This is a genomic window from Vulcanisaeta distributa JCM 11216 (genome assembly GCF_001315985.1).
Classification (GTDB): domain Archaea; phylum Thermoproteota; class Thermoprotei; order Thermoproteales; family Thermocladiaceae; genus Vulcanisaeta; species Vulcanisaeta distributa_E.
The window spans coordinates 109032-158187 of the sequence record NZ_BBBI01000005.1; the positions used below are offsets into that span (position 1 = coordinate 109032).

The 49156-nt window shown below is 45.3% G+C and carries 71 protein-coding genes, 10 pseudogenes and 3 CRISPR repeat arrays (1 of these 84 running past the window's edge); of the genes and pseudogenes, 36 read left to right on the forward strand and 45 right to left on the reverse strand.

Annotated features, from left to right (window positions below; genetic code table 11):
* The 10 genes and pseudogenes from JCM11216_RS05815 to JCM11216_RS05850 all read right to left on the reverse strand — a co-directional run.
* A protein-coding gene (locus tag JCM11216_RS05815) for a hypothetical protein (protein ID WP_243675358.1) crosses the window boundary here: on the reverse strand, positions 1-50 show its beginning. The gene continues 250 nt to the left of window position 1, outside the view; only the first 50 of its 300 coding nucleotides appear in the window; its start codon is at positions 48-50; its stop codon lies off the left edge, out of view.
* A gap of 78 nt (positions 51-128) precedes the next feature.
* A pseudogene (gene sat / locus JCM11216_RS05820) lies at positions 129-1425 on the reverse strand (sulfate adenylyltransferase).
* A gap of 96 nt (positions 1426-1521) precedes the next feature.
* Positions 1522-3429, reverse strand: a pseudogene (aprA, locus tag JCM11216_RS05825) (adenylyl-sulfate reductase subunit alpha).
* A gap of 4 nt (positions 3430-3433) precedes the next feature.
* Positions 3434-3928 carry an adenylyl-sulfate reductase subunit beta gene (gene aprB, locus JCM11216_RS05830; protein WP_054853632.1) on the reverse strand — a complete coding sequence of 165 codons (495 nt, stop codon included), beginning with the start codon at positions 3926-3928 and terminating at the stop codon, positions 3434-3436.
* A 62-nt stretch (positions 3929-3990) separates the two neighbouring features.
* Complete coding sequence (locus tag JCM11216_RS16905) at positions 3991-4200, reverse strand: hypothetical protein (RefSeq protein ID WP_243675360.1); 210 nt, start codon at positions 4198-4200, stop codon at positions 3991-3993.
* A 64-nt stretch (positions 4201-4264) separates the two neighbouring features.
* On the reverse strand, positions 4265-4408 hold the full coding sequence (locus tag JCM11216_RS16910; protein WP_243675362.1) for a hypothetical protein: 144 nt from the start codon (positions 4406-4408) through the stop codon (positions 4265-4267).
* 31 nt (positions 4409-4439) lie between these two features.
* Entirely contained in the window at positions 4440-4796 is a 357-nt protein-coding gene (locus JCM11216_RS16915) for a hypothetical protein (protein WP_243675364.1), read from the reverse strand.
* 555 nt (positions 4797-5351) lie between these two features.
* Positions 5352-5582 (reverse strand): hypothetical protein, encoded by a 231-nt coding sequence (locus tag JCM11216_RS16920; protein WP_243675365.1) that lies wholly within the window; start codon positions 5580-5582, stop codon positions 5352-5354.
* A 330-nt stretch (positions 5583-5912) separates the two neighbouring features.
* Positions 5913-7329, reverse strand: a pseudogene (locus tag JCM11216_RS05845) ((Fe-S)-binding protein).
* An 87-nt stretch (positions 7330-7416) separates the two neighbouring features.
* Positions 7417-8151 (reverse strand): respiratory nitrate reductase subunit gamma, encoded by a 735-nt coding sequence (locus tag JCM11216_RS05850; protein WP_054853590.1) that lies wholly within the window; start codon positions 8149-8151, stop codon positions 7417-7419.
* A 138-nt stretch (positions 8152-8289) separates the two neighbouring features.
* Here JCM11216_RS05850 and JCM11216_RS05855 point away from each other — a divergent pair, with 138 nt between their 5' ends.
* The 8 genes and pseudogenes from JCM11216_RS05855 to JCM11216_RS05885 all read left to right on the forward strand — a co-directional run bounded on the left by JCM11216_RS05855 (position 8290) and on the right by JCM11216_RS05885 (position 14370).
* A complete protein-coding gene (locus JCM11216_RS05855) occupies positions 8290-8805 on the forward strand; it encodes a hypothetical protein (protein ID WP_054853591.1) in 516 nt (171 codons plus the stop codon).
* Between the two features lie 39 nt (positions 8806-8844).
* Complete coding sequence (locus tag JCM11216_RS16925; protein ID WP_243675367.1) at positions 8845-9291, forward strand: FAD-dependent oxidoreductase; 447 nt, start codon at positions 8845-8847, stop codon at positions 9289-9291.
* On the forward strand, positions 9269-10033 hold the full coding sequence (locus JCM11216_RS16930) for an FAD/NAD(P)-binding oxidoreductase (protein WP_243675368.1): 765 nt from the start codon (positions 9269-9271) through the stop codon (positions 10031-10033). The genes JCM11216_RS16925 and JCM11216_RS16930 overlap by 23 nt, the downstream gene beginning before the upstream one ends.
* Position 10034: 1 nt before the next feature.
* The gene (locus JCM11216_RS05865; RefSeq protein ID WP_054853592.1) at positions 10035-10472 is read left to right on the forward strand and encodes a DUF1641 domain-containing protein; all 438 of its coding nucleotides are present in this window, start codon (positions 10035-10037) and stop codon (positions 10470-10472) included.
* A gap of 90 nt (positions 10473-10562) precedes the next feature.
* A complete protein-coding gene (locus JCM11216_RS05870) occupies positions 10563-11813 on the forward strand; it encodes a sulfite reductase, dissimilatory-type subunit alpha (RefSeq protein ID WP_054853593.1) in 1251 nt (416 codons plus the stop codon).
* Positions 11813-12945 (forward strand): annotated as a pseudogene (dsrB, locus tag JCM11216_RS05875) (dissimilatory-type sulfite reductase subunit beta). Before JCM11216_RS05870 ends, dsrB begins: the two are co-directional and overlap by 1 nt.
* A 76-nt stretch (positions 12946-13021) precedes the next feature.
* Entirely contained in the window at positions 13022-13957 is a 936-nt protein-coding gene (locus tag JCM11216_RS05880) for a hypothetical protein (RefSeq protein ID WP_054853594.1), read from the forward strand.
* Positions 13958-14035: 78 nt separating this feature from the next.
* Positions 14036-14370: pseudogene (locus JCM11216_RS05885) on the forward strand (TusE/DsrC/DsvC family sulfur relay protein).
* A 38-nt stretch (positions 14371-14408) separates the two neighbouring features.
* Here the strand turns inward: JCM11216_RS05885 and JCM11216_RS05890 are convergent.
* The 3 genes from JCM11216_RS05890 to JCM11216_RS05900 all read right to left on the reverse strand — a co-directional run bounded on the left by JCM11216_RS05890 (position 14409) and on the right by JCM11216_RS05900 (position 15672).
* On the reverse strand, positions 14409-14837 hold the full coding sequence (locus JCM11216_RS05890; RefSeq protein WP_243675370.1) for a HEPN domain-containing protein: 429 nt from the start codon (positions 14835-14837) through the stop codon (positions 14409-14411).
* A 33-nt stretch (positions 14838-14870) separates the two neighbouring features.
* Positions 14871-15278, reverse strand: a complete 408-nt coding sequence (locus tag JCM11216_RS05895) for a nucleotidyltransferase domain-containing protein (protein WP_243675371.1) — start codon at positions 15276-15278, stop codon at positions 14871-14873.
* 136 nt (positions 15279-15414) lie between these two features.
* Positions 15415-15672 carry a MarR family transcriptional regulator gene (locus tag JCM11216_RS05900; protein ID WP_243675373.1) on the reverse strand — a complete coding sequence of 86 codons (258 nt, stop codon included), beginning with the start codon at positions 15670-15672 and terminating at the stop codon, positions 15415-15417.
* Positions 15673-15850: 178 nt separating this feature from the next.
* On the opposite strand from JCM11216_RS05900, the pseudogene JCM11216_RS05905 reads away from it, so the two are divergent.
* The 3 genes and pseudogenes from JCM11216_RS05905 (at position 15851) to JCM11216_RS16935 (ending at position 17612) form a co-directional block, all read left to right on the forward strand.
* Positions 15851-16690, forward strand: a pseudogene (locus JCM11216_RS05905) (aldo/keto reductase).
* A gap of 2 nt (positions 16691-16692) precedes the next feature.
* Positions 16693-17442, forward strand: coding sequence for a hypothetical protein (locus JCM11216_RS05910; RefSeq protein ID WP_054853596.1), 750 nt, complete (start codon positions 16693-16695; stop codon positions 17440-17442).
* Positions 17443-17474: 32 nt separating this feature from the next.
* The gene (locus JCM11216_RS16935) at positions 17475-17612 is read left to right on the forward strand and encodes a hypothetical protein (RefSeq protein ID WP_243665932.1); all 138 of its coding nucleotides are present in this window, start codon (positions 17475-17477) and stop codon (positions 17610-17612) included.
* Here the strand turns inward: JCM11216_RS16935 and JCM11216_RS16940 are convergent.
* From JCM11216_RS16940 to JCM11216_RS05920, 3 genes are read right to left on the reverse strand one after another with little or no spacing between them, the layout of a single operon-like run.
* Entirely contained in the window at positions 17605-18078 is a 474-nt protein-coding gene (locus tag JCM11216_RS16940) for a hypothetical protein (protein ID WP_243675375.1), read from the reverse strand. The two genes, JCM11216_RS16935 and JCM11216_RS16940, sit on opposite strands and share 8 nt — an antisense overlap.
* 14 nt (positions 18079-18092) lie before the next feature.
* The gene (locus JCM11216_RS16945) at positions 18093-18683 is read right to left on the reverse strand and encodes a V-type ATPase subunit (RefSeq protein ID WP_243675377.1); all 591 of its coding nucleotides are present in this window, start codon (positions 18681-18683) and stop codon (positions 18093-18095) included.
* Positions 18684-18688: 5 nt separating this feature from the next.
* On the reverse strand, positions 18689-19006 hold the full coding sequence (locus tag JCM11216_RS05920) for a hypothetical protein (protein ID WP_054853597.1): 318 nt from the start codon (positions 19004-19006) through the stop codon (positions 18689-18691).
* Between the two features lie 124 nt (positions 19007-19130).
* Here JCM11216_RS05920 and JCM11216_RS05925 point away from each other — a divergent pair, with 124 nt between their 5' ends.
* Positions 19131-19556 carry a phosphate-starvation-inducible PsiE family protein gene (locus JCM11216_RS05925; RefSeq protein WP_054853598.1) on the forward strand — a complete coding sequence of 142 codons (426 nt, stop codon included), beginning with the start codon at positions 19131-19133 and terminating at the stop codon, positions 19554-19556.
* On the opposite strand, the pseudogene JCM11216_RS05930 reads toward JCM11216_RS05925, so the two are convergent.
* Positions 19542-20520: pseudogene (locus tag JCM11216_RS05930) on the reverse strand (Lrp/AsnC family transcriptional regulator). The gene JCM11216_RS05925 and the pseudogene JCM11216_RS05930 overlap by 15 nt on opposite strands.
* A gap of 95 nt (positions 20521-20615) precedes the next feature.
* On the opposite strand from JCM11216_RS05930, the gene JCM11216_RS05935 reads away from it, so the two are divergent.
* The 10 genes and pseudogenes from JCM11216_RS05935 to JCM11216_RS05960 all read left to right on the forward strand — a co-directional run bounded on the left by JCM11216_RS05935 (position 20616) and on the right by JCM11216_RS05960 (position 26655).
* Positions 20616-20972 carry a hypothetical protein gene (locus tag JCM11216_RS05935; protein WP_054853599.1) on the forward strand — a complete coding sequence of 119 codons (357 nt, stop codon included), beginning with the start codon at positions 20616-20618 and terminating at the stop codon, positions 20970-20972.
* A gap of 12 nt (positions 20973-20984) precedes the next feature.
* The gene (locus JCM11216_RS16950; protein WP_243675379.1) at positions 20985-21392 is read left to right on the forward strand and encodes a hypothetical protein; all 408 of its coding nucleotides are present in this window, start codon (positions 20985-20987) and stop codon (positions 21390-21392) included.
* A gap of 226 nt (positions 21393-21618) precedes the next feature.
* A pseudogene (locus JCM11216_RS16955) lies at positions 21619-22186 on the forward strand (hypothetical protein).
* Positions 22187-22421: 235 nt separating this feature from the next.
* The gene (locus JCM11216_RS16960; RefSeq protein ID WP_243675380.1) at positions 22422-22727 is read left to right on the forward strand and encodes a galactokinase family protein; all 306 of its coding nucleotides are present in this window, start codon (positions 22422-22424) and stop codon (positions 22725-22727) included.
* Complete coding sequence (locus tag JCM11216_RS16965) at positions 22727-23122, forward strand: hypothetical protein (RefSeq protein ID WP_243675382.1); 396 nt, start codon at positions 22727-22729, stop codon at positions 23120-23122. Before JCM11216_RS16960 ends, JCM11216_RS16965 begins: the two co-directional genes overlap by 1 nt.
* Positions 23106-23243, forward strand: coding sequence for a hypothetical protein (locus JCM11216_RS16970; RefSeq protein WP_243675386.1), 138 nt, complete (start codon positions 23106-23108; stop codon positions 23241-23243). The genes JCM11216_RS16965 and JCM11216_RS16970 overlap by 17 nt, the downstream gene beginning before the upstream one ends.
* A gap of 129 nt (positions 23244-23372) precedes the next feature.
* On the forward strand, positions 23373-23696 hold the full coding sequence (locus JCM11216_RS16975; protein WP_243675387.1) for a hypothetical protein: 324 nt from the start codon (positions 23373-23375) through the stop codon (positions 23694-23696).
* Positions 23689-24681 (forward strand): galactose-1-phosphate uridylyltransferase, encoded by a 993-nt coding sequence (gene galT, locus JCM11216_RS05950; protein ID WP_054853600.1) that lies wholly within the window; start codon positions 23689-23691, stop codon positions 24679-24681. The genes JCM11216_RS16975 and galT overlap by 8 nt, the downstream gene beginning before the upstream one ends.
* Before the next feature lie 47 nt (positions 24682-24728).
* Positions 24729-25739: a thioredoxin-disulfide reductase gene (gene trxB / locus JCM11216_RS05955; protein WP_054853601.1), complete on the forward strand. Its 1011-nt coding sequence runs from the start codon at positions 24729-24731 to the stop codon at positions 25737-25739.
* A 46-nt stretch (positions 25740-25785) separates the two neighbouring features.
* On the forward strand, positions 25786-26655 hold the full coding sequence (locus tag JCM11216_RS05960) for a hypothetical protein (RefSeq protein WP_054853602.1): 870 nt from the start codon (positions 25786-25788) through the stop codon (positions 26653-26655).
* Positions 26656-26666: 11 nt separating this feature from the next.
* On the opposite strand, the gene JCM11216_RS05965 is transcribed toward JCM11216_RS05960, so the two are convergent.
* From JCM11216_RS05965 to JCM11216_RS05985, 7 genes are all read right to left on the reverse strand, one after another.
* Entirely contained in the window at positions 26667-26936 is a 270-nt protein-coding gene (locus tag JCM11216_RS05965; protein ID WP_243675388.1) for a hypothetical protein, read from the reverse strand.
* Between the two features lie 63 nt (positions 26937-26999).
* Positions 27000-27290 carry a hypothetical protein gene (locus JCM11216_RS05970; protein ID WP_243675389.1) on the reverse strand — a complete coding sequence of 97 codons (291 nt, stop codon included), beginning with the start codon at positions 27288-27290 and terminating at the stop codon, positions 27000-27002.
* 5 nt (positions 27291-27295) lie between these two features.
* Positions 27296-27901 carry a hypothetical protein gene (locus JCM11216_RS16980; RefSeq protein WP_243675391.1) on the reverse strand — a complete coding sequence of 202 codons (606 nt, stop codon included), beginning with the start codon at positions 27899-27901 and terminating at the stop codon, positions 27296-27298.
* A gap of 126 nt (positions 27902-28027) precedes the next feature.
* Positions 28028-28504 carry an FAD-dependent oxidoreductase gene (locus JCM11216_RS16985; RefSeq protein WP_243675393.1) on the reverse strand — a complete coding sequence of 159 codons (477 nt, stop codon included), beginning with the start codon at positions 28502-28504 and terminating at the stop codon, positions 28028-28030.
* Between the two features lie 16 nt (positions 28505-28520).
* Positions 28521-28766, reverse strand: a complete 246-nt coding sequence (locus JCM11216_RS05980) for a sulfurtransferase TusA family protein (protein ID WP_243675394.1) — start codon at positions 28764-28766, stop codon at positions 28521-28523.
* A 10-nt stretch (positions 28767-28776) separates the two neighbouring features.
* Complete coding sequence (locus JCM11216_RS16990) at positions 28777-28923, reverse strand: hypothetical protein (protein WP_243675396.1); 147 nt, start codon at positions 28921-28923, stop codon at positions 28777-28779.
* On the reverse strand, positions 28893-29192 hold the full coding sequence (locus tag JCM11216_RS05985; protein ID WP_243675398.1) for a DsrE/DsrF/DrsH-like family protein: 300 nt from the start codon (positions 29190-29192) through the stop codon (positions 28893-28895). Before JCM11216_RS05985 ends, JCM11216_RS16990 begins: the two co-directional genes overlap by 31 nt.
* Before the next feature lie 394 nt (positions 29193-29586).
* On the opposite strand from JCM11216_RS05985, the pseudogene JCM11216_RS05990 reads away from it, so the two are divergent.
* Positions 29587-30098 (forward strand): annotated as a pseudogene (locus tag JCM11216_RS05990) (PaREP1 family protein).
* On the opposite strand, the gene JCM11216_RS16995 reads toward JCM11216_RS05990, so the two are convergent.
* Positions 30095-30271 carry a hypothetical protein gene (locus JCM11216_RS16995; RefSeq protein WP_243675401.1) on the reverse strand — a complete coding sequence of 59 codons (177 nt, stop codon included), beginning with the start codon at positions 30269-30271 and terminating at the stop codon, positions 30095-30097. The pseudogene JCM11216_RS05990 and the gene JCM11216_RS16995 sit on opposite strands and share 4 nt — an antisense overlap.
* A gap of 181 nt (positions 30272-30452) precedes the next feature.
* Between JCM11216_RS16995 and JCM11216_RS17000 the strand changes: the two genes are divergently transcribed.
* Positions 30453-30653, forward strand: coding sequence for a hypothetical protein (locus JCM11216_RS17000; RefSeq protein WP_243675403.1), 201 nt, complete (start codon positions 30453-30455; stop codon positions 30651-30653).
* 105 nt (positions 30654-30758) lie between these two features.
* A CRISPR array of direct repeats spans positions 30759-31646; the repeat unit is 25 nt; unit sequence GAAGATTTCAATAGAATATTGAAAG.
* Positions 31647-31738: 92 nt separating this feature from the next.
* On the opposite strand, the gene JCM11216_RS05995 is transcribed toward JCM11216_RS17000, so the two are convergent.
* The 20 genes from JCM11216_RS05995 to cmr4 all read right to left on the reverse strand — a co-directional run bounded on the left by JCM11216_RS05995 (position 31739) and on the right by cmr4 (position 41987).
* Entirely contained in the window at positions 31739-32071 is a 333-nt protein-coding gene (locus JCM11216_RS05995) for a hypothetical protein (protein WP_054853605.1), read from the reverse strand.
* Positions 32068-32757: a CRISPR-associated DxTHG motif protein gene (locus tag JCM11216_RS06000; protein WP_054853606.1), complete on the reverse strand. Its 690-nt coding sequence runs from the start codon at positions 32755-32757 to the stop codon at positions 32068-32070. Before JCM11216_RS06000 ends, JCM11216_RS05995 begins: the two co-directional genes overlap by 4 nt.
* 41 nt (positions 32758-32798) lie before the next feature.
* Positions 32799-33080, reverse strand: a complete 282-nt coding sequence (locus JCM11216_RS06005) for a hypothetical protein (protein WP_054853607.1) — start codon at positions 33078-33080, stop codon at positions 32799-32801.
* 7 nt (positions 33081-33087) lie between these two features.
* Positions 33088-33600 (reverse strand): putative CRISPR-associated protein, encoded by a 513-nt coding sequence (locus tag JCM11216_RS17005; RefSeq protein ID WP_243675432.1) that lies wholly within the window; start codon positions 33598-33600, stop codon positions 33088-33090.
* An 8-nt stretch (positions 33601-33608) separates the two neighbouring features.
* Entirely contained in the window at positions 33609-33989 is a 381-nt protein-coding gene (locus JCM11216_RS17010) for a hypothetical protein (RefSeq protein WP_243675404.1), read from the reverse strand.
* Positions 33990-34097: 108 nt separating this feature from the next.
* Positions 34098-35231 (reverse strand): hypothetical protein, encoded by a 1134-nt coding sequence (locus tag JCM11216_RS06015; RefSeq protein WP_243675406.1) that lies wholly within the window; start codon positions 35229-35231, stop codon positions 34098-34100.
* Complete coding sequence (locus JCM11216_RS06020) at positions 35200-35400, reverse strand: hypothetical protein (RefSeq protein ID WP_054853609.1); 201 nt, start codon at positions 35398-35400, stop codon at positions 35200-35202. The genes JCM11216_RS06015 and JCM11216_RS06020 overlap by 32 nt, the downstream gene beginning before the upstream one ends.
* A gap of 268 nt (positions 35401-35668) precedes the next feature.
* Positions 35669-35978: direct repeats of the CRISPR family, unit length 25 nt; unit sequence GAAGATTTCAATAGAATATTGAAAG.
* Between the two features lie 251 nt (positions 35979-36229).
* On the reverse strand, positions 36230-36874 hold the full coding sequence (locus tag JCM11216_RS06025) for a hypothetical protein (protein ID WP_054853610.1): 645 nt from the start codon (positions 36872-36874) through the stop codon (positions 36230-36232).
* On the reverse strand, positions 36871-37377 hold the full coding sequence (locus tag JCM11216_RS06030; protein ID WP_054853611.1) for a hypothetical protein: 507 nt from the start codon (positions 37375-37377) through the stop codon (positions 36871-36873). The genes JCM11216_RS06025 and JCM11216_RS06030 overlap by 4 nt, the downstream gene beginning before the upstream one ends.
* Before the next feature lie 73 nt (positions 37378-37450).
* Complete coding sequence (locus JCM11216_RS06035; RefSeq protein WP_054853612.1) at positions 37451-37981, reverse strand: hypothetical protein; 531 nt, start codon at positions 37979-37981, stop codon at positions 37451-37453.
* A gap of 16 nt (positions 37982-37997) precedes the next feature.
* Entirely contained in the window at positions 37998-38363 is a 366-nt protein-coding gene (locus JCM11216_RS06040; RefSeq protein WP_054853613.1) for an ATP-binding protein, read from the reverse strand.
* 106 nt (positions 38364-38469) lie between these two features.
* A complete protein-coding gene (locus JCM11216_RS06045) occupies positions 38470-38922 on the reverse strand; it encodes an RAMP superfamily CRISPR-associated protein (RefSeq protein ID WP_054853614.1) in 453 nt (150 codons plus the stop codon).
* Positions 38910-39095 (reverse strand): hypothetical protein, encoded by a 186-nt coding sequence (locus tag JCM11216_RS06050; protein ID WP_054853615.1) that lies wholly within the window; start codon positions 39093-39095, stop codon positions 38910-38912. The genes JCM11216_RS06045 and JCM11216_RS06050 overlap by 13 nt, the downstream gene beginning before the upstream one ends.
* A complete protein-coding gene (locus JCM11216_RS17015; protein WP_243675408.1) occupies positions 39092-39262 on the reverse strand; it encodes a hypothetical protein in 171 nt (56 codons plus the stop codon). Before JCM11216_RS17015 ends, JCM11216_RS06050 begins: the two co-directional genes overlap by 4 nt.
* Positions 39247-39384 carry a hypothetical protein gene (locus JCM11216_RS17020; protein WP_243675410.1) on the reverse strand — a complete coding sequence of 46 codons (138 nt, stop codon included), beginning with the start codon at positions 39382-39384 and terminating at the stop codon, positions 39247-39249. Before JCM11216_RS17020 ends, JCM11216_RS17015 begins: the two co-directional genes overlap by 16 nt.
* The gene (locus tag JCM11216_RS06055; protein WP_054853616.1) at positions 39357-39764 is read right to left on the reverse strand and encodes a hypothetical protein; all 408 of its coding nucleotides are present in this window, start codon (positions 39762-39764) and stop codon (positions 39357-39359) included. The genes JCM11216_RS17020 and JCM11216_RS06055 overlap by 28 nt, the downstream gene beginning before the upstream one ends.
* On the reverse strand, positions 39755-40306 hold the full coding sequence (locus JCM11216_RS06060; RefSeq protein ID WP_054853617.1) for a hypothetical protein: 552 nt from the start codon (positions 40304-40306) through the stop codon (positions 39755-39757). The genes JCM11216_RS06055 and JCM11216_RS06060 overlap by 10 nt, the downstream gene beginning before the upstream one ends.
* A gap of 37 nt (positions 40307-40343) precedes the next feature.
* Complete coding sequence (gene cmr1, locus JCM11216_RS17025) at positions 40344-40499, reverse strand: type III-B CRISPR module RAMP protein Cmr1 (protein WP_243675411.1); 156 nt, start codon at positions 40497-40499, stop codon at positions 40344-40346.
* Positions 40500-40503: 4 nt separating this feature from the next.
* Positions 40504-40986, reverse strand: coding sequence for a type III-B CRISPR module-associated protein Cmr5 (gene cmr5, locus JCM11216_RS06065; protein WP_054853618.1), 483 nt, complete (start codon positions 40984-40986; stop codon positions 40504-40506).
* A complete protein-coding gene (cmr4, locus tag JCM11216_RS06070) occupies positions 40983-41987 on the reverse strand; it encodes a type III-B CRISPR module RAMP protein Cmr4 (RefSeq protein WP_054853619.1) in 1005 nt (334 codons plus the stop codon). The genes cmr5 and cmr4 overlap by 4 nt, the downstream gene beginning before the upstream one ends.
* Before the next feature lie 92 nt (positions 41988-42079).
* Between cmr4 and JCM11216_RS06075 the strand changes: the two genes are divergently transcribed.
* From JCM11216_RS06075 to JCM11216_RS06110, 12 genes and pseudogenes are all read left to right on the forward strand, one after another.
* The gene (locus JCM11216_RS06075) at positions 42080-42460 is read left to right on the forward strand and encodes a hypothetical protein (RefSeq protein ID WP_243675413.1); all 381 of its coding nucleotides are present in this window, start codon (positions 42080-42082) and stop codon (positions 42458-42460) included.
* Complete coding sequence (locus JCM11216_RS17030; protein ID WP_243675414.1) at positions 42457-42633, forward strand: hypothetical protein; 177 nt, start codon at positions 42457-42459, stop codon at positions 42631-42633. The genes JCM11216_RS06075 and JCM11216_RS17030 overlap by 4 nt, the downstream gene beginning before the upstream one ends.
* 137 nt (positions 42634-42770) lie before the next feature.
* Entirely contained in the window at positions 42771-43745 is a 975-nt protein-coding gene (locus JCM11216_RS06080; protein WP_243675415.1) for a type III-B CRISPR-associated protein Cas10/Cmr2, read from the forward strand.
* Between the two features lie 46 nt (positions 43746-43791).
* Positions 43792-43944: a hypothetical protein gene (locus JCM11216_RS17035; RefSeq protein WP_243675416.1), complete on the forward strand. Its 153-nt coding sequence runs from the start codon at positions 43792-43794 to the stop codon at positions 43942-43944.
* A gap of 149 nt (positions 43945-44093) precedes the next feature.
* Positions 44094-44837: a hypothetical protein gene (locus JCM11216_RS06085; RefSeq protein ID WP_054853622.1), complete on the forward strand. Its 744-nt coding sequence runs from the start codon at positions 44094-44096 to the stop codon at positions 44835-44837.
* The gene (locus JCM11216_RS06090) at positions 44812-45255 is read left to right on the forward strand and encodes a hypothetical protein (RefSeq protein WP_054853623.1); all 444 of its coding nucleotides are present in this window, start codon (positions 44812-44814) and stop codon (positions 45253-45255) included. Before JCM11216_RS06085 ends, JCM11216_RS06090 begins: the two co-directional genes overlap by 26 nt.
* Complete coding sequence (locus JCM11216_RS06095; protein WP_054853624.1) at positions 45252-45683, forward strand: hypothetical protein; 432 nt, start codon at positions 45252-45254, stop codon at positions 45681-45683. Before JCM11216_RS06090 ends, JCM11216_RS06095 begins: the two co-directional genes overlap by 4 nt.
* Positions 45653-46165: a type III-B CRISPR module-associated Cmr3 family protein gene (locus tag JCM11216_RS06100; RefSeq protein ID WP_054853625.1), complete on the forward strand. Its 513-nt coding sequence runs from the start codon at positions 45653-45655 to the stop codon at positions 46163-46165. Before JCM11216_RS06095 ends, JCM11216_RS06100 begins: the two co-directional genes overlap by 31 nt.
* A 112-nt stretch (positions 46166-46277) precedes the next feature.
* A complete protein-coding gene (locus tag JCM11216_RS17040; protein WP_243675417.1) occupies positions 46278-46451 on the forward strand; it encodes a hypothetical protein in 174 nt (57 codons plus the stop codon).
* A 44-nt stretch (positions 46452-46495) separates the two neighbouring features.
* Positions 46496-47122 carry a CRISPR system precrRNA processing endoribonuclease RAMP protein Cas6 gene (gene cas6 / locus JCM11216_RS06105; protein ID WP_243675418.1) on the forward strand — a complete coding sequence of 209 codons (627 nt, stop codon included), beginning with the start codon at positions 46496-46498 and terminating at the stop codon, positions 47120-47122.
* Positions 47123-47222: 100 nt separating this feature from the next.
* Entirely contained in the window at positions 47223-47363 is a 141-nt protein-coding gene (locus tag JCM11216_RS17045; protein WP_243675419.1) for a hypothetical protein, read from the forward strand.
* A gap of 73 nt (positions 47364-47436) precedes the next feature.
* Positions 47437-48550: a CRISPR direct-repeat array (repeat unit 25 nt; unit sequence CTTTCAATATTCTATTGAAATCTTC).
* Between the two features lie 357 nt (positions 48551-48907).
* A pseudogene (locus JCM11216_RS06110) lies at positions 48908-49156 on the forward strand (hypothetical protein); the annotation flags it as partial.

A 49156-nucleotide genomic window follows, 5' to 3' on the forward strand; every position in this document is an offset into this window, starting at 1 on the left:
ACCTCAAGTTCAATTACCTTAAGATAGCCACCGTATAAATCCTTAACCAACTTCTCCAGAGGCGTCCCCCCTTATCCTCTCGAGTCTCGCCTTATCCAGTATCACGGAGATCTTATAGGGCATGCCCATCACCTCCTCAACGGCACCTCCATTGGTGGTACATCAATCTCGAGCTCCCTCTCCTTTAACTCAAGGTACTTCTTATTAACGAATGGGTAGCCGTAGACCCTCCACCACTTAACAATCACCCTATAGACCTCGGGCCTAAAGATTATTGGCGGTGGTTCAATGCCCTCAGCTATTAACCCCCTAATGAAGCTACCGCTGAACCTCTGGGCTATATCCGTGTGAGCGCACGTATCGCTATAGGTTATTTCACCGCATTTCGGGCAGTACCAGAACTCCTTGATATTGACGGGCCTTATCTTAAGACCCTTATCGAGGTCGTAAGGCGGCGCATTTAATCCGAAGCTTGGTATTCCCCCCCTCTCCCAGAGTATTTGTGTTGCGTATGGGTCGTAGTAATCACCAACGGCTGCATGGTCCCTACCAAACATGTGATGCGTGCAACCCATGTTCTGCCTAATGATACCGTGTAATAGCGACTCGAGTGGGTTACCATACCTCATGTCCCACAGTGTGAAGGTGACTATGTGTCTCTTCGGGCTTATGTAGCCGTACTTATTTAATGCCTCGTGGCCCTCAAGTATTGCCTCATCCACGAAGTCACCGAGTCTCTTCGCGCCGATTATGGCGTTGACGAGTATTCCATGGCACGGCTCAATATCGCTAGGTAAGCCGCGTTCTTCATCAAGTGCTCATGGCCGGTGTGTGGCACATTCCTAGTCTGGTGAGCGATCACTGTTCTCCAGCCCCCCCTCCTTTGAATCTCCTCGCGAGACTTAGCCGGTGGGTACCAGAACCTATTATACGGCTCTTTAAACACGGGTTCGTTAATTACGTACACCTTACCTGCCAATGCTGTGCCGGTCATACTCCTATATATCAACCAGCCGGGGTGTTTCTCATCAAACCTCTTCTTAACAACCTCGGGATTCCTCTCCGGCGTTCCAAACGTCCTATCAGCCAAGTCCTTGGGATCAAACCTCCAAATCTCCTCAACATCAAGTATTGCAAACGGTTGTCCCTTAAGCCTAAGTAATAACCTATCACCCTCCTTAACACCAAGCTTTTTCAGATCATCCTCATTAATATCAAATATTATTGGGAATGGGAACAACCAACCATCGAGGAGTCTCCTCTCCCTAAGTACATTCTCAACCTCATTCCTAGTCATGAACCTATCCAGTGGGCTGAAGAAGCCATAGGCAATGGACATGATCTCCCTATACACGTTCCTAATGGGTAGGCCGCTCACTGGTCCCTAGTGGCCTTTATGTCGTAGGGTATCGCGCCGGCGGCCATGTTAATGGCCTTATCCCTATCCTTAATCACCGCATCCACCAGTTTTCCACCGTGTGGGGGGGTGGCATGTAGACCTTGAGACTCATACCGACCACCTCATGGGAACTCTATTATGTGAATCACGGGCACCTTCCATAACTCCCACTGCCCAGTCTTTGCATCGTACCTTGAGTTAACGAATACGTGCCAATTCTCATCATCCAGCGCTGGGTAGTCCGCCCTAACGTAGTAACCAGGCCACCTGGTCTCCTTCCTAAACAGCATGTGCCTAATCACGGCCTCTGCAGTCAATATCCTATGCCAAAGCTCCCAAACCCTCATTAACTCGTGCCAGTCCTGGGCCGCTGCGTAATTCGCGAAGTCCTCCTTAAGGAACTGCAGCAGTTCCAGTGCCCTATTAAGCATCCACTCATTGGTTATGTACATTGTTGACCAACCACCTGCGTACTCATCCATGATCTTCTGAAGCCTAAACAAGCCCTGCTTCCAGTACATCTTAGTTGGGTCTATTGGGTGCATGTAGCTTGGTCCAGTGACAACGCTGTACTTACCCTTCTGGTAATGTTCTAGTGGTTCCATTACCTTGGCTATTAATGAATCGACCTGCGCCTTATCCACCTCAACCTTCTCATCACTGTGATCCATCACGTATAATACGGCGGACTTACCCGCCAACCTGCCCTCAGTAAATGAACCACTACTAAACTTATGCGGATTAGCACCGCATGCATCACCTGCGCAGAATAAGCCGTCCAACGTTGTCATCCTATTATAACCCCAGTAATACTGGTATCCTCTATCGTCAGGTAAACCCTCGATCTTCCTGGGCGCCAGATCCTCAGGGCCGCTGGACCATGCACCGCACTCAGTGGCGTGGCTACCCATCACGTAGGGTTCCGTGGTAATTACCTCATAGGGCCTATCGGCAGGTTCATGGTTCTGCCCAGCCATATGACTACCTGGCTTATGGTCATGTCCAGGAAGTCCTCATACGCTATGGCCTCACTCTCCGTACCCTTCTTAACGGTCTCGTCAGTCCTCATGAGGCTTGGCCCACGGCCAGCCATCCACTCAAGGCGTTGAGCGAATACCCTAAGTGTTGTTGGAGTAATGGGTAAGTCTACGTACTTACCTTTACCGCTGTATAGCTTCCTTATCTCATCGACATGGGGGCTTCCAGAAGTCCTGGCCATACGCATTGCTGATCCTCGTCTTAAGCAATAACTGATAAGCACCAACAGGTCCATAGCCGTCCTTAAATCTTGGTACCACAAACCTGGCCTCCATCATCGTCATCACAGCGCCAGCCTCAATCAACATGCCGTAGGATGATGCCGAGGACCACGGCGGATACCAACTCCTGCCAAGTCCCTCACCCTGGGACCTAGGCCTATAAATCTGTGAGCCACCACCTGCGGCTAGTATGGTTGCCCTTGCCTTGAATACGTAAAATGTGCCGTCATTAACGTTAAAGCCTATGGCGCCAACAACCCTATTGGGGTTGCCAGGGCTCTTAAGCAGGTGCGTAACCATTACCCTATTAAATATGTTCTCATCACCAAGGGCCTTCCTGGCTGCCTCAGCAACTATCGGCTTGTAGGACTCACCATGAATCATTATTTGCCACTTACCCTCCCTAACATAGCACCCAGTCTTTGGCTCGGGCCATATTGGTAGTCCCCCCCACTCATCGAATAGGTGGACTGTTGAGTCAACATGTCTCGCATAGTCGTAAACTAGGTCCTCCCTCACAATACCCATTAAGTCACCCCTGACGTACTTAACGTAGTCCTCAACCGTGTTTTCCTTGCACTTAAGGCCAAGGTACGTGTTTATTGCCGATAGTCCCATCGCCACCGCACCGCTCCTATTAATATTCGCCTTCTCAGCCAATACAATCCTACAGTTCCTGCACCAATACCTGGCCTCCCAAGCGGCTCCACTGCCGGCCATCCCACCGCCGATTATTAGGATGTCCGCATCCACATACCTAACCCTCGTCATATTCTCACCCCCCCCTCACCTCGACCTTAACCACCTCTGGAACCTTCATCCTTGGTAATTCAACACCGAGCTTATTACCACCAAGTTGCTCATGCTCGCAGGATAGGTACGGCGTCCTTAGGAACTCCTTGAGTGGTTCTGGGTACTCCTGCGGTGGCTTTATTGAGCCCCCCCAGGGCGTTGTCCTTATTGGGAATACGAAGTATTTAACCGTGCCATTCCTATACCTAATCGTCCAGTAAACCCTGTTCGTCTTTTCATCCCTATAAACCTCAACGGCACCACCAAGTGGTGTGAAGTCCATGTAACCCCTTATCTGAACAGCGCCCTGCGGACAATGCTTAACGCAGTTGTAACACTCCCAGCAGGACTCCGGCTCCGCGTTATACGCCTTCCTACCGAATATTCCAGACTTTGTGAACCTCATTATGTGGCTCGGGCATACGTTAACGCAGTCCCCACAACCCGTGCACTTGGCTGGGATTACGTAGGAGGGCATGCACACCACCTCATGAGTGCTTCTTTGGATGGCTTGGTACGTGGGACTCAAGCGCTCTCTCGCTAACTCGCCACTCCACGGCCCAAGCAACCTAGCTCCACGCCCTTCCAGGTCCTATACCTATCGTATAACTGCCATATGTACATGTAAATCGCATGCCCAAACTTGGTCCAGGGCATTGTGGCGAACATCATGGCAACCAGGAATATGTGGATACTGAACGTCGTCGCCAATGCGTAGTAATTCATCGGCATTATTAATTCAATACCCATTAGAGCAAAGCCACTCAATGAAACGAAGAAGGCAGCCCAGAGGAAGAAGTCCGTAACCGCAGACTCACTGGTCGGCCTGGTCCCCCTGCCACCTAGCGATCATCATAAGTATAAACCCAATAACTATCAAAATACCACCAACGGCGCCAGTGCCGATGACGGCATATGGACCCATGGGACCAAGCTTACCACCCGGTATGAAAGCCACGAGACCAGGTACGTCACTCGAAACCCACTCATCATAGATGAAGCCTAGGACCGTTGATATCGCCGCAAATACAAAGCCCCCACCAAATTAATGCATGCGCCACCGCCTTAACCCTAGGCTTCCTTAAGTATAGTGATTGTGTATGGCATGAGGTCATTGGCGCGCCATAGAATGGGTATAGGAAAGCCATGACTAAGCCGGCAATAAAGGCGCCCGCGGAGCCCCAATTCCTCGTTGGGCCCCTTATCGGTAATACCCTACTTAAATTTGAAAGGGCCAGTACACCCCTACCTATCTCAACGGCGAAGCCAATAACCATCTCTATAACCAGCGCTATGGCTCCGTAAATTATCCATAGGTGCGGTATTGGTAGGTACAGTTCGATCATCAATTTCATATTACTTTAGTTAAAAAATTATTTATTCCACATGGATTGTGAAAGCTTATATTATGCATATAAATTATTATATATAATAATGAATATAATTGAATATAATATTAATTCTTTATTAATACGGATATATGATTATATTATACAAGTTTCTCCAGCAAAAGTTTAGTGATTTTTCTAAAATAAAATTATTAATAATTAATCATTTTATCAGATTTGATATATCTTTATTTAATTCATTAATTAATGGGCAGTTATTATTGCATGTCGTATACGTTAATACGCAGTTTTTCTCACATAATCTGCATATGTATACATAAAGCATCTTATTGTTCCTGTAGTATCCTATTAGGAATGAATTGTTACCAAGTATTATATCTGGCCTTTTAATGTTTGATGTACTATTTATTATGCTATTTACCAGGTAATAAATCGAGGTATTTTTTACGCTGGTTATTGTTGTCTCGTCAATGAGTTTACTATTTATTGCTGAGTTATTAATTAACGTACTTAATGCCGTTATCATTAGCGTATCTATATTCTCAATTATCCTTAGCTCTCGCCCTTGATTACATACGGTAATATCATCAGTATTGATATTAACCTATTGTTATCATAGTTCCTTAAGTTCCATTTAACCTTAAGTCTATTCAATACGGCATCATCATCGAGACATTTATAGGCTAGACACGTTAGTAATCCCTTAACTGTGGCTTCGTACATGTGCCTTCCATTTAATTTATCATCTGCTTCCTTAGCTGTTATTAAGTTGTTCTTGACCATGTATTTGGCCTTCTTGTAAATTGATGAGATACTATACGGTGTTTCTCTGGAGATCCTGTATAATGTAATTGGCCCCCCCTCATGATTACATAGGCAAGTATGTCATTTACTACATTGTCGTACTCAACATTTACAAGCCTTCTAAGTTCTAGCCTTAAACTCTCTGGGATCGGTTTACCATAATCTATGACGGTGTTATGCTTCATTAAGTATTTACACGTATTCATTTGTTATAAAATCAGTTGATTAGTGCAAAAATTGCATGGCACATTGATAAAATATAAATGGTTGTTTTTCTACCGAAAAATATTAATTATTATTTAAATGAATTTAAACAACTAGCGCCCTATAAACTAGGTCCATTAACCCCCCCGAATACTTAATCTCCTTACCATACATCTTATTCAAGTGTGGAACAACGTGACTGAGCTGAGCCTTGCATATTGAGCATGGCCTAACGACCCACTGCGCACCATGTTTAAGTACATCTTCATACCAAAGCCTTGCGTATTGAATTGCTAGGGGGGGCAGCATTTCGTCAGCCAACATGCCTCCCTGGCCGCCGCAGCACCATGTCTTACCTCTACTGTACTCAGGGTCCACCCATTTCTTAACTACGTGGTTCATTATGAATCTTGGTTCTTCTGTTAGGTCTCCACCCCCCCTGGCGTAGTAATCAGGGTCCTGGTAAATGTACACTATGTCGCCGTTGGCCTCCGGATTAAGCTTTATCTTGCCCCCCCCTTAATGGCATCAACCACGAGATGGAATATGTGTAATCCCTCAATACCATACTCCCTCAACCTCGGTATCACGTAATTCTTGAATGCATGCCAACCATGACCACACTCACAGAATACGGCTAACTTAACACCCAATTCCCTTGCCGCGTTCACGTACATATCGCCAATGTACCTAAGGTGCCTTGGGTCTAGGAATAGGCCGAAGTTCGCGACCTCCAGTAATTTTGTGCTTATTGTGTAGTCCATGCCTATGGCGTGCATGAACAATAGGTGGCCCTTAAGCGTCTCTATGTTCATGAAGAAGTCGGCAGATGACGGGAGTAATAAGGCGTAGGCCGGCTGATCAACCTTGACCTTTACCTCAACTCCCTTCTCCTGCTTTATCTCGTTTATTACGAACTCGAGTATGTTCTTTATAGCGGCTGGTGTCAATGCCATGTTATTCCCTGTCCTCTCCATGTTATCTATTGTCGTAACCACGAATCTAGAGGCCATGCCTAACTCATACAGTATTGATCTCACAGTCCTAGTTAATGATGCTTGGTCTACGCCGAATGGGCATATGGTGGCGCACTTCCTGCATAGTAGGCATTGCCAGTAATACGTATATAGCATCTCCAGGTAGTTCTCATTAATTACCCTAATGGCATTCACTGCCTTACCAAATAGTTTACCGCTTGGTTTTTCGGCCTTAATCACAGCCTTATTAGTTCTGCCCTACCCACGGGCGAGTTCCTAATATCGCCAGTGGTTATGTACGTGGGGCACGCCGTCAAACAAGCACCACAATGAACGCAGGTCTCTACAGCTAGCTTTACATTCCTATTATTCTCGAACTCCTCAAGTAGTCGCTTTTTGAAATACGATACCTTATCAACACCCATTGGTGGTTTAAACCCTACCCTTGCATGGAGTCTTTCGAGAAGCTTTGTATCGGCTTTATGAGGCTTTATGTTCGATGTATCCCCGAACCTGAACTCAGGTAGTTTGTGAGCCATGCTCATCACCCTGGTATTGACTTAACCCTGATCTTAATTGATGGCCTGGCGATTGTGGGTGATATGTATATAAACGAGAATAGGTGCATCATCTTACCCCCATGGGAAGTAGGCTATGAATACCATGGCCAGTATTACGTGGGCTAGGGTTATCGGTGGCGCAGCCATGATGTAGCTAACCGCCTTACTTACATTAAAGGAAGCTAAGTTCCAAATCCAGGGAGCTACTGAGTACTCAAAGAATCCAGGCCTAACATACTCAAGCCATAGGGTCTGTACAAGACCTAATAATATTATTACTAGGAGTAGTGCATCTGCGAAGTAATCATCGAGGTAACTGAGGCTTCTCATTGGCAGTTTAACAACGAAGTTGCCAACCTTAACACTCCTATCAGCTAATCTCCTACTGACGAGAACTAACATTCCAATCAACGCCATGATGCCGCCTAGGCCACCAATGGCCCTAGCCAATAACACGTGCATTGCCGGTGAAATACCCATCGCCTCGAGCTGCTCAGGCGGTATTAATAAGCCGAGGTGACCCACAAGGGCTATCCAAATACCCCCCCAGTGGAACAATAGTGAGCCCATGAACAATGTCGTGTCTGTGCCCGGTAATGTGTAAAATAGGAATATTCTCTTGAGTATCTCAATTGTTATTTTGCCGTAGGAATCATCGTTTACCGTCGCGTTAACGTTGTAGAGCCCGGTCAGCGCCTTCGGCATTAACCACCTGATTAACCTAAATATTATCCCCCCCGCTATGAATATCGCGACGGCAATGTATGGTATGTACCCAAACATTATTAGATACGCGTAATTCATCATTGTTCATACTATGGTTGGGTCATAAATAATAAATGCTGTTACACGTATGACGTGAATGACAAATAGGGCATTGTATGGTATATCACGGCTTAATGTAGAATAAGTAAGTTTAAGGGGGGGTTAATACGATACCTCTTAATGGGCATTGGCGATAAAGTTACCGAGTTAGTAAGGAAAGCCCGTGATGCAGGCTTTCTCGAGTTTTACGAAGTCAATGAATTGGTAAGGAGTATAATTGAGAGCTCCAGTGAAGTTAACGCAATACTTTATAGACCTGGTGAGATGCCTATACTCGTTAATGCTGCTAAGGAGGATGATTATGTATCGATCGCGTTATTGGATTTGAATCTCGCTGAGGAGGTGGGTGCTAAAGACGTACCGCAGCTCATTAATGGGTTTAGGGATCTTGAGGATATAACTACCAGAATAGGCTTTGAACTTTATGGAAGTAGATCAATAGCGCCCTTCCTGTACCCACTGTATCTAGATGAAACTAGTAAGGTTGCCCTCGTGGTCCTAGGTATAAAGTCTGCCGTAAGTAACCAATTATTTAATGAAAACTTTGTTGAAGAATTGATCGAGGATTTAAGATTCAATTCAGACGCATACATATTCCGCATAATTGACGCACTTAGGGTTTCACCTAATAAGTGAAATAACCTGTAAATTCATTATCTCAAACTGCCTTGCTTAATGAAGAGAATAGCCATCATGGGAGGCAACTTTTCTGGAATAGTCGTGGCTAATAAGCTCGCCAAGAGACTTAGGTGGTCTGTGGCTAAGGGTGACGTGGAAATCGCACTATTTGATAAAAGCCCTGAATACCTAATTCATGCAATGCTACCATTAATAACCTTTGGATCAATGAATGAGAAGTACGCTGTGGGCGAGAAGGCAGAGCTGCTGGATCCTAGAATTAAGTACTTCTTCGGTAAGTCAGGCGAGGTGATTAACGTTGACCTAGCCAACAGGACCTTGATTCTAGCTGATGATAGTAAATACTCCTATGACTACCTCGTGATAGCGAGCGGCGCAGACTACGCGCCTGAGGAAGTACCCGGTCTATTGAGGGACTACCACACGTATTACACACTAGAGGGAACCCTGGAACTTAGGAATGCCCTTCAGGGGGTTCAATAGGGGTACAATTGTTGAGCTTTTTGTTGAGTCTCCAATAAAGTGTCCAATAGCGCCGTTAAAGTTTGGCTTGATGCTTGATGATTATCTCAGGGATAGGGGTGTGCGTAGTAGTGTCGATATAGTGCTCCTTTACCCCCCCACGGATCACCTACATGCGCAGCCCGAGGTTAATAAGTTAGGTAGAATCTTACTTGAGGAACGCGGCGTTAAGTATATTTTTAACTTCTCAGTGTCTGAAATAAGACCTGAAGAAAAGGTGGTGGTTAGTGATAAGGGTGAGAGGATTAAGTATGACTTATTGATAACAATACCACCACATAGAGGCGCCAAGGCCATTAGGGATTCGGGCATTGGGGATCCATATGGTTTCGTGCCCTGTGATAGGTACACTCTACAGTACCGTAAGGGTAAAACTAAGTATGATGAGGTTTACGTAATAGGTGACGCCACGGCCCTTGAGGTTGCGAAGGCGGCGTCAGTGGCTCACTACCAATCTGACGTGGTTGTTGAGAACCTAGTCCATGATATAACCGGTGAAGGTTTGCAAATACGGTATAGGGGGGGTGAAACGATATGCCCAATGCTCACGGACCTCTATACACAGCATGGTAGGGGGGGTAGGGCTTGGCTTCCATGGTGGGATTATAAGGTTAATGAAATGCCATTCATGACGACCAGGTTTGGTTGGTGGTTCATAAGGGCATTTTATCTATCATTACCACTGACGATGAGGGGGGGTTAGCATGAGTACGGAAATTCCAGCCAAGGTCATTGAGGAATTGGTTAAGGATATGGATAAGGATAAGGCATTGATAGATATAATAAATAAACTGCTCCTCCTCTATAAATCTGGCGCGCTCGATACCGCAATTGACTTATTAATGACGATAAAGAATATATCTTCAGTGATTACGGATAGTATGGTTGATAATGTAGCGTTAATGCTTAGGGAGTTGGCGCCATTGATTGATGCGCTGGTCAGTAGCCCGTTAGTGAAGATGCTTGGTGATTCGCTAAATGATGTGGAGGTTGATGAGGCGATAATTAAGGTGAGAGAGAAGGGAGTCGGCTTAAGTGACGTGATTGGGCTTATGAGGAATGATGATGTACTAACGGGCTTATACTTATTCCTAACAATCATGAAGTCGTTGGGTAAGAAGGTTAAAGAACTTAAACCGTAGGCGACTTCAATTGACTTACAACTGCCTTAATGTCCGTATCACGTGGAATAACCCTTTTCAAAAATCATAGGTTATGAATAACGATAATGCATGTCGACCCAAACAAGTCAACCAAGCGACCTTGAGCGTGGCATGAAGATGCTTGAGTATCTTGAGGGTGGTCCTTGGCCTAGTTATGTGGCTGAGCTTAGGAAGACGAAGTACCCGATTGAGGCTTACGCCGAGGGCTTGGCTAAGAAGTACACGCCTTGGTTAAGTGGGTCCTTTAGGGTTAGGTACGTATTCAGCGGAATACTAGCCAGAAGAAGCAGGGATGGAAAATTCGTCGAAATACACTTCAGGACTTACGCACCCGCCGGCAGGTTCTACTCAACTAGTTACCTGAGGAAGGTTGTCGAGGTTGCCAAGAAGTATGGAATTGGCCTAGTGGAGCTTGGCGGTAATACTGGCGCGCTAGTCCTTAACATGATTGCGGAGAAGGCTGATGAGGCTGTTGATGCCATAAGGACGATAATGGGCAGTGACGTTGGTGGTTCAGGCGATACGTTCAGGGAATTCTACGCGTGTCCCGGTCCTGCCCTATGTGAATTCGCACTATATGACACATTACATGCCATGGATTATGTTAGGTCACACCCAGTGATCTATAGGTACTTAAATACGCAGATGTTCCCGTATAAGATAAAGTTCAAGTTCAGTGGTTGTCCAATGGACTGCGCCACGGCAAATTCTAGGTCAGACTTTGCGCTAATTGGTACCTGGGTTGGACCGCCAGAGGTTGACCAGGGATTATTTAGGAAAATGGTTGAGGAAGGCAGGATAAATCCGAGGGAGATCGTTGAATCATGCCCGTCAAAGGCCATTACCTGGGATGAGGAGAGGAAGGAGTTGAGGATAGATGGTTCCAAGTGCCTAAAGGCTATGAACTGCATCAGAAAGGCATTCCCAGCAATTAAGCCCGGTAGGAATAGGAAAATAGCGCTTCTCGTTGGAGCGCATGCCCAGGGCCACTTCGGCCCTAAGCTTGCTAAGGCGGTGGCACTCCTGGACTCAATAGAGGAGGTTATACCATTTGCTGAGGAATTAGTTAATAAGTACATGGAGTTGGCACCACGTAGGCATAGGATTGGTGATATGATAATTAGGAGGGGGGGGTTCAAGGTGATTAGTGAGGTTGCTGAGAAGACATTACCGAATAAGCCAAAGGGTACCCCCCCATCCACGCACCTAAGGATTTCCATAGGTGCGGTTTTGACTGATGATGAGAGGAGGTTGTATGAGGATTGGTCAAAGCAACTAGTGAATGAGTACTTTGGAAGTAGTTCCAGCACGGGGGGGTGATGCGCATGAGTCTAGCCATAACACCTGAACCTAGGGATAGAATGAATAAGAGACTGCCTGTGCCCTTCTCCGCCCAATTACCCGAGGTAATTAGGAATAACTATGGCAAGTGGGTTGATAGGAAATTCCATGGCAATGGAATTATTGAGCATATATCAGAGACTGGCGATAGGGTATTCACGGTGAAGGTTGGTTTACCGCCAAACAGTAGGGTAAGCATTGATACGCTTGAGAAGTTCGTAGAGATTGCTGACAAGTACGGCCTAGGTGTTGTCAGAGCCACTAGGGGTATGAATCTTGAGTTCATAACCGACAGCCTCGACAAGGCATTGAAAATAAAGGAGGAAGTTGAGAAACTAGGCTTCCCGGTGGGAGGATGGGGGGGCATCTTTATGGCACGTAACATCATGCACGGCATACCTAACCTGCACCACAGCCGTCGTCGACGCGCCATCGATAACCCAGGTACTTTATAACCACCTAAAGCCCTTCTTCACAGGCGAGGAGAAGTTACCTGCTAAGCTAATGATTTTTGTGGCTGGTTGCCCAAACGTATGTGGCGGCACACTTGCCGGTGACATAGTAATTGTCGGTCATTATGGCCAGGCACCCAAGCCTGACCCAGAGAGGATAAAGTTCTGCTACCCACTAGTGCCGAGGCGCTTAAGAAGGCCGTCCCTGACGTAGCCGCAGTCTGCCCTGTTGGCGCAATTAAAGTCTTTGGTAAGCCGGATGGCTCGGTTGGCATTGAGGTGGATGAGAGGAAGTGCATAGCCTGCAGTAGGTGTAAGAACGTGTGTGATTATTTCGATTGGGATCCGACAAAGATTGGCGTTGCAATATTCGTGGGTGGTAAGACGAGTAATACGGGCACGGGACCGAGGTTGCCCTATAAGGTGATCCCGTGGTTACCAGTTAACCCGCCTGAGTATAGGGAGATTGTAGCTGCGTGAGGAAGATAATTGATGTGTGGAGGAGGGAGGCTAAGCCAGGTGAGAGGCTTGGCGACTTTATTGATAGGATTGGTATTGATGAGTTCATGAGTATGCTTGGCGTTCCAAGGACTAGGCATAACAGGTGTGAGGAGATTTCCTGGAACTTTGGCGTTAGGCAATTCATAACATATATGTAATTGATTATGTCCTTGTTAAAAATAATCAAAATTATTTCACCTTTGTTAGAAATCTCAATGAATTTATGTGTTTAAAATGATAAACATAGTTTTAACTCCACCAGGGATTGAATACATTAAATACTTAAGGGAGATTGCGTATCACTATGATACCTTCATCGCCGAGGTTCCTAACGTTGAGGGTGTTAGGCGGTATTTAAATGGTGAGATTGATTTTAATCAATTGCTTTATGAGATTGAGTATTTTGATGTCGATTATTCCAGGGAGTTTTACGAAATGTTAAGGGGGGGGCTTATTAATAATGGCATTAATGTGGTGCCTATTGATCCCTATGGCTCAATCAGTATGAGGATTAGGGTTAGGGCAATACTTAATGATTTGGACCATGGGTCATTAAGTAATGAGGAGAGGTACATAGCCTTCATAGAATTGAGGATTGCCGAAGCTTATAGAGGTTATAATTCAGCGTTGCTTAGGGGGGGTAGCTTTGAGGATGCTGTGAGGTATGTCTTGAGGTATGCGAGGCTCGATGCGGAGAGGATAAAGTTTAGGTCTGAGTTGAGGGCTAGGGAGATAGTGAGGCTATTACGTAGTTTGAACGTGCATTGTGATGTATTGATACACGCGGATCATTATAATGAGGTCCTTATGGATTACTTAAGCAGTAAATTAATGTGTAAACCAGGTGTCACAAGGCTTAGCGATGCGGTAAGTAAGAGGTTGGGAGTAAGGCCCTGGGTTCATCCAGGAGTTAAGTTAACTAATAATTACGTTTATGGGGTGCCCATGGTTAAAAACGAGGAGTATTTACTTGCGTCTCGGGCATTAATATATGCATTATTAAAGGTGAGGGTTTTTAGAAGGGTTGATAGGGGGGGAGTGCTCGGTGATAGGGCTATATTAATTGATAATTCATTAATGAGGTTGGCATATGGATTGAACATTGATGATGCTAGGAACATTTTTAAGAAGTTGATGATGCCAAGGAATATGTTTAAGATCAAGGTATAGGTTTGTCACCATTAATTACACATATCACGTGAAATAACCCTTTTACAACATGCCACGTTTATGACATTGGTGAACAACATGCCAGTAACCTGCCCAGGTGAGTATGAGGTAAATGGGAAGAAGGTGATACTTGATGAGGATTGTTTTTTGCAGAATCCCGAGGTTTGGGATGAGAAGGTTGCCGAGTGGATGGCTAAAAACCTCGAGGGTGTTCAGCAGATGACTGAGAGGCATTGGAAGGTTGTTAGGTACCTAAGGCAGTACTGGGAAACATACGGAGTATGCCCACCAATAAAAATGCTCCTAAAAGAAACCGGAGAAACACTAGAGGCATATACGAACTATTCCCAGACGGACCAGCCCACGGAGCATGCAAAGTAGCAGGAGCACCAAAACCAACAGGATGCGTATAACGAAACCTAAAAATCCATAACATACTTAAAAATCCTCTTCATAACCCACCTACTTCATTAAATAACTTTTTAACCAACGAGAGAACCTTCTCAGCATCACTAAGCGCCCGCTCAGCATCTATCCTAGTGTACAACTCCTCAGGAGGTATCCCGCTCTCCTCATCACCATACATCGAGAACTCCCCCTCCTTTCTCAAGCTCCTTGATATTGATGCCAACTCATCGATATATCCCTGAAACCACCCAGGGAACTTACTACGTTCCCTCCTAAGCACTGGTCCAACATCATGCCACCTCGGCAGCTCCACACCGACAATCCTCAACGCAGCCTTAAGCAGTAATTCAACGGCCTCCTGGCACTGTCTAACTACGTATGGATAATTACCACCGCTTAATGCTTCTCTTGCATGCTTTATCCTTTCCATAGCCTGGTTGATATAGGAACTAGCCATCTCAAGGTTATTCAATTTCAATCACCTCGCCAAATCTATAGTCCTTCTTTAGGACCAATACCAAGCCTTATCACTAACCCAGACCCTCATCGCGCCTAACTCCCTTAACCTATTGATTATTCTTGTAAGCACTCCCTCAAAAAATCCATCCTTATCATAAACTATCACGGCATCCTCAGTCATATCCAGATAAAGCGGTGAGAATCTCCTAGCTTCCTCCCTAGTCTTTATTAATGGGGACAATGTAATGGCATAGCCCCTATTCATTAACTCATCAAGTAATGGCTGAACCTCATCCTCGGCCCTCTCAAACATCTTAATCCTATCAGAAATGGGCTTAGGCAACTCCTCAAAAATCACCAGCATATCAATATCGCTATCCTTACGTTGATCACCTCTTGCAACGCTGCCGTAAATAATGAGTGAAACTAGGTTATCACCGTATAACCTAATCAATGAGTTCAGTAGCTCTGAATGACCGTCCTATAGGCTCCTTAATGAGGTCAAGGCCCTTCCTAAACATTTAATTAAACCCGCCATAACTTATTCGTAAAGACAAAATTTTAATTTAACGCCATAAAACTAACGGAGGCTATAGAGACCTGTAGATGCCCCTACCCTTATCTGTTATGTGAATTATCGTTGAATAACCAATTATCTCAAGCCTAATTAGACCCAGGTCCTCAAGCCTATACAGCACGTCCATGACATCATTAATATTAAAACCAGCTATCTTAAAGCGTTCAGAAACCTCCTCGAGCTTGATACTATCCTGACCCTTCCTATCGCAGGCGTCGCCAATAATCCTCAGGACTGTCCTCTCCCTCTCGCCTAATTCTGCAGACATCATTTTACCTATTACATAGCACTTATTAATAAGGATTTTTATATTTAGATCAATTTAATTCAATACACATATTTAATAATGAATAATATCAAATTAATGCGATAATTCGATACAAGAACTAACTCATTGTGTCTTCGGCATAACCCTTATAAGCTTCATGGAGGTACTCCCATGATTGCCTATGCCATTGAGTAAGGATACTAAGTACATAAAATCAATAAATGGTAGGGTTTCCGTAATTGGGATGGGAACGTGGGTATAGGTGGTGGATTCTGGTCACCCGACTATTCGAATGATGATGGTTGGGTCAGGGCGTTGAGGAGGGCATTGAGTTGGGGGGGGTGACTCTCATCGATACGGCGGAGATGTATGGTGGTGGCCATGCGGAGGAGCTAGTCGGTAGGGCGATAAAGGGCTTCCCAAGGGAGGAACTCTTTATAGTTACCAAGGTTTGGCCGAACCATGCCCGCTATGATGACGTCATTAGGTCTGCTAGGGCGAGTAGGGAGAGGCTGGGCACGTACATAGATCTCTACCTACTTCACTGGCCTGCCACTGATGTGCCTATTTGCGAGACGATGAAGGCCTTTGAGAGTTGATAGATGATGGCTTGGTTAGGTTTGTTGGCTTGAGTAATTTTGATGTTGAGGGTATTGAGAGGGCTAGGCAGTGCTTCAGTAAGTATGACATTGCCGCTGTGGAGAATAGGTATAGCCTTCTACATAGGGTTGATGAGGCCTCGGTAATACCATACGTGCAGAGGAATGGCATGCTCTACCTGGCATATACGCCACTCGAGAAGGGTGAGTTTGCCAGTAATGATTTCCTGAGGAGGATTGGTGGGAAGTATGGTAAGACGGCAATACAGGTTGTGCTTAATTGGTACGTTGGCATTGATAATCTGGTGCCAATACCAAAGGCAGGTAGGGTTGAGCATATTGAGGAGAATGCGGGCGCCATGGGCTGGAGGTTAAGTAAGGAGGATTGGGATTCAATAAGTAATTATTTCCGTAGGGTTTAGCGATGCCGAGGACCTCGACAATCATTAATTACCTGGAGATTATATCACTAATACTATTGATCATAAGTTTAGTATTGCTGGTGATACCAGTAAGTCAGGGTGCAGTCATTACATACACATGTGTAAATGGTGAGTTAAGGGGTAACACAACCTGCGTATTTCCCAGGGCGGTTGAAATTAATAATTCCGTGATTGGCAATGTATTAGTCTCGATAAATAATGGGCAACCCGAAAGGCTAAATAATGGTTCGGTAGTGGCTCGTGAAATCACGTTAATACCGGTAGCAAGTTATGTTAGAGTAAGTAATGAGTCGCAGGTCGTGATTAACATCTATAACCCAACGAGTAAGTGGGTTAACATTACGTTGCCGGGTTCGTGCATTCTCACGGTAAACGCCACAATACTTGGTAGTGGGTATGTATCAATTACCGTATTGAGTAATGGAAAGGTCATTGACTATACACCCTACACATATTCACTATTCATAACAACATACGCTAATAACAGCATCAATATATTGATTAAACCAGCCGTTCCATTATCATGCCCGTGTATAAACACGATAGTCAATGTGCTTGTGAATGGCGCATGCATTGAACATGGTAATGCCATCGTATCATCAATCGCATACATGAAAAGCAGAACTGCCGGTAACTCCTATGGGGCATATGCATTGGTATTATTGCTAGCTTCATTAATAGTCCTTGCCATCTCATTAACCCTTAAGATTAGGCAATCTCATGGGGCATAAAGTATTTATAATTTGCCGGTTATGAGAGGTTGATGCCAGGAATTAATGAGATTGTTCAGGAGGAGGCGAAGAAAATCGTGAATAAATACCTTGAGCAAATAAATGAGAGGATAAATAAATCTAAGGAGGAACTACTGAAGAAGGTTGAGGAGATAAAGAATATTAAATAACTTGACCATAGAGCTTAGCAATAAAATCCCTGGGTACACCCTCCAGGAACGCATTTAATAACGTAATAACAAGTTCACTCTCGACGAATTTAAAGTGCACGGCAGCCAGGGCAGCACCTGGCGAGAATTCCGTAAATAGTGATATCATTGAGTCCTCAAGGTCCTTGGCAAACCTGTAGCTGAATGGGCCAAGGTACTGAACCAATAACCTAAGGTCTGAGGAACCAGCCACCTTAATTAATTGGTCTACGGGTGGAAATACTGAAGCTATTTCCTCGAGAATTCTCGTGGGTGATTCGCTGTAGATTTTAACAGCGGTAGCAAATACGTTGCCTGAGTGTATCGTTAGTTCATTAATCAACTCCTGTGATACACCCCATAACTTACCCCTCAATACTACATTAAGGTTATAGAAATCAACAAGCTCCTTAATGAATTTACCAACTGAGTAATCAATTCTCGCCAAATGCATTAGGTACTCTATGAAGGCTTATCAATTAATGTATCGATAAGCATTACATTATATTGAGGATTCTGCTTACCGACCTTTATGAAGGTGTCAAGCGCTGGGCCGGCTGGATGCTGAAGCTCCATTAACTTATTACGTAAATCCTCAACATCCCTAACGCTCATTATCGCGGCCAAAACATGCCTTCTACCAAGCTCTTCCTCAACCGTTACGTTGACTAGGCCCTCCACCGACCCAACACCCTCTAACCCCCCCCTCATTAATGATTTGGCGATTACCTTAACATTCTCAAGCTCAAACCTCATTAGGTATGACTTCAGGACGGCGGATGCCGGTGATGGTACTGACGATGCCAATGAACTTATTGACCTAATTACGTGGGACCTAACCTCATTAGTTACTTGGGCCTCATCAACTATCTTACCCAGCCTCTCAAGGACATCCCCCCCATACTCGGTACCCTTTAGCACGTTTACGGCATCATCAAGCGACTGCGCCAGTATTAACGCGCTTAATTTATCCCTGCTCAAGTACCTAGCCCTCAACCCCCCCCTAACCCTAGGGCCAAGTGCTGTTAATTTAATTACGTAATTACTCGACATTTCCCTTACTCACCAATTAATGCCTTAACAACCTCATCAACCGTTTTATCAATTGCATTATTAACCCTCCTCCTGAACTCCTCAACCTCCTTACGTAACTGCTCTGAGTACTTGCTCACCTCATTCTCAATCTCCCTAGACCTGTTCTCCCTGTACTCATTAATAATCCTCTTTATGTACTCCTCAACCTCACCCTGAACCTTAACCTTAACCTCATTTATTAACCTGGTAATCTCGGCATCGCTACTATCCCTTAACTTGTACACCTCATCAACCTTACTATCAACATTCCTGAGAATCTCATAAAGCCGTTCTAAGGACACGATAAGGATTCTACGATGAGGCCTTAAAAATATTATTGCATCATAATTGATCCTGAACCACGGTTTATTATTAAATGATAAATGATGATAAAGACCTAAAAATGCCTATTGAAGTTCATGATTAATGAACACTAAGGATATTGTGAGGGCTTTTAGGTACGTGAGCATTGCATTGTATGTGGTAATAATAGTGATAACCGTGATATTAGGCGCGGTGGCATTATACTTAGCCATTAAAGATATTATGTCGCTAATGTCAACCTCCTCAATATCCGACGTAGAGATATTGAGCGCCCTATCTGGAGTATTCCTAGTGGTCATAGCCCTAGAGTTCGTTGACATGTTCCTGGAATACATAAAGACCGGTACCGTAGTCGTTGACCTAGTACTTGCCGTGGTTCTCACGGCAATCTCAAGAGAACTACTACTCTACATCGCGTCACCAAGCGCCTCCTTTAACTACGGTGTGCTACTGGTTGCAAGCATTCTCGTACTTGCGTTGGCATATTGGTTAGTTAGTAGGGCGAAGGCACCATCACGTATTAGTTAACTCAAGTCTCCTTGCCATTTCAGGCAGTAAATTCCTGATGCTATAAAGCACTTCATACTCATTAATACCGAGCCTCCTCACTATATTGCCTATTGCATTCTCAAGCACATCCCTACTAACACCATGTATCATGAAGTAACAATTATATGGCCAGGAACCAAGGGTCACCTCCCTAAGCACCACGTGCGTCGCCTCCTCAAACAACGCAGTCCTCTCGCAAATTTCTGGGGTCGCTTTAAAGACTACCATGGCATTCTCTCTAAACCCCACTTTGTCTGAGTCTAGGGTTGCGTAGAAGTCCCTTATTATACCGACCTTCATTAGATTACTGATTAAGTCCCTCAACCCATCAACGTTAGTGCCTGCCAGATTCGCCAATTCATTGAAGGGTTCCTGCTCAATGCCTATTGACCTTAACTTCCTAAAGAACTCCATCGGGAGCCCTGTTGATTCTATAGACGGTACATTAAGTGGTAAAATCATCGACTTCGTTCTGGATACCCCGTTAATTAAGTCGAACTTAACATCTATCTTATAGGTCCTCAATGCCGTTAAAATCACGAAATCATTAATTCCAAACCTTGTCAGGGTATTGGAGACCTTCGTTATCAATTCCTCCTTACTCTTGGCCTTCGTAACGAACCACACGTTGTACCTGGCATGCCCCCCTAACGAAGTTATGCGAGACCTGCGGGTCAGAATTTATGGCCCTGGCAACATCATCTATTAATTCGCTTGGTACATTAACACCAATTAGTGCTGATACCAATCCTCTTGATCTGTAATTCACGATGGCGCCAATCCTCTTAATCAAACCGTTACTCATTAAGTTCCTCGTTTCATCCAATACCCAATCTTCATCCTCACCAATCCTCCTGGCTATGTCAAGGAATGGCCTTCTCGTTATTGGAAAGTTGTATTGAAGCTCCATTAACAATGCCCTTCTCTTATCGTTAAGCTCCACGTGGCATTATCCCCCCCAGTCCCATTTAAAAAATGATTTGCGTTTGCGCTCCAGTGAAAAACTGTTATAAGGGCCTTAATTATAATACACGCTGTATGGAGGAGTATGACTCAAGGATCATAAAAGCGCTCGTTGATTTAGTAAGTAAGAGTAGGGGGGGCAGAAGGGTAACCATTAAGGCAAGATCATTACTGAAGTTTGCAGGGCTTAATGACAAACACGCAGACATATTGAAGACGGCTAAGGTCCTCGGTAAACTAGCGAACGATGGTTATGTCAGGGTTGAGAGTAATAAACCCGTCAAGACCAGGTCCAGGGTCCTTAGGTACATAATTACTGAGAGTATGGAGTTGTGGAAATTGGCTAAGGAGAACCCCAATAATGCCGTTAACATTTTACTGAGGAGGTTAAGGGATTTAAGCAATTACGGTGAGACACAGACCCAAGCCTGAATGATAAGTAACATGACCATAAGGAAGGAGGTGGAGGTCGTTAAGGGACATAGACTAGATTATCAATTATATAAATACCTCCTACAATACTTCTCAGAGAGTGAGCTGGAGAATATTTTTGATAGCGTGAGGAAACCACCAAGCAGGTATTACGTGAGGGCTAACACAATGAGGATAAGCCCCGAGGAATTGATGAAACTACTACGTGAAAAATCCATAGATATTTACCAGGATGAGCACTTGCCTGAGGCGCTCTGGTTCCCCGTTAAGGGACCCAATAAGGTGCCATCGGCACGTAAGTACGTACTTGCTGATAAGAAGGCCTCCGAGAGCGTTTACGTGGGCGCTAACTTATACGTACCTGGCATTATCAAGATGGATAAAGACATTAGGAGGGGGGTGATGAGGTCAACGTCATAGCCCCCCCGATGGCGAGGTCGTGGCCTTTGGAATTGCCGAGGTTGATGGTGATGAGGTACTGAATACTAGGCGCGGCATAGCCGTTAAGACATTGGTTAGTGTTTATACGATGCCTAAGGTTAGGGAGATGAGGGAGTACGAATTGGGCCTTTTCTACGACCAGAGCTTACCTGCCCAGTGGGTTGGTCGTGTACTTGATCCAAGGCCTGGTGAGGTTGTTGTTGACATGAACGCAGCACCTGGTGGTAAGGCGAGCCATATAATACAATTGAGTAATGGTAAGGCTATTGTTCACGCATTTGATAGGAGTGAGGGTAAGGTTAGGGAATTAATCGAGACCCTAAGTAGGCTCGGCATGGGTGGTCTTTATAGGGTTGAGGTTAGGGACACGAGGTACCTAGACGTTGATAGGCCGGACCTAGTTAACTCCGTGGATAAGGTATTGATTGACCCACCCTGCACGGACATGGGCGTTAGGCCCAGGCTCTTTGATGTGAAGACTATGGAGCCGTAAAGTCCACAGCAGAATACCAGAGACAGTTCATTAAGGTCGCATGGAGATTACTGAGGCCCGGGGGGGCATCCTCATTTACTCAACATGTACAATACCACCCCTTGAGAATGAGGACAACATGGCCTATGCCGAGAGCCTGGGCTTCGAGATAGTTGACATAAGCATTCCCAACGCGTCTGGCGGATTAACCGATAGGTATAGGAAATCCGTTGTTAGGTTCTATCCTCACATACATGATACACCAGGTTTCTTCATAGCCAAACTCAGGAAGCCTTATTAAAGGCATAATGGGTATAGCCCTTAGTGGTTCGTTAATTCCTAGTATTGATACTTACCAATGCGTTCTTAGATCCGCCACATAGCACATGGTCGTTTTCTAATATTAATGGATCCATAAAGGGGGGGCGCCAACCCCCCCATAATGACCTCCTTACGAACCCTAACCACTAATATCTAATCAATAAGTGATCCTTTAATCCTTTAATACCATGATATAAAGACACACTTCAGTAGTTATGTCCGTAGACGCGGTTACTAGGGAGTTCAGGGAATTCTTTAATGACAAGCCAACTCTGGTAACCTCCGCACCCGGCAGACTGGACTTCCTTAATACGCACCAGGACTATAAGGGGGGGTTACCCGTTGTTGCCGTTGGTATTAACCTAAGGACTTACATAGCCATTTCCAAGTCCCAGGGCGAGTTTACGGTGGCATCAGGTAATTTGAGAGATGATAATGTGGAGTATGTCGATAAGTTCTCACTGGGTGAATTGAAATTGCTTGGTGGCAAGTGGTTTGGCGATTACGTTAGAGCCTTGTAATGGCATTTATTAAGCGTGGATACTCTATCAATCCCTTCAGGGCTTGGATACGCAGTAATGTGCCAATAGCCTCAGGACTTGGGAGTAGTGGGACATTATTGGTGGCATTGGCCTCGGCGATCAATGCCATTAATGGGTTTAACCTTGATAGGAAGAGCATGGCAGAGATAGCTTATGAGGCTGAACACGACGTTATGAACATACCCTGCGGCAGGCTTGATCAATACGCGGCCGCCTTCGGCAATATTGTTGTTATAGAGACCAAGCCTCCTTACAACGTCGAGGTCTTACCACGCCTTAATGGGGTATTCCTCGTCGTTGACACTGGCATTAGGCATAGTACCGCGGATATACATCCTAAGCGTCAACAGGAGATTGATGAGGGGGCTCCGTAAATTACTTAGTATGGACATACCTGGGAATTTGAGGAGAAAGCTTGGTGCCCATTATTGGGAGGTTCGTTGGGACGAGATAAGGGAGGGCGAAATAAGTCAATTTATTGAGGGGGTTGGATAACGCATCTAAAAGGAGGATATTATATACATTGAGGGCTAATGAAAGTACGAAACTGGCATTGAGCGTTATTAGGGAGGTAATGTCGATATTAAAGACCTAGCGAGTACACTTAACCTAAGTAATGCTGAGGTGGATAGCTTGATTTCCCGTTATGACTGGAGGGAGGCCATGATTGGTAAGGTCATGACCTATCAACATAGATTACTCAGTGAGTATTATGACGTTAGCTTACCCGTAATAGATGAGCTGGTTAACTTCCTGGTGAGTGAGGGTGCCTATGGGGGGGCTAAGTTGTCCGGGGGGGCGGGTTTAGGCGGTTCAGTCATTGCGCTTGTTAGGGATGAGACTACCGCCAGGGAAATACTGAACAAGGTCTTAAGTAGGGGGGGCTTGGCCCCGAGGGGGGGCTGGGTCGTCAGTATAGATAATGGGGGGGTGATGGTGCATGGTTAATAAGCCCGTCATGGAGCTTAGGTGGGACCCAACACTTAGGGAGTGGGTTTTAGTGTCGAACATTAGGCGTTTTAGGCCGTGGCAACCAAGTAATTACTGCCCATTCTGCCCCCCCGGAAATCCAGAGACTGGCTATGGGTGGAGAGCCCTAATACTTGAGAATAAGTACCCAATGCTCATGGAGAACCCACCCGAACCCAGCAATCACTGGTTTTATAGGACCGGTAAGTCAATGGGTAGGTGCTACGTGGTTGTTGAAACCCCCGAGCACAATATTGACGATATTAGTGACCTACCCATTGATCAGATTGAATATGTACTAAATATGGTAATTAATAAGGTGAGGGAGGAGTCAAGTAGGGATTATGCGCATTACTTTCTTTGGTTTAGGAATAGGGGGGGTAGAGAAATAGGGGGGGTATCGTTAACGCACCCTCACAGTCAAATATACGTATTACCATTCACGCCAAGTAAGGTGGAAAGAGAACTCAATAGTGCCAGGGAGTACTTCAATGAGCGTAGTAGGTGCTTGTTTTGCGACATCCTAGGCGCTGAGCTCAGGGACGGCGTGAGATTAATCCATAGTAATGATTATTGGGTCTCCTTCATGCCCTTCTACTCGCATTGGCCCTTTGAGGTTCACATCTACCCAAGGAGGCATGTTCAATTAATTACGGAACTTACTAAGGAGGAGGTTAGGGGGGGTTTGGCGGAGATCCTTAAGGTGTCGCTGTGCGGATTAACACATGTGTTTAATAAGCCAATGCCATACATATTAGTGTTGCACCAGGCACCGTTGAAGGGTGATTATCCATACTATCACCTGCACATCGAGGTTTATGGCATATTGAGGGAGGAGGATAAGATTAAGTACGCGGCCGGCATGGAGACCGGTGGCGGTAATTTCACGTACGACTCAGTGCCCGAGGAGAATGCGCAGAGGATTAGGGATTCCGTGTTAAGAAATTGCATTCACAATGGTTAGTAATTAGCTGCGTTAGGTTTTTATTGAATTCCATCTTTTACGGCTCAATGAGCAGTGCATTTAAGATATCAGTTACCAAGATGGATTTTGGAGTTAGTGAGGAGTTAACGGGCAAGGTATACGACACAGTAATAATCGGCGGAGGACCGGCGGGCATGTCGGCAGCCATATACGCGGCTAGGTACGGCATGAGCACAATAATAATAACTGAGGAGATCGGCGGGCAGGTGGCTAAGGCTGGCTGGGTTGAGAATTACCTCGGCTACACAAGGATCATGGGCCCAGACCTAGTCAATAAGTTTGAGGAACACGTTAAGTACTACAATGTGCCCATTGTGATCGATTCCGTGGAAAACGTGGAGAGGGATGGCGACCTATTCAAGGTTTATACACTAAATGGTGATGAGTACACGGCTAGGACCATAATAATCACCGTCGGCGAGAAGAAGAGGAAGCTTAACGTGCCTGGCGAGGATACATTCAACGGCAGGGGCGTCAGCTACTGCGCGCCCTGTGATGCGCCGTTGTTTAAGGGTAAGGTCGTCGCGGTGGTTGGCGGCGGCGACTCGGCGGCGTCAGCGGCATTGTTATTGACCGAGTATGCTAGTAAGGTTTACATGATACACAGGAGAAATCAATTGAGGGCCCAGAAGTATTACCAGGACCTGTTGCTTAAGAATCCGAAGATAGAGATCATGTGGAACACCGTGGTTAAGGAGTTACAGGGCGATAAACTACTTAGGAAGGCAATACTGCAGAGGGTCGATACAAAGGAGGTGTTTGAATTACCACTTGATGGTTTATTTGTCGAAATAGGCGCGGAGCCTCCAGTCGACTTGTTCAAGAGGATTGGGCTTGAGCTCTCGCAGGACGGATACGTAAAGGTCAATCACCTAATGGAGACAAGCGTACCGGGCATCTACGCGGCTGGGGGGGACTGCGTTGACTTAACGCCAAGGGACTTTAGGCAGATAGTGGTGGCTGCTGGGCAGGGGGCCCTCGCCGCATACTCGGCCTACAATTACATAATCAAGAGGTACGGGTTTAACAGACACTAAGACGGAAAGAAAGTTTATTTATTGATTTCACAGACCTTGATTTGAAATGATTAATAAACGCAATGAAGAAGAGGAAACAGTAGGTGTACTCGAGGAATTACCTCTCTCGGCTAGGTTAATCCTCAATTACCTGGAGTTCGAGCATTTAATAAATAATAAGACCTACGTCACGTTTAAGGAGATAATAGATGGTACGGGGCTTGGGGCTAGAACCGCGAGGAACGCCATTAATCTGCTGCGCAAGAGGGGGTTTGTTGAGACTTACCTGGACGTGAAGGAGAGGAGGAGGTACATGTATAGGCTTAACTTTAGGAATCTTACTCAGGATAGGGTTGATGTATCGCCTGGGCTCTATGTAATAGATGTTGGGCTTGGCACAATACCAAGCATGACATTTAGGATTTACAGGGTGTTAAGGGCTACGGCTGTGGCGTTTTACACGGATAGTGTCCCAACAAGTTATCTCGAGTTCACTAAATGTACCTGCGCAATGCAGAGGTTAATTAATTATGAACCGCAGGGCTTTGAGGAGGTTGTATACACGGTAACGAGTAACGGGGGCTCTGCGGCATTGGTCATGGATGCACTACTTGATTCCCAAGTTGTGAAGCCATACATAGATGCTGTATATGAATCCTCTGATCATAATCACGTAATGATATACAGGGTTGTCGGCGTCTCACCAATTCAGGTAGCCCTTGAATTACTATTAATGGGTAGGGAGGATAAGGTGTCGTATAAGAGGGAGAGCACCATAATTCGAATAATAGTGACTAGGGAAAGGCTTCAATTGAAGGATTACATTAAGGCATACATACTGACAATGAGTGATGATGGATTAACACTCAAGGAGTATGACCAGGATCATGATTTTAATGGAATGAAGCCTACATTATTTACTCAAAGACGTAAATGAAGCCCTTAATTTTACTTAATTTCACTTTCAGCTAATTGCTTACCGAGGTACTTAGCCGCTAGTAATAGGAACCTTAATCCTCTCCTGGCATCGGCATCCCTTAACAACTCATTCATTGTCTCAATGACGGACTTACCATCAACAGCAACCTCCCTAGCAGCATTCAGGGAAGCCACATAAGCACAGCACCTAATACGCGCCATGAACTCCAACAATGCGTCTAGGTTCGTCATTAAGTACATGCTATTATCATTAATTAAAGTATGTACCAACTCACTCAATACCTCAGGATCCCCCAAGCACGTCCTTTAACATATCAAGAAGGCCAACATTACCCATTGCACCTATGAGGTCAAGGGCCTTCTCAACACCATCCTTATGCTGGGTTCCGTGAGCTTTGCTATTATTGATAGAACCTTGTCATATTCATTGAATAATTTAATGGTGTTTGTGGTTAGTAGGTTTTTCGCGAGGTCCTCAATGACCTCGTTATTTAATAAATTATTTAATGAATCGAGTATGCCAAGTTCATCTAATCTCTTTATAATCTTGAGGAATTTAATGAGCGATTCCAGGTACTCTGGCGTTAATACCTCGAGAAGCTTACTCTCAATTTCTAATTGACCCTCAACCATACCACTCACCTATATAGGTGACGAAGCTTTGCCGGTTCTGTAGCCTCAAAGTAAGCCTCAAATATTGGGTCCCAGAGCTCTGGGTATAGTATCATGTCCCAATAAGTGGCTGCAAAGGCGACCTTGAACAGATGGTTAATCCTGTTTATTGGGTATTTAATCGTTGGATTATTGAAGTCACTTATCACGAAGGTGCCAAGGCCATAACCAACATCAAATGGGCAGTTGGTACGGCCCGTGTTACGGGCATCCTCACCCTGGAGTATCCTAGCCACAACGCTGGCCTGTAGGTGGGCTGTAACCCCCCCCGTTTTGGCGACGGGAAGAGCCGAGGCATCACCAATCACGAATGCATCATCAAACCCCCCCTTAACCCTATTCGTGAATTTATCCGCCTGGACAAACCTATCACTATCCAACACATCCTCCGGTACGTACTTAATATCAACACCAACGTGCGGTGGTATGACTATTGCCGCATCGAACTTAAGCTCCTCACCCTCCATGGAATAGGCAACCCTCCTCTCAGGGTCTACGTGGTCAAGCGTGTAAAAGGTTATGTACTCAATACCCCCCCTCTCCTTAAGCAGCGGCTCTATTAACTCATTCATGGGCTCGGCGGGGGGTACGGCCTTGGGTAGAAGGTCGCGAATACAATCCTCACCTTATCCCTCAAGCCCCTCCTCCTGAAGAATTCCTCGGCGAGGAACGTACCCTCCAACGGGCTTGGCGGGCATCTATAAGCACCTGGAGCCAGTATGATCGCTAATGTGCCCTCTCATGCCGTTCAATGTCTGCCAAACCCTCCAGGCACTCTCCTCGTTGCTATGGTAATTACCGAACATCTCCGTGACCTTATCGAGACCGGGAACCCTCGAGTAATCCACAGTGGCCCCCCCTGTGGCTATCACTACGTAGTCATACTCAAGCCTCTTCCCATTCTCAAGCTCCACGTACCTATCCTGAAGATTAACAACCCCCCCTACGCCGGACTGTATGAAGTTTACCCAGGGCTTAAGCACCGAGCGTATCTCACGCTTAATGGGCCTCCTGGAGCCCCTGAAGGCTATGTAGAGTAGCCAGGGCCAGAAGTAATTATGGGGTTGTTTATCTATGACCGTGACCTCAAACTCATCCCTTGGGAGCCTATTAGCGAGCATTGCGCCGCCTGTGCCGCCTCCGATAATAACTACCTTCTTTTTAACCGTGGACATGATAAACCGCCTTAAATCACTTCTTGGCAGTTACCTTAATCACGGCGACTATTTTATCAGACTCCTTCCTAAGCTCCAGGAGCTGGTTGCCGGTCCTCTGTATCCAAGCCCTTATGTCCGGCTCAAAACCTGGGTCCGTGGCCCAAACCTCTATTACATCACCATTCCTTGCATTCCTATACGCCTTAACAACCTCGGTAATGGGTCCTGGACAGGCAATTCCCCCCCTGGCATCCACGAGGATCTTATTGCCCTGACTCATGTCCATCACCTCATATGAAGAGTACCTGCCCTCCCTTGGCCATTTCCAGGAATGTTGTTACGCCAACAACATCATCAACAAGCGCTGGGTCGAAGTCCTCCTTCTTAAGGCCGGCCGCTGACGCCATCATTGAGCATACATAGACCTTAGCACCCATCTTCTTAGCCTCCCTGAGCATGTCCAGCCACGTCGCGCCTTTATCCTAGCCATACCCTCCTGAAGCCTAGGCACAAACTGCTCAAACTCCTTAGGCCAAACGGGTGGTGTTGGGTTCTTCAGTAGCTTAAACATTGCCCATCCAGTGAAGAATATATTCACCTCATAACCAAGCGCCGTAGCCGCCTGCGAAATCACACCGACCGGTATTAACCTGTCCTCAGTCCCCGAGAACACGATCATGCTTATCTTATCCCTACCCGAGCTCATACAAGGATACGAAGTATTCAAATGAATAAAAATAATAAAATTAAGCGCATTTTATGCACCTGAAAAATAATCTTATAAAACCAAACAAAAGACTAAGAAAGAATATAGATAAAAACAAAACAATGCGAAAGAATTCATTAATTAATAATTGCCATACCGCTTAATTTTATCGCAAAGACCCCCCTAATAATGTTGAGACCTACGTTGTAACCCTTCAATTCAATTTTCCCAGTTAACACCCCCCTCCTCATTTTATCAAGCGACTCTGTACAACATCAAGACAATCAATACCCTTAAGAAATTCAATAATTAGGTTATGAGCCATAGATATAAATGACTAATTGATGTAGGACTAGGAGATTTTATTAAGGTATTCATTACTGATTTTCATAAAATGGGCGAAGGCTTGGTACCCCAGGTTAAGGACTTAGGGAATTACGTAAATTTCAGGCTTGAGGAGGCGATAATCGAGCTTAACCTAGCCATTGAACTCCTCGAGAGGGGGGGATACAGCAGAAACGCATCGCAAAAGGCATTCATGCGTGGAAAGCCATAGTTAGTGCCCTAGTCTCACTGAACATGGATAAGATGCCTAGAGACGATAAGGAGAGGGAGTGGTACAGAAAAATAGGTTTTCTAGCCCCCCCAACGACAGGGCTCAACGTAATAGCGAGGAGACTAGAGGAACTGGGCTATAAGGAAGCCGTCGGCATAAACTCACTGGCCCTAAAACTACATAGGTACGCATACAACGGGCTCTACCGCGGGGGGGCCAGTGACTACGCGGACAGAAAAGACGCGATAGAGGACCTAGTAGTACTGATTAAGAAATTAACGCAATTAATAGCCGAGCTAGGCAGGGAGAAGGAAGCCAATGAAATACTAAAGAAGATAGCCCACGATTAATGAACCAAGACACGGCCCAACCAAATCCCCAAGCAACAGCACAAACAACTCAAGCCAAACCTCCAAAAAGCGAGAAGCCACTTTGTTTCTTTGGCTCTCGTTGGTACGTCTTCCTGCCCCCCCTGACTCTTGCGAATCGTGTTTGCCCTCACGGAATTTCCACCCCTAAACACCAAGCCCACCCCCCCAACGACACTTAATACATTGCAAAATAGAAAGCATGAGAGCATACTCCTTGGCTTTGTCGGTGGTGCTTCTTGGGAATTTCCCTGATTACACATTACGTCGTGCCTGCCGCGTCTCTCCCCATGCACCACATGAGTACTTATTACTCCCTAGTTCACTCCCTCTCCCGTGCTTAATAGGCTTCTTGATAGGGTTAGGGTCTTTGGCGTTGGGGATTTACCCATAGAACTTCGTGACCGACCCCCCCAAGAGGTTAGCCTCGAGTACCTGCCCACGGCAACCCATGCTAATGTCGTTGGAACAAGCTCGTTTTTGAGAAACAGAATGATAACGCAGGAACAATATTACCTATGTCGTAAACACCGTTAGAACAGACACGCAACATGAACAAACATGGAGTTTAAAGTTCCGACAAAAACCAAGAGAAGGGGGGGTAGATAATGCTTATAAAGGGCCTAATAAAGTAACGAGCTGGAAGATTTCAATAGAATATTGAAAGATAAGCCCCCCCAATCAAGCCAATACGCCTGACAATATCGTAATTACCACCGAGAAGATTTCAATAGAATATTGAAAGTATACTCCACCACCGCCACCGCCGGCGTAAATCGTTGTAGCACCACTCGAGAAGATTTCAATAGAATATTGAAAGTCTTCGTCGCTAGGATGAGCACGCACGGCAACTCACCAACAACGACACTGAAGATTTCAATAGAATATTGAAAGATTATATAATATAGCGTGTTTATAAGGCAATCAAGGGGGGGCATGGGGGGGAAGATTTCAATAGAATATTGAAAGGGAAATGAAATTTGATGCGGAGCGTAGCTTAAGGTTTGCCGTGAAGATTTCAATAGAATATTGAAAGCTGTAAATGAGCCACTCGATATCATCACAACGCAGTATGGACGGGAAGATTTCAATAGAATATTGAAAGTTAATTAATGGACTTAGGTACTTATCGACGAAGTCATCGCCCACGAAGATTTCAATAGAATATTGAAAGCAACTGAGAATGAATAACAAAACGAAAGAGTGGAGAGTTGATTCGAAGATTTCAATAGAATATTGAAAGGTCCACGTGGTGAGGGCAGTCCTGGGTAACGACCCGAGGGTAGTAGCGAGGATTTCAATAGAATATTGAAAGAGCGTGCCGTCGTCCATTTCCTCTGGGTCGAGGGGGGGTTCATCATCTGAGGATTTCAATAGAATATTGAAAGAACTAAGACCCCCCCGATGGCGATGGTGTTTACGAAGTTGCTGTAGAGGATTTTTAAAAGAATATTTAAAGATGGTCACGAACAAGTAGCTAGGCGGAATTGATACATAACCGCTCAGAGGATTTTAAAGGAATATTGAAAGAGTAGAGCGAGTAATGTAATTTTTCAGGGATTTAGTTTATTACATGATTATTTAATATCCTTTCGTTTGATGGGGGAGTTTTGAGTCTTACGTTACTGTAGGCATTTTAATGCTTCGTCGTCTATCATGATGCAGTATTCGTTATTATAACTAATAATCCTTGTGCAGTTCTTTAGTAACCCGGCATGGGCTATGAAGTTCCTCTTATCCTCATCACCCCCCCTACATGCGCATTGGTCGTGAAATCCCTCGTGGTGCATGAGCGCCATAATATCCGAGTAGTAATTGCCATAGACCTTAATGCCTAGTTTCACGGCTTTATCAATCACCTTGTACATATCGTTGAGTTCATCCCTAATTATGACCTCAGCCACATCACTAAGCTTGCCAATCAACCTATGCCTCATTAAGTCACTAAGTCTCACCGCACCCCCCCCTTCTCCACCGCTTGGCTAAACACCTTATCCTCACATAGTAATTTCTCAATAAGCCTTGAGTACACGTCGTTCGGTTTTATGCCGCCTTTGAATTCGTACTCAACCTTCTTATCCCCCCCATGATTTATCTTGGCATTGACTTGGAAATTGTCGTAATCTTTATCACAATTTTTATCACACACGTGCTCCTTACTTAATATCTTCGGTATTGTAGCCAGTGCCCCCCCGTATGTCAGTGCCTTAACGATGGTGCTGCGCGTATCCTGAGGGAGCACCAACCGCTTGATGCTATCGTTGATTAGCTTAACAACCTCAAAGCTATCCTCAGAGCTACCGGGTAATGCATTGTAAACCCTTATGTATGTATTACCCGCACCCTTTATTAGGGCCAGCGTAGCTATGTATCTGGTAATTTGGTACGTGAGTGTCGGCATGAAGTTTATACCGTGGGTGACATCGAGGAATAAGTGTAGGTCCACATCATCTGTAATTAAATCCTTAATATATCTCCAAAGCTCAATAAGCAACTCACTGGCTATTAAATCTGGGTTACTCTTACCCGTGAACTCCCAATCACCTAATCGACCCTTAACTGATGTCACAACAACCTTTACATTACGAGCATCGCCAAGTAATTCCTTAACAATGCACTCAATGTAGCCCCCCCTTACCAATTCACGCCACTTACTTAAATCGTCTACCGTGCTTGGCGGAGCTAATTTACTGCATTCATTATTAGCGCATAATGAGTATTTCCTGGCGCACTCAACAGCTTTAGATCTTGCGGTTTAGTTGATGCGGTTATCACGCTATCGAGCACGTAAATTACGTAAATATCCGCATTATTCATGCACACAATTGAGGAGTAGGATCTCCTCACATCGCACTTCCCTGAGCCGCAGAGGTCCTCATCACCACATTGATAAGAACCTTCTCTCCACCCCCCCAGTGGGTTTCCCCCCCACGTAGCTATGTATACCCTCTTCACATTACTCATTATTGAATCACCTAATAATTATACCAATTAATTTTTTGAACCATTCCTTAACGATGACCTCGCCACCCCTAATATCTATCACGCCGTTCTCCCTAAGGTCCTCGGGGGGGTCTAGGCCTGCGTTCCTTAGCTCCTCGGTTGTTGGGTTTCGGCTTAGTGCGTTCACGTACTTGCTGTCTAGGGTTATTGGTAGCATTGGTAGTTCCACGACGTCCCTAAACGTCTCGTGAGTGTAGACCACCCTCCAAGCCCCCCCAGCCAACATGGCGACCACGGTTAGGTACGCGGACTCAGGCTTGAAGCCACCCGTTGGGTTAACAACCACCTTGTAACCCCCCCTCCTCCTAAGCTCGACTATGTTGCTCACGAAATTATTCATCAAGTCTGTCAAGCCCTCCCTAAACCACTCCACACCCCCCCTACCGAAGCCCCCCCTCAGGACAATGGGATCATCAATGATTAAGGCCGTATTGTCAGGTACGCCGATCAACCTCCTGAAGCCCTGCCCATACCTCCTCAGGTACTCGGTTATGGCCCTCGCGCAGAACCTGGAGGTTCCCGTGTCGGTTGGTAGAACTGAAGCCTCAACTCACCAATCACGTGCCTCGCGGGTAGTGAGTTTATGAAGGCAATTAGTGAGTTAAGCTCGGCGCTGAAGCCCGCGGGGGGGTCCCCCCCACTCAACGCCTTAACGGCGTCCTCAAGAACCTCACCACCCCCCCTGGCGGACCACTCCTCGAATAGACTCTGAAGCTCATCATCAATGGGCAACCTACTCGGGGGGGGCTTAGCCCTATTGCCAAAGACCTCCCTAGACCTCTGGCTCAGGGCTAACTTGTCGAGGTTCCTCTCGATATTTCCAAGGATGCTCGTACCCACGGTTGACAATACCGCAAGTTTAAGGGACATACCCTTAATCACTAATCATCCTGGTTTTAAGTATTAAGACGCAATGGTGATGCCATCTTATTGGTGAATTGCGGACACTGGAGAAGATTGGGTGGGGGGGCCTGCCGTCTATGGTGCTTGGTTGAGGATTTTTGTGAATGCGTATAGTTGGATTATTGCGTGGTCAAGCTCTGAGTTACTAGGATTCCTAAACCTATCATTGGTAATCAGCTCAGAGTCTAGCCCGTACTTGAGCCACAGCTCATGCGCCTTTTTGTCCATTGTTAACAATTTCTTGCCCCCCCTTAGCACTATTCTGTCCGTCGTTGGTATCACGACATCGCACTTATAGGGTGCCGTTGGTACGTAGGCAGCGCGCAATCTTAATTGCTCAAAGGCGAGCTCCACGGCCTTAGCAAGCACGGACCTACAGCCACTCTTTTCCTCAGCAACCGCGTGGAGGACCTCCACTTGTACGCAGTACGGTATCTCCACCCTGACTGGCAGGTTGTGTATGCCGTGATATATCGTGTTAGTGTCGATCACGTAATCCCCCCCATCCTCAATATCCATAACCCTAAATCCAAAGAAGCGGATCATTTGATCTACGGTATCATCCTCATCGCCTACGCAGTTAAGTATGGCCTCTATGAGCTTCCTCACCCTATCCATGTTCACGGCTTCGTTATTGCTTATGTCACGACTATAGGTCGGGTTAGTTCTTAACCTAACGCTCTCAATCAGGGTATTATCGACCAGTAACCTCAGCTCGCCTTTACTGAGCTCTAACCTTAAACTGTTGGGCTTTGGATTATCATCCTCATATACGTGTGGCGTTGAGGTTAAGGTATTTATTAGGCAGGAAACCCGAGCAACCTCCCTCCTTAGGTCTGAGTTTAATATATTTATACCAACGACACCTTTAAGTTTATCAATAAACTCGTCGCAATCACCAATCAATTGCCTTAACACATTGTTAGGACCTTGATTCACACTCACCTTACCAAATAATTGAACCCACTGTAACCACCTGGGTACTAATGGATAGAATAGGTTTGTCCAGGGACCAAACGGAAACATTACATGCATTATAGGGACCCCTCTCTGTGCCGCGAGCATTGTCATGCATATCGCCATCCTAACAGACGCTGAAGATGGTACAACCACTGCATCACCACTAATTACCTCATTAAGATCCCCACAACCTCTAAACGACAACAACCTAACATTATTAACACCCCCCCTCCCTGAGCAGATTCTCAATAAACCCAGCAGTACGCTCTGCCCTCTTGAAACCTGAGTGAACCACGACAACCTCAACATTGGGCCCCCCCACCAACTCATACGCTCTAAAAACAGCCGATAAAGCCGACTCAACAATGTACGAAGGCGCACCCACACCAACAACCAACCTCATGGCAACATAATACATACACCCATACTTAATTTTTACCCAGTAGGTAGAACCACGACATGACAAAACAACAATAACTCCCTAGGAAAACAAACACGGAGATCCACCGTCAGAACAAGCACGTATTTGGAAAATTGAACAATAACGAACGAACAAAACCACAATACGTAACGAGAACCGTAGGAACAGACACGATTCATGAACGTCCATGAAAATTAACGTTCCAAGGAGAACCATAAAAGAATAAAGGTAATGCTTATAAATAACTTAATAAGCACACGTTCCGGAAGATTTCAATAGAATATTGAAAGTAGATTAGACAAGAATTATCTGCTTGCAGCAGGTCAGTGCAGCAGTGAGAAGATTTCAATAGAATATTGAAAGCAATCCATGTATAAATTTGCTGTCCATTTGGATTATCACCTGGTTCAAGAAGATTTCAATAGAATATTGAAAGAAGCCCACACTTTGGGCACCTCACTGAGAACCTATTGTTATACTCGGAAGATTTCAATAGAATATTGAAAGACCCATTGCGATTCCCCCCGTATCATTGTGGCTGCCTTGGTTTGAAGATTTCAATAGAATATTGAATATTGAAAGAACCTACTTTTCTTAACCACATTCTTAACCCTCGTAATACCATAGATGTGCGTCGCCATAAACGTCAAGCCTCATTTTCAACCTCTTTATTACATCCAACGAAACTGCATAACTTAGGCAGTGGCATACGGTCTCAACGCCGATCTATCGCATTTAATGTCTCTACCACGGTCTTGGCATCGCAATAGGCCCCCCCACGTTATTAAGGGCTCAGTTCAGAATTGTGAATAATTATTGATTGTGATCAGGTGATTACGGCCACATCGCCCTCCTTACTAATACGGCACCTGCTGCCTAGGTCATTTATTAGGTCATTAGAGTTTTTGTAGCGCCCACCTCTAAATGACATTATGAAATCCTTCAGATCCTCCCCCCCTATAAACGGTACTACGGGCTCGTTAAGAAGCCTAATGATTAAATGCGAGAGAGGTGATGGTGAATCACTAATGAATATTGCATGTATTGCACCACATGGATCAACTCTAACCCTCTGGAGTAATGTATTTTCAGGGCTTTCACGAATCACAAAGTAATGCAATGGGTATGGCGATAGTAAACCCATCGTCAGGCCTAAACCCAGTAATTTCCCGACCCATTCCTTAAATTTATCTTTAATAGCATCAATGTTGCTCTTAATGTAATCCTCAACATCACCTGTGATGTATATGTAATCCTCCTTCACGAATTCCCTGAGGTAAAGCTGCATATAGGCAAATGGACTAAAAGGAACTAAGTTGATTAAATAGTCGCCATATTCGCCGAAGTAAAAATCGTTTATTGTCAACTCACTCTTCTCTAGGTAAATACCAATATTTTTGAGAGCAATTATAAAGTTATTTATATCATTACCAATATTAATATTATTTATATTAAATTCAAACAGCATCATATATGACACCCAATAAAATTGTAGGCATATTTACTTTTGATTTTATTTCTTATTTTATTTCTAATACTCATTTTGACGAGCACAATAGTATTACCTTTTACTTTATTTATTATATTTTGTAATTCAACAGGATCGTTATATTTCATGTTATGAGTTCCACATTTGCAATCAACATTTATCCTTATTGAGCCATTAATAAGTATACATACGTCAGGCCAATTATATTGTCTTGATGGGTTACAGCAGGGTAATGCATCCTGCATCTGTAATTTATGGCAATCCACACTTACATCTACCCTACATGCCGCAACGCTATCTATATTATTTATCGTGAAATTTTGCTTTAGATATTGTTTGAAATCCGCATCGCTTATCAAATCATTACCATGAAATCCGCATAAATTGCCGCATTCCACATCATAGGCTTGGTTGATCCCTCTGAGGAACTTATCGCACGCATCATTAGCTATACCGCACTTAATACCTGGAGGCATGCTTATCACGCTATCATGACCGCCAGCTCTCTCTTGAAGAGCTCTGATGATGATAAATCGACATATGACTTACCGTTCTCAATTACGTAGTACTTAAGTTTATTAATGGCTGAGTACTTAAGTACGAAGCGTTGTGGGTCTCGATAACTATTGGGAACTCGTAATCCCTGAACCTGGTTAATGCATCGTTTACGTAGTCCACGTGCAGTGATGCTTCGAAGTTCTCGATGAAGATTATGGGCGATCTTCCCCGCTTTCTTAAGTAATCCGCCAATGCTAGGGTTATGGATATGAGCATCATCCTCTTAACGCCCTCCGCGATATTCCTATAGTGATGCCTCAAATCCTTAATGAATAGCTCGTCATGAAATTCAAAGTTAAACCCTGTCAATACCGAGAATACCTCATTCGCATTGCTCAGGATATCTTCACGGATTTCCATGAACCTGGACTCTTTAGACCCCAAATGCTCACTTGCACTAACTACCGCGTCAATGCCTTTATCGACTAAGTCCTTTACATAAATTTCAACATCATCATTAAGCCCAGGGACATTCAGCGGTATTAACTCATCATAAGTGATCCAAAGCAGCGGCATTTCCTCAATAACCATTCTCCCCAGCGAAACCTCACCCGAGAGGAAGCTTATTCATCAACTCCTCTTCCTTACTTTCCTTCTCACTCTCCTCAGTCTTCACAACCTTGACTTTTAAGGAATTATCATTAAGTAGTTCCATCGCTACCTCATAACTAATATTACCTACTTTTAGCAGTATCATTGATGCTTCCCCCCCGGAATCGCGGTTAATTAATTCCCTTAATTCGCCCACTAGGATCGTCTTGTTTGTCAGTAGTTTTATGGCGTACTTAAGGGCCCTCATGATCGTTGTCTTACCGGCATTATTAGGACCGTACAGCACGACTGGGCCATTAGCTAGCTCGATCTCGACACTCTTCAGGGATCCAATGTTTCTTAAGCTTAGGCTAATCACCACAAATTACTTAGATATAAATTTTAAGGTAATTAAGTTTATTTTACCTTGAATCTGCCGTAGCCTAAAGCCGTCTTAGCTCCGACACCCCTACTTAACGCGGACATAATTAACCTGGTGAATTCATCCTCGTGCAGGCGTTTTTACAGTCTGAACTTAAGTATACATAGTTACAGTGGCCACCACCGCACTTACTCAGTCTTTCCCTGAGCCTATTCTTAGCCACCAATATCACTATTCTGAACCCTACGCCCTTAGTTATTGTGGGTAATATCACGGGGGGGTTTGGGCTTGACTCCGCCTCGCTTATTTCGCCATTAACCTCGCTGTAGTGTGGATTTACGATGTCTAGCGTTAATAGGCCTTTATTACCTGGGCATATGACTGGGTATGAATCAAGTATTATTATTGCAGATGACTCAGCCTGAAGACCTAGGGCGTTTAGGCATGGGCTCTTATCACTGTAAGCCGCCGCCCTTACGGCGCCTTTAAGCGATGATGATGGTATGTAGGGTAGGTTCCAGTATGGGTCCCAGGCAATGCCTGTTTCTAACACCTCCATGTACGGGTTTCTGAGCCTACGGCTAACCTACTGATGATGACGTATGTCGAGTCTATTAACTCCTCATAACCTGCCTCTATAAATGCCCTCTTAACCTCATCAATATGATTATTAACGCGTTTCAATAACTCGTTTACACTATTGCATGAATATGCCTTAACAACCATCCTCATGAACCCTGCATCCTCTCATTGACAACATCCCTAACGTTAACCTCACCTCCACGATCCCGTCTCCTTAACTGGGCGGCGCAGTTGTTTATGTCACGTATACACTCAATAAATTCACGCCTAAGTTGACTAACTATATTGGTGTTGCTGGGTGTCATCGCTGTGGCCATACGCGGGTCACATTGATGCCCTGCTTCTTTACATAGTCCGTAAGTTCGTTTAACGCCGTACAGGTTGCGCCTATGATGTTCTGCTCATTAATAGCTATCCTCTGGCTGCCGGCGCTCTCCACGTTAGTTCCCTCGGCCAGTCAGCGGATATGAACACTGCTAAGTAGCTTTGTTTGCTGTGGACAGCTAATAACATTGGTGATGCCCTCCTGGTAACGTTCCCACGCATAATATAGCCTGTACCCCCCCTTTGCTCCCTGGGTAAGCCAAGCACCCAGGCTTCTAACCTATTTCTTAAGTCATCATTAATGAGTGGGTTCCCCCCCTTCAGTACCCTAGCCCTCTCAGGCCTTAGGAAAAAGTTATGGAGTATACTCAATGCGTCCCTACCTCTGTTTAATTCGAGGACTTGGAATGCATGTATACCGCCTACGTCGCCTAACCCGCACTTAGCATTGCCCTCCATGCACTTTGTGAAGTCCGCCTTCGAGACTACCGGCATTGGCGGTAGTTCGCAAGCCCCCCCCTCTCCCTACGTGCCACGTTAGTGAACCTACGCCCACTAACCACACTACTCACGTACTTGATGACCTCATCGATCACGTCATTGATTCGCCTCCCTGGGTCGAATAGCGAGGAGTACCTTCCGTAGACGCGCGTGATGTCTAGGCAGCCTAGACCCCTCCTACTGCCCTTACCGAGGCATGAAAGCCTTAGGGCTAGGCTTAATGCGCCGAGGGCCGCCTTTACGGCATCTTCGGATAAGCCGCATTTAATATGCTCATCGATTATTATACGTGCGTTAAGCCTATCAACGTATTCAACCTCTCTACGGCCAAGCGTCAACAGCCTAACCCTCTGGAGGTTATCGCGGCCAACGTACCCACCAGTAGCCGTCCTTGGGGCGACCAAGCCCTGGAACTCAATGCTTATGCTGAAGCATGATGCCTTGGAACCCTCACCACCCGCATAACCGAGACCGAGGTCTAACCCAACTATTTCTGAGATAGCCCTAACCTCGCCAGGGCTTGGCGCCTTAAGCACAGAGCCCTTGGAACCGCCGTGGAGAAACCCCCCCTGATTAAAGAGGGCACCAGCACCAGGCCCTAGCCCACCAGCGCCAAAGGCCCTTAACCTCGCTGGGCCTTATTGGGTAGTCTTCATCAACCTTATTTGGGTCTGCGGACCCAGCCAGTAGTGGTGTTGCTAAATTGACCTCAAGCTCTACGTAAGGCATTTAATCACCCCCTAGACCTGATCGTGGCCTCAGCCAGCCTCTTAAGCCACTCGGCGAACATGAGTAATTTATCGTCTGCCAATACTTCGGCATTAACGTCATTGAGTTGTCCTAAGACGTCTATGACGTTGTTGGCCTTGGTTATGACACCCAACTCCTTAAGCGCCCTGACTAGGCATATTCCGTAAAGCTCGTAGGCCTCCTTACTAACATTACCACTAACCTTCTTGAATATGTCGCGTAGAGGGTCATTACTAAGTGCATGGTTTAATTTCTCAAAGCCCGTCATACCTTTATCACTTGACTTGGATAGGATGAAGCTTAGGGTGTAGGTAATGCCGTTGTAGTATAGGTTAGCTATTTCATGCCTACACCTTGTCTTAAAACCGTCCATCACATCGCCATTGCTGCCGAATACATCTTTAATGGCTTCAATGCACTCAATCGCTAGGTCTAGGGCCTTATCCCTAACCTGGTTCGTTATCATGGGGGGGCACCACCCGGGTACCACCAAAGCTTAACTAGGCCCTTGCCCACGGTCTCCTTACCTCCAAGCATCAGTGAATTTATACTCCTTAATTCATTACATACATTACCTGGACTCTTAAGGCTCTCTAGGCTCTTCTTAAGTTGGTCATTGCTAATTCCATCCAGGGATCTCCTAATGCCGCTGCATACTATCCCGGATACCATTATAGTGAACTGAGGTAAGTACTCCTCCTCCCATAAGGCACCGCTGACTACGGTTTTAGACTCATAATTTAACCTAACCCTAGTCTGTATTACTAGGCCCCCCCTTCTAATAACCTCATTAATGTCATCATCACTGATGAATACGAGACCTGCCTGCGACACCTTATCCCCCCCAACGTCCTTTGGCAATGCACTTAGGAACAGCTTCATTGCGTCGGAATCAACCTTGGCGTTAAATTCCAACTCATTAATTACGGCTTTATTCCCCCCCATCAATACGCGGCCACTACTCACGAGAGCCACGCCACCACCGACGCTTGACCTCACCCTATCGATCAGCTTCATCAATGAATCCTTTAATTGATTAAGTGCGTTATTATACTCAGTCAGGGCCTCCAGGTACGTTAGGTAGTAATTAAGTAGGTGCGGAGACGTTACGTACGTCCAGACACCCCCCCTCAATGACCTAGCCGGTATTAGGAGGAGCCTAGCGTCCAGGAAGACAACTGAGGATGCGTAGTCGGAGACTTCTCGTGACCCGGCCTCGGGACCAAAGATCGCCCTAACCCGCTCCTTGCATGCCGTATCACCACCGCACCTAAGCGTTAGGTTGCTTCTGAAGACGCCCTTTAACCCGCTTGCCCATATGACCGGTATGCCGAATTCATCGCGCTGGACTTGAAGATCTACTATCTCACCGCCTCTACCGCTTCCAGGGTGCGTCGGCGTTAATGAGTAAATGAATAGTAATTCAGAAATCCGCTGACTTACCGCCACCTGCTGTGCCTGGCTCATTGTATATTTCCTATATATTATGTTTTTAAAAGTGTTTTCCTTTTTCCTTAATGTTAATGCTTAAAAACATTCATAAAAATGTAAATAACTTAATGAGCGTTAATATTGAACAAGTGACCCGATACTTTGAGAGTAAGCTATACGTCTTAATGCATGATCCACCTGATAAGGCTTGGTTAATTATCAATGGGATCAATCACGTGAATAGGGCTAAGGAGCTTTACCAACGCCTTTTCCAAGGCACACCATTCGGTGGCGGTGTGCCTAACCTAGAGTCTGATATGAGGATTATTAAGTCAGATAAATTGGCCTCATCATTTGATAGGTGGATTTTCCTAAAGCCTTCTCGATCCAACTACGTCTATAAAAGGATTAGACTACTCAACATATTTAACCCAAGCTACAGCTACGAAATCCCCCCCATGACTACAACAGTATTATTAATGAGGTTCGAGAATACGAGCAGGATTTGAGACATGATGTGGATGTGGTTAATAAGCTTACCGACAAAGACCCCCCCAGGTCACTCTATAACTTCTTCTACGCCGCCTATGAGGCGTATTGGGTCATGTATGGTTTACCGCCCAGCCCAGCTGACACTAGGCGCCAACGCATGACGTATTTGACCACGCCTACGCGTCCGTGATGATATCTAATTGGGTTAGTAGTAATGGTGAACTTATTGGAGGTTACTATGTTATTGGGGGATATTCCAAGCGTGCAGCAGTTTATATCGGCAAGTAGGAGGCTGGTGACCTTTGGGCCAGTAGCTGGGTCATATCAATGGTGATATGGCTAACGATATGGCCCCCCCTCGTGTGGCGCTTCGGACCTGACATATTAATTAGGCCAACCACCAGGTTGAACCCACTATACTACGCATTCTTAGCAGCGTCACTAAGCCTTAATAGTGATGAGAGGGAGAATTCATGCAAAGTATTCAATAAGCTTGTCAACGTACTTAATAATTATGAGAAACTTAGTGGCGAGTTAATCGACGTGCTTAAACGCCTAATGGGTGCCATTAACGTGTTCTTAACGGGTAAGCCCGGCAGTATTGATTCAGCTCTAGGCCTGCTTAAGGGCATAATGCAGGTAGCCTTCATTGGTGAATATTTCCAATTAATACTCCCTAGACGCACCCCTGAAGGTTATGAATTAACTAAAGAAGAGATAATCAATGAATTAAAAAGCAGCTTCAGTAATGCGCTTAACTGCATCCTAGATTCAGCCTTCAAACTATTGAACAATATAGGTAGTAACTATGATTATGTGGTTGAACTAATTAAAAGCCTTAAGAGTGCAGGCTTGGTTGAGTTTAAGCTACCCCCCCTCAGGATAGGCGTATTGAGTATAGGGCCTAATTCCAGTGATGACATTAAGATAGGCGAGGTTTATTGTCCATTAAGCGATAAGACGCTGGTGGATCTAAAAATTAGTAATAATGATTGTCGTGAAATGTTCCTCTTCGACTACCTAATGACTAGTGATGAAGTTAGGAGGAAGATACGTGATGAGGAGGGGCGTAGATTGCCGACCATTGGTTCCTGGTTCGATAGTAATGGATCTCCGAGGATTGACTTAACCACGTACACCAGCACTAATGGCTGGATACCCAGTACATTAAACCCTGAGGTACCCGCAGTCATTAAGTTTGGGAAGATCATCAACTCAAACCGCAACATATGTTATAATGAGGAGGCAACAGCCATGTTGAAGAAATTATCGCCAAGCTTGGGGGAAGGCCGTCGGCAGTAACTCAATAATATGCGCACCTAGTAACGACCAGGCATTATCAACGCTGATGAGCGTCTTTAAGCCCGGCGAGGCGCTCAGCTCGGTAGACCTGGCTAAGAGGGTCATATACCTAGGCCTAGGGGCTCTCTTCAGCTGGGTAATGAGAAGGCGAGGTTCGAGAGCACGGAGGACGTTGCCGTCAGGTACCTATTCTCAATAAGCAGTCTCATTAAGAATATATTTAGTTTTGAGGATTGTGTCCAGATTTTTAAATATATTAATAGTAATCCACCCAGGGACATCGATAACATATGCCCGGAGAATATATGTGGCAATCCTGAGATCATTAGGAACGTTACTGAGGAATGCGTGGAGAAGGCGTTAACTAACATGGATTTGGTTAAGGATATATATAATATATATAATAAGTTGGCCCAAGACTCCGTCATAGATGATGTGTGTGGTTCAATCAGCGATGCGGAGTTAAAGAATAGGTGCATGGCTAATGTAGTTGGTAGGTTCTTGCAATTCCACTTCACTTACGCCATAGTTAGGGGGGGCGATGGTGATTCTGTAGGCGACCTGCATGAAGGTCTCATTCCCGGCTACCTGGATGAGTTAATTAAGCTTTACAATTCCATGCTTAACGATGATAAGTACGTTGATGGTGATTTGAACGAGTTCAGGAGTGACGTTGAAATGCAGGTAAAGGTGCTTCAAGAGATTAAGTGCTCAAAATACTTCACTAGGCCTAGGGATGGTTCCACGGCCGTTAGAATACCTATTTCACCAGCCTATAAATTCGCCATAACTCGGTCACTCATGGTTACTGCCCTTAAAGCCCTGTACAGGGCCATAGGGATGAATGTCATGCCCATATACATGGGCGGTGATGATATTGCAGCACTAGCGCCTATTGAAAATACATTTAGTTTCATTAATGAGATTAGGAAGATTTACTGGGGGGGGCTCGATAAGGGTTCGTTCTTCCACAGGGCAGGCGATTATGCGGTGCCGGCACTGGCGGTATATGGGCAGAGCTACTCGGTAAGGTTTACACACATCCTTGATATATTCTCTTACGAATATGCCGAAGCCGGGGAAGCTTCTTAATGATTATGCTAAGGAGAGTGATTGGGGGGGCTCCTTTAAGAAGGATTCAATGGCCATAAGCGCCTCAAGAACTAGTCACATTTCAGTACTTCCAGTTAGGCCTAAGGGGATTGTGATTAGAAGTATTGAGGATTTGAAGAGACTAATGAGTTATGTTTATTCAGGCCTACTAAGCACTGGCGTGCCTAATGACTTTGATAGGTTTAAAGACATCTACAACAAGGCTAAGTCTATGAATAAGGTAGACATTATGATTAACGTAATTAAACACGTTATTAACAATAATACGAGACTCGAGAGTGTCTTAAATGATTTGGTGGCCAGAGCTGAATGCAGCTTAAAGGAGTATGAGAAACATGGTGGTGACTATATACTTAATTTAATAAACTCCGTGAATATACTGAGGCGATTGCCATGATCCTCAACCTAACCATCAAGCCCATAGAGGCGCTTCAATTAACGAGAGGCACGGTCGGAGGTGTTGATGTATTCAGCGTAACTGAGACCTCGTATGCGCCATTACCGACCACGATAATTGGGCTCTTGGCTAATGTGTATTGCGAGGTGTCAGGTGATTCAACACTATGTAACCTACCTAAGCAGAGCGACTGCCTGACCTCACTCAGGGAGGTTATTAATAAATTAGGCATTGAATATGTTTGGGGCCCGCTGATTAATGTGAGTGATAAGCAGTATTTCATTACTGAAGATAAGCTAATTCCCCCCCTGGATAAAGCCGCTGATTACGTAAATGCGGTGGTTTACATGGCTGTAAGGATGAGTGCGTTAGCGGGATTCTTAATAATGAGCTGCTTATGTTTAAGACCATTGATAAGGTTGGCATAGCCATTGATAGGGAGGCCCGCACCGTTAGGCCGGGCTTCACGTATAGGCAGAGGTTCATTTGGCTGCGCAAGATTAACGAGAGTGGCAGTGTTGAGACCGTCAGGGATTGGGGGGGCTATCAATATTTGATAAAGCTAGGGAAGGGGGGGGATGTGCTTAAGGGCGCTAGGGTGGTTATGAGGGTTGGTGGTGAGGGTAGGCAGGCCATTGTTGAGCTTGTTAGTGCGAGTGAGGATATACCAAGGGCCGAGACCGGCGGGGGGGTCACCTACGGCGTTGTACTAAGCCCGGTGGTTTTCGATGGCGATGCGCCATTCATCAATGTTGAACAGGTAGATAAGGATATAGAATTAGTGTATGGCCTACTCTCCGAAGGAGGTGTTAGGCAGAGGGTTATGACGGCATCCCTAGGGTTTAGTGAGGCTGCTAAGTGCAGGAGGCCTATATACCCGGCAATGCTCCGGGTACCGTGGTTAGGTTAAAGGTGCCGAGGACTCACGTGGGTTTGTTCACGAATTACGGCTATGGGTCAATACTCGCGGTAAGCGGTGTTTAGGAATCTTAAATTTAAAGGTGCCTGGGTTCAAACACCCGGTGTCTCTAATCTTCGTGTTTAATTTCGGTGTTAGGTCTTCGTCACCCATTGTGCTTAGTGGGTTTACTGGCTCAATAACCATGTCCATGCTCCTAAACATACTCAACACGATCGAGCCTGGCCTCGGCGATGAGGTTCACTCGAGGAGGGGGGTCCAAAGCCCATCTCAGTGACGCCACTCACGCATAATGGTAAGGTCCTTTTTAGGGGTGACCACGTGATACCGCCCGGCGATGGGTTGGGTTTTAGGGTTACTGTGATTGGTGAGTCCCTCGGCCTGAAACTCCTCAATGGGCTTGAGGGTGTGAGGAGTGTTAGGATTGGGAGTGTTGATGCATCGCTTGAGTTGTTGGGTGTTGAGGTCGTTAGGGTTGATGAGCTGTGGAGGGTTGGGGGGGGCGGTAGGTTCCGGGTTGATTTCCTGAGCCCTGTTAGGTTTGCCAAGAGGAGTACCATGGGTAGGAGGCGTAGGGTTAGGTTTGACTTCTGCCCAAGCATCGTGAACATACTATTCACCACGATAAACCACTACTCAGGCGTTGTTGGTCTTGGTAATGAGTTTAGGTCGTGGCCATACCTACTCAGGTGGGCCTATAACTACGTCTACATGAGGGATTTGAGGGGGGGTAGGGTGGTCGCCACGAGGCACGCTGGTAGGCCTGAGCTGGGCTTCATAGGCTCGGTGGAGTTCGAGATAGTGAGTAGGAGGCAGTCCAGGATCCAGCAATTGTGGCATTTACTAAACTATGCGGAGCTCGTGAACGTGGGCACGGGCAGGAGCATGGGATTCGGAGTAATAAGGATAACGGCAATGAACCAAAACCAACCCAAACAAGGCCAGTAAGGCTAGGAAGAACACACCCAATACGCAAACACAAGAAGCACCAACTGTTAAAGCCCAAGCAAGTTGCTCAGTAGCCACCTACTACCTAGATGGTCAGCAGTTGAGCAGCGGCTTGCCGATAACGCTTAAGCCGGGCCAGACGCTAACAATCGCTTACTCAAGCTGCAACCCATCAACAGACGAAATAACGAGCATAGCCGTAATAACAAGCTCAGGAACATACACAGCAACAGTCTCATAACAACCTCAAAAATTAGGAGAATCAAAATCAAAAATTAAAACCATCATTGATACCTAAACCCAAGATACTAAGGGTAAAACCCCCCCATTGAAATCCTCGCCAGTAAGGTTGCTAACCTAATGTACCCAGAGACGTTGAAGCTCAGTAAGCTTTCAATATTCTATTGAAATCCTCATGCGAGGAGCGAAAAAGTTGCAAAATGGGCCAACAATGAAGCGAACCTTTCAATATTCTATTGAAATCCTCAAACCTAGGAGTGTTAGGTTGATTTGGATTTGCATGTGGCACATCTTTCAATATTCTATTGAAATCTTCTCGTAACACAAAAAATCGAAACGTTGGTGCCAGATGGTTACACTTTCAATATTCTATTGAAATCTTCAACAAAGCCATTGGTGTTGAACGCAAGCATCCTGGGCATTTACGCACCTTTCAATATTCTATTGAAATCTTCATGACCCAGAGGCTAAGAAATTTACTATCAACACCGATAATAAGGAAGAAGAGACTTTCAATATTCTATTGAAATCTTCCTATGACGCAGGTTATCCCCCCCGATTTATGAGTGGCAAAGAGATCGCTTTCAATATTCTATTGAAATCTTCACAAGGAGGATTCTACACAGGTATTCCCCCCCTGTCACAGATTGAACTTTCAATATTCTATTGAAATCTTCTGTCAGGCACGTAGTAAGCCGTGTTACTCGCCGTGCTGGGTATCGTGTCTTTCAATATTCTATTGAAATCTTCCCTACTCGTAAGCCACTCGCCGAGCCTGACGCTCAGCCCCCCCTCACCACCCCCCCTTTCAATATTCTATTGAAATCTTCCGTAATTATGGAAGTCAACAATGAAACTACAATTGAGGATATCGTCTTTCAATATTCTATTGAAATCTTCCCTCATGAACTCATATATCTCCCTCTCCGTTTTCATACCCATCCCCCCCGACTTTCAATATTCTATTGAAATCTTCTCCTGCCTCTGCCCGAGAAATCAGGTGAAATAAAGGTTTTCAGAGGCTTTCAATATTCTATTGAAATCTTCACCGCTCATGTACGGACCATAAACCACGCCGACAGTGTACAGGTCACTTTCAATATTCTATTGAAATCTTCTCCAATCTTATTGATCAATTGCAGGGCTTGGTTTCTGTGATTCAGCTTTCAATATTCTATTGAAATCTTCCGTTTCGCTACTTTATTTGCCTCTTTTTAAGTTTTTCCTTCTTGTTTCTTTGGCTTTCGTTGGTACACCTTTCTACTCTTAATGCTTACGTTTCGTGTTTGTTCCCACGGTCTTTATTGGGAATTGAATTCTTCTTCCCACGAAATTTCAATTTTTCAAAACCGAGCCTGTTCCAACGGTGCTTAGTACTTTGTAAAATGGAGAGAGTGCACAGTCTCGTGCATGTTCCTTGGCTTTTTGATTGTGGGTTACTCAACGTGGGTTGTTGTGGTTAATGCACGTAAGCGTGCATTGGTTGCCTTTGTCTCGCCTTGTGCCCTGCACCCCCCCTTAAAAGTTCATTGACTTGCCTCTTTGATGGATGTTAGGGAGCTTGTTGCTGACCTAATCTTCATCGTTAGGTCACCAGTTGATGGAGTAGATAATGCTGTTAGTGAGTCGGCTAGGCTTAGTAAGGCTTGGCGTAGAATCGCCACTGTTCTTAGGGTCTTCAATAATCCCTGGGTTTTGCCTAGGGGGGGTCATAGGCGTGAGCTCATTAGCATTGCTAGTTCATACTTCATCGCTGGTTCAGACCCGTCAATCACGTTCCTAGCCCTAATGAGC

Coding starts and splice junctions, on each gene's coding strand:
- aprB (WP_054853632.1), bottom strand. CDS start 3,928: ATGCCCTCCTACGTAATCCCAGCCAAGTGCACGGGTTGTGGGGACTGC.
- JCM11216_RS16905 (WP_243675360.1), bottom strand. CDS start 4,200: ATGGGTATTGAATTAATAATGCCGATGAATTACTACGCATTGGCGACG.
- JCM11216_RS16915 (WP_243675364.1), bottom strand. CDS start 4,796: ATGATCGAACTGTACCTACCAATACCGCACCTATGGATAATTTACGGA.
- JCM11216_RS16920 (WP_243675365.1), bottom strand. CDS start 5,582: ATGGTCAAGAACAACTTAATAACAGCTAAGGAAGCAGATGATAAATTA.
- JCM11216_RS05850 (WP_054853590.1), bottom strand. CDS start 8,151: ATGATGAATTACGCGTATCTAATAATGTTTGGGTACATACCATACATT.
- JCM11216_RS05855 (WP_054853591.1), top strand. CDS start 8,290: ATGGGCATTGGCGATAAAGTTACCGAGTTAGTAAGGAAAGCCCGTGAT.
- JCM11216_RS16925 (WP_243675367.1), top strand. CDS start 8,845: ATGAAGAGAATAGCCATCATGGGAGGCAACTTTTCTGGAATAGTCGTG.
- JCM11216_RS16930 (WP_243675368.1), top strand. CDS start 9,269: ATGCCCTTCAGGGGGTTCAATAGGGGTACAATTGTTGAGCTTTTTGTT.
- JCM11216_RS05865 (WP_054853592.1), top strand. CDS start 10,035: ATGAGTACGGAAATTCCAGCCAAGGTCATTGAGGAATTGGTTAAGGAT.
- JCM11216_RS05870 (WP_054853593.1), top strand. CDS start 10,563: ATGTCGACCCAAACAAGTCAACCAAGCGACCTTGAGCGTGGCATGAAG.
- JCM11216_RS05880 (WP_054853594.1), top strand. CDS start 13,022: ATGATAAACATAGTTTTAACTCCACCAGGGATTGAATACATTAAATAC.
- JCM11216_RS05900 (WP_243675373.1), bottom strand. CDS start 15,672: ATGATGTCTGCAGAATTAGGCGAGAGGGAGAGGACAGTCCTGAGGATT.
- JCM11216_RS05910 (WP_054853596.1), top strand. CDS start 16,693: ATGCCGAGGACCTCGACAATCATTAATTACCTGGAGATTATATCACTA.
- JCM11216_RS16935 (WP_243665932.1), top strand. CDS start 17,475: ATGCCAGGAATTAATGAGATTGTTCAGGAGGAGGCGAAGAAAATCGTG.
- JCM11216_RS16945 (WP_243675377.1), bottom strand. CDS start 18,683: ATGTCGAGTAATTACGTAATTAAATTAACAGCACTTGGCCCTAGGGTT.
- JCM11216_RS05925 (WP_054853598.1), top strand. CDS start 19,131: ATGAACACTAAGGATATTGTGAGGGCTTTTAGGTACGTGAGCATTGCA.
- JCM11216_RS05935 (WP_054853599.1), top strand. CDS start 20,616: ATGGAGGAGTATGACTCAAGGATCATAAAAGCGCTCGTTGATTTAGTA.
- JCM11216_RS16950 (WP_243675379.1), top strand. CDS start 20,985: ATGACCATAAGGAAGGAGGTGGAGGTCGTTAAGGGACATAGACTAGAT.
- JCM11216_RS16960 (WP_243675380.1), top strand. CDS start 22,422: ATGTCCGTAGACGCGGTTACTAGGGAGTTCAGGGAATTCTTTAATGAC.
- JCM11216_RS16965 (WP_243675382.1), top strand. CDS start 22,727: ATGGCATTTATTAAGCGTGGATACTCTATCAATCCCTTCAGGGCTTGG.
- JCM11216_RS16970 (WP_243675386.1), top strand. CDS start 23,106: ATGAGGGGGCTCCGTAAATTACTTAGTATGGACATACCTGGGAATTTG.
- galT (WP_054853600.1), top strand. CDS start 23,689: ATGGTTAATAAGCCCGTCATGGAGCTTAGGTGGGACCCAACACTTAGG.
- trxB (WP_054853601.1), top strand. CDS start 24,729: ATGAGCAGTGCATTTAAGATATCAGTTACCAAGATGGATTTTGGAGTT.
- JCM11216_RS05960 (WP_054853602.1), top strand. CDS start 25,786: ATGATTAATAAACGCAATGAAGAAGAGGAAACAGTAGGTGTACTCGAG.
- JCM11216_RS05970 (WP_243675389.1), bottom strand. CDS start 27,290: ATGGTTGAGGGTCAATTAGAAATTGAGAGTAAGCTTCTCGAGGTATTA.
- JCM11216_RS16980 (WP_243675391.1), bottom strand. CDS start 27,901: ATGAATGAGTTAATAGAGCCGCTGCTTAAGGAGAGGGGGGGTATTGAG.
- JCM11216_RS16985 (WP_243675393.1), bottom strand. CDS start 28,504: ATGTCCACGGTTAAAAAGAAGGTAGTTATTATCGGAGGCGGCACAGGC.
- JCM11216_RS05980 (WP_243675394.1), bottom strand. CDS start 28,766: ATGAGTCAGGGCAATAAGATCCTCGTGGATGCCAGGGGGGGAATTGCC.
- JCM11216_RS16990 (WP_243675396.1), bottom strand. CDS start 28,923: ATGGGTGCTAAGGTCTATGTATGCTCAATGATGGCGTCAGCGGCCGGC.
- JCM11216_RS05985 (WP_243675398.1), bottom strand. CDS start 29,192: ATGAGCTCGGGTAGGGATAAGATAAGCATGATCGTGTTCTCGGGGACT.
- JCM11216_RS06005 (WP_054853607.1), bottom strand. CDS start 33,080: ATGAGTAATGTGAAGAGGGTATACATAGCTACGTGGGGGGGAAACCCA.
- JCM11216_RS17010 (WP_243675404.1), bottom strand. CDS start 33,989: ATGTCCCTTAAACTTGCGGTATTGTCAACCGTGGGTACGAGCATCCTT.
- JCM11216_RS06020 (WP_054853609.1), bottom strand. CDS start 35,400: ATGTATTATGTTGCCATGAGGTTGGTTGTTGGTGTGGGTGCGCCTTCG.
- JCM11216_RS06025 (WP_054853610.1), bottom strand. CDS start 36,874: ATGATGCTGTTTGAATTTAATATAAATAATATTAATATTGGTAATGAT.
- JCM11216_RS06035 (WP_054853612.1), bottom strand. CDS start 37,981: ATGGTTATTGAGGAAATGCCGCTGCTTTGGATCACTTATGATGAGTTA.
- JCM11216_RS06045 (WP_054853614.1), bottom strand. CDS start 38,922: ATGGAGGTGTTAGAAACAGGCATTGCCTGGGACCCATACTGGAACCTA.
- JCM11216_RS06050 (WP_054853615.1), bottom strand. CDS start 39,095: ATGAGGATGGTTGTTAAGGCATATTCATGCAATAGTGTAAACGAGTTA.
- JCM11216_RS17015 (WP_243675408.1), bottom strand. CDS start 39,262: ATGGCCACAGCGATGACACCCAGCAACACCAATATAGTTAGTCAACTT.
- JCM11216_RS06055 (WP_054853616.1), bottom strand. CDS start 39,764: ATGCCGGTAGTCTCGAAGGCGGACTTCACAAAGTGCATGGAGGGCAAT.
- cmr1 (WP_243675411.1), bottom strand. CDS start 40,499: ATGCCTTACGTAGAGCTTGAGGTCAATTTAGCAACACCACTACTGGCT.
- cmr5 (WP_054853618.1), bottom strand. CDS start 40,986: ATGATAACGAACCAGGTTAGGGATAAGGCCCTAGACCTAGCGATTGAG.
- cmr4 (WP_054853619.1), bottom strand. CDS start 41,987: ATGAGCCAGGCACAGCAGGTGGCGGTAAGTCAGCGGATTTCTGAATTA.
- JCM11216_RS06075 (WP_243675413.1), top strand. CDS start 42,080: ATGAGCGTTAATATTGAACAAGTGACCCGATACTTTGAGAGTAAGCTA.
- JCM11216_RS06080 (WP_243675415.1), top strand. CDS start 42,771: ATGGTGATATGGCTAACGATATGGCCCCCCCTCGTGTGGCGCTTCGGA.
- JCM11216_RS17035 (WP_243675416.1), top strand. CDS start 43,792: ATGAGCGTCTTTAAGCCCGGCGAGGCGCTCAGCTCGGTAGACCTGGCT.
- JCM11216_RS06090 (WP_054853623.1), top strand. CDS start 44,812: ATGCCGAAGCCGGGGAAGCTTCTTAATGATTATGCTAAGGAGAGTGAT.
- JCM11216_RS06095 (WP_054853624.1), top strand. CDS start 45,252: ATGATCCTCAACCTAACCATCAAGCCCATAGAGGCGCTTCAATTAACG.
- JCM11216_RS06100 (WP_054853625.1), top strand. CDS start 45,653: ATGTTTAAGACCATTGATAAGGTTGGCATAGCCATTGATAGGGAGGCC.